The organism is Ochrobactrum sp. A-1, assembly GCF_022488005.1.
Classification (GTDB): Bacteria; Pseudomonadota; Alphaproteobacteria; order Rhizobiales; family Rhizobiaceae; genus Brucella.
The window spans coordinates 907,513-965,183 of sequence record NZ_JAKVQC010000003.1; the positions used below are offsets into that span (position 1 = coordinate 907,513).

The following is a 57,671-nucleotide window of genomic DNA, read 5'->3' on the forward strand; positions in this document are numbered from 1 at the left end:
GGCACGATGTCCGGCACCGGGGGCAGCTATAAGGGTGAGGTCAACAAGCTCGACGAAGGCAAAACCTATACCGGCAAGGCCAGTGTCAAGGGCAATACGCTTTCACTCTCCGGCTGCGTGATGGGCGGTCTGATCTGCAAGAGCGAGAGTCTGGCACGCCAGTAATATCCAGCAAAATATGGAATCGAAAAGGGCGGCTTCATGGCCGCCCTTTCTTCTTGATGCTTGTTCAACGTGCCTTTTGGCCGAAGAGAATTTTCTGGGCTTCCTTGTCCGTTGCCAGATTGGATTTTTCTCGCTCTTCTTTGCCAACGAGCAGACCACGCTTCACCGCCGGACGAGCGTTCATTGTCTCGTGCCAGCGCTTCAGATTCGGGAAATCATCCAGATTCTGGTCATAGTTCTTGTAGGCATTGACCCAGCCGATCGAAGCCATGTCGGCAATGGAATACTCGCCTGCGATATATTCCTTGTTTTCAAGCTGCCTGTTTAGGACACCGTAGAGGCGATTGACCTCATTAGTATAACGGTCGATGCCGTACTGAACCTTTTCCGGCGCATACACACGGAAATGGCCGGCCTGCCCGGACATCGGACCGAGGCCACCCATCTGCCACATCAGCCATTCGTCGACGGCGACGCGCTTGCGTTCATCGGTCGGGTAGAATCTGCCGAACTTCCGCCCGAGATATTGCAGGATCGCACCAGATTCAAATACCGAAATAGGCTCGCCGCCCGGCCCTTCCGGATCGATGATGGCAGGCATACGATTATTCGGAGCAATCTTCAGAAAGTCCGGCTGGAACTGATCCCCCCTACCGATGTTGACATATTTGACCTCGTAGGGAACGCCCAGTTCTTCCAGCATGATGCTGATCTTGAAGCCATTCGGTGTGGGCCAATAATACAATTCGATAGGCTTGGTCTGTTCGGCCATGGGCTCTCTCCCGCTGATCCTGAAATTGCGCGGGACGTGTTCCCGCATTCCAATGATGGGAAACATAAGACCCTTTCGGGCAGGCACAAGAGCCACTTGTGGCAATAAACGGAACATCAATATTTTTGAACGCCGCATGAACGACGCTCTCAGGGACGGTTCAGGCGCTATCATTAGATTGAATAGGGAGAACAGAAATCAGAACGGCCTTGGGGGCAACCGATATGCTTCGTCGTTTAACAATTGTCTGCCTGATGATCGCTGGCTTTGCCGCAGTCGCCAGCATTTTCGTTGACCAGAGATATAACGTCTACCGGGATCAGCCGGTGATTGGACCTGTCGCAGCATTCAATCAGAAGCCTGCCAGAGTGCGACCATGAGAAGAACCCGGATCGTCGCCGCAATCGCCCTTCGGGTTTTCCTTTTCACAGCCATTTTCACCGGTCCGGCAGCGACCTTCGCCTACACGCAGATTGGCCAGCATTCCCAGATGAGCGGCATCGGCCTCGTACTTTATGTTAGCCTGCAACGCGTCGCATAAACTGGGTCATATACCAGTCATGGACTCTGCTATACTAGGCCATGACACAGCGAATCGAACATCCATTTCTGACCGAGATCAAAACACCTCCGACCGTTGACCCGGAGGTTTTCAACGACGCCGGTGCGGCGGTTGCCGCCCTGCAAAAGCTCTATGATCGCAATACGGCCTTCCTGCGCGATGCGTTCGAGAAGGTTGCGCGCGGCGAAGTTCCGCCGCAGCGCTATCGCGCTTATTATCCCGAAATCTGCCTGTCCACATCGAGCTTCGCGCATGTGGATTCTCGGCTGGCTTATGGCCATGTCTCGACGCCGGGCGATTATTCCGCAAACATCACACGGCCCGATCTGTTCGACCACTATCTCACCGAGCAGATTCGTCTCCTGATGCGCAATCACGGTGTGACCGTGACGGTGAAAGAGTCCTCAACGCCGATCCCGATCCATTTCGCCTTCAAGGAAGGCACTTATGTAGAGGCATCTGTCGCCAATGCCTTCACGCACCCGCTGCGTGATCTCTTCGACGTGCCCGATCTGGCGGCAACCGACGACAAGATCGTCAATGCCGATTTCGAGCCCGCCCCCGGCGAACCGATGCCGCTTGCGCCATTCACTGCCCAGCGCGTCGATTATTCACTGCATCGGCTGGCGCACTACACGGCGACAAGCCCGGCGCATTTCCAGAACTTCGTGCTGTTCACCAACTACCAGTTCTATATGGACGAGTTCTGCGCCTATGCCCGCGAATTGATGGCAGAAGGCGGCGGCGGTTATGAACAGTTCGTTGAACCGGGCAATCTGATTACGCGCGCGGGCGAAACCGAACCAAGCAGTGGCAGCCCTCTACCTCGCCTGCCCCAGATGCCAGCCTACCACCTGCAACGGGGCGACCATTCGGGCATCACGATGGTGAATATCGGCGTGGGACCATCCAACGCCAAAACCATCACCGATCATATTGCAGTCTTACGTCCACACGCCTGGTTGATGCTCGGCCACTGCGCGGGCCTGCGCAACAGCCAGCAGCTTGGCGATTATGTCCTGGCACACGCCTATATGCGTGAAGACCATGTTCTCGACGACGATCTGCCTGTCTGGGTGCCGTTGCCAGCACTTGCTGAAATTCAGGTTGCGCTGGAAGAGGCCGTCGAGGAAATCACCGGTCTGGAAGGTTACGATCTGAAACAGATCATGCGTACCGGCACGGTCGCAACCATCGACAATCGTAACTGGGAACTGCGCGACCAGCGCGGCCCGGTGCAACGCCTCTCACAGGCACGCGCTGTCGCGCTTGATATGGAATCCGCTACAATTGCGGCCAATGGTTTCCGTTTCCGTGTGCCTTACGGCACGCTTCTGTGTGTTTCCGACAAGCCGCTGCACGGTGAACTGAAACTTCCGGGCATGGCTACCGAATTCTACAAGCGACAGGTGGCGCAGCATCTGCGCATCGGCATCCGCGCAATGGAAAAGATCGCCGCCATGCCGGACGAGCGGCTGCATTCCCGCAAGCTCCGCAGCTTCTACGAAACGGCTTTCCAGTGACGTTAAGGGAGTAGGGGAATAAGGGAGTAAGGCAGTATGTTGGAGCTGTGCTGGAAACAGAGCAGCTTGGATCCTACTCCCTTATTCCCTTATTCCCCTACTGCCTTCATTTCCATTATCGCGCCGTATTCAATAGCTAGAGGCATTTCATGTCGAAAAGCCGTGAAAACCTTTCATTCCTGTTGTTGCTGGTTGCTGTCGCGCTGTCGGTTCCGCTCGTGCTCGGATTTCTTGGGGCGGCACATCCCGCACTGGATTCCTTTTCGCATTTTCGAGCCCACCTCGCCGTCTTGCTGGCAGTGCTGACCGTTCCTTTGCTTTTCACCAAAATGCGGCGCGAGGCAGCGATGCTTCTGCTTTTTGCCGTTATGGCTCTCAGTACAACTGTCGGTGCTGCACGCGATTTCCTGAGCGGCTCCACAGGTGCACAGGCGCAGGAACAAGGTGGGGCACGCTACAGCCTCGTCCAGATCAATTTGCGCGAAGACAATCCCGAACCAAAACGTATTCTCCAGATGATTGCACGAGAAAAGCCGGACGTCATCACCTATGAGGAAGCGAGCGAGCAATGGACAAAATGGCTCACCATTCTCCAGGGTTGCTATCCCTACCACCTCAATTGTGCTGACGATCCCAACACATGGGGCGTGGGCATCCTGTCGAAGCGGCCTTTCAGCGAAGATGCACAGACGGCCTGCGTCGGCGATGGTTTGCTCGCAATTGCGCCGATCAATTTCGGCGGAACGACCGTGCATGTCGCAGCACTGCACTTTTCATGGCCATGGCCACGCTGGCAGCCTTATCAACTCCGCTACATCGAACCGGAACTACAGAAGCTGAAAGGTCCTCTGGTCGTCGCCGGTGATTTCAATGCGGCACCGTGGAGCAATGCCGTTCGTCGTGTCGAACATGCCTCCGGCACCCGTCATATGACCGGTATCGGCGGCACGTGGATGACGCACCTGCTGCCTGTTACGCTGGCGCCCTATATCGGCCTGCCGATTGATCAGATACTCGTAAGCCCCGAAATCGGAGGTGCGAAGGTTTCGGCACGTGAAGATGCTGGCTCAGATCATCTGCCGGTGCGGCTCGATTTTTCCGTTCCGCCGCCCGTTCGGCCAGATGAAGAAGAACCGGAAACCCAGTCCGTCATGCTTCAATAAAAAAGGCGGTTCCAGACCGCCTTTTTCTTTCACATGTTCACGTAAACAGGTCCCTCGCCAACTCTCTTTTAGCCGCATTTCCGGAACGCAAAACCGGCGCCACTTTTGCTGGAAATGCTCGGACGGCGGTCGAGACGGACACTGTTTTCCGCAAACATTACATGTTTACGTAAACAGGTCCCTCGCCGCCTTGCGGCGGCACCCAGTTGATGTTCTGGTTCGGGTCCTTGATATCGCAAGTCTTGCAGTGCACGCAGTTCTGCGCGTTGATGACAAACCGCACGTCCTTTGCCTGCGGATCGGCAGCAGAGTTGCCGTCGGCATCCACCCATTCATAAACACCCGCAGGGCAGTAACGTGTCGACGGACCGGCAAAGATGTCGTGTTCAGACGTCTGCTGCAATTTCATGTCACGGACCTGAAGATGCACGGGCTCATTCTCGTCATGGTTCGTGTTCGACAGGAACACCGACGACAGGCGGTCGAACGTCAGAACGCCATCCGGCTTCGGATAGTCGATCTTCGCGTGTTTCGCAGCCGGCTCAAGTGACTGCGCATCAGTCTTGCCGTGCTTCAGCGTTCCGAAGATGGAGAAGCCGAAAAGCTGGTTGGTCCACATATCGAGGCCGCCGAGCGCCACGCCAGCAATCGTGCCGAACTTCGACCACAGCGGCTTGACGTTACGCACGCGCTTGAGATCTTTGCCAATCAGGCTCGAACGCCAATTGTTCTCGATCTCGACCGGCTCGTCATTGGCGCGTCCTGCGGCAATTGCCTCGGCGATCTTGTCGGCAGCGAGAATGCCGGAAAGAACCGCATTGTGGCTGCCCTTGATGCGCGGCACGTTGACCAGACCAGCCGAGCAACCGATGAGTGCTCCGCCCGGAAACGAAAGCTTCGGCACCGACTGGAAACCGCCTTCGGTAATCGCACGTGCGCCATAGGAAAGACGCTTGCCACCCTCGAAGACATCCTTGATGGCCGGATGCGTCTTGAAACGCTGGAATTCTTCAAACGGCGACAGATACGGGTTCTTGTAGTTGAGGTGCAGCACAAAGCCGACCGCAACCATATTGTCCTCGAGATGATAGAGGAACGAGCCGCCGCCGGTCTTCATGTCGAGCGGCCAGCCGAAGGAGTGCTGAACCAGCCCCGGCTTGTGCTTGGAAGGATCAACCTGCCACAATTCCTTGAGCCCAATACCGTATTTCGCCGGTTCGCGGCCCTCGTCGAGCTTGAATTTCGAGATCAGCTGCTTGGCAAGCGAACCGCGCGCGCCTTCGCCGACCAGCGTATACTTGCCGAGCAGCGCCATGCCGCGTGTATAGTTCGGACCATGTGTTCCGTCACGCTCGACACCCATATCGCCAGTGGCGACGCCGATGACTGCGCCCTCGTCATTGTAGAGCACTTCGGTTGCTGCAAAGCCCGGATAGATTTCCACGCCAAGTTCTTCGGCCTTGGTGCCGAGCCAGCGGCAGACATTGCCCAGGGACACGATGTAATTGCCATGATTGCTCATCAAAGGCGGCATCGCGAAATTCGGCAGGCGCACGGAACCTGCAGGCCCCAGCACGAGGAAATGATCGGCTGTCACGGGCGTCTTGAAGGGGTGCCCCTCTTCCTCGCGCCAGCCCGGCAGAAGCTGGTCGATGCCCACCGGATCAACGACAGCGCCAGAAAGAATATGCGCTCCGACTTCCCCACCCTTTTCGAGGACGACGACGGAAAGTTCGGGATTCGCCTGTTTCAAGCGGATTGCCGCAGCAAGGCCAGCAGGACCCGCGCCGACGATCACAACGTCGAATTCCATGCTCTCGCGTTCGGGAAGCTCCTGGTTCGCATATTCTGGGGCTTCAGACATTCATCCCTCCGTCCGGTGTAACATCGTCTTCTCACTAAGGTAGCCCAGACGACGCATCCAATTGTTTTTGTGCATGATCTAATCGCGAATACCCATGAACCGACTGCCTGTCAGCACTGATGGTATGGAAAGACCTGCCGTTTCCCCGTAATCTGCCTTACCCTGTCGCAGAGTTGGAGACTGTCGCAAATGCGTCCAATTGTCCAAAACAGGCGTCCTACGTCCACATATTCATTTACTTTAACGTAAACGTCAAATCTATTCCATTCAAGAAGCTGCGATGAGGATTTGTTCTTGGTGATGGAAGAAGTACGACTTCACAGCATGTCATGAGCATAAGAGAGCCGTAGCTGGCTCTGGCTGGAATATGCCGGTGTGAAATCGGATATGAATTGTCACTAACCGTCGAAACAAGCCCTAAATCCCAACCGGGCTCTTGCATTCACCCGCAAAATTCGCCACCTCAGAGGTGAGGTAGATAATGGCTGATAATCGCGAAACGCTGGATATTGAAGGTTTGCTCCGCTTCTATGCGGAAGCAGGCGTTGACATGCCGCTTTCCGAAACGCCGTTAGACCGGTTTGCGGAGCCTCAGCGCCCTGTTCCTTCGCAACCAACGGCGCAAATGTCGAATTCGCCGGAGCGCGCCCGGCAGCAGCAACCACGTCCGGCCCCGACACCTGCCCCCACCAGCAGGCCAGTTCAAGCCGCAGCCGACCTTCCCGACACAGCGCAGATTGCGCTCGCACGCGAGGCGGCGGCACAGGCTTCGACGCTGGAGGAATTGCGGGAGAAGCTCGCTGCATTCGACGGCTGCAACTTGAAATTCACGGCGAAGAACCTTTGTTTCGCCGATGGCGATCCGTCATCCGACATCATGTTCATCGGTGAAGCGCCCGGACGGGATGAGGATATGGAAGGATTGCCGTTTGTCGGAAAATCCGGACAGCTTCTCAATCGCATGATCGAATCTATCGGCCTGAAGCGAGAAAGCGTTTATATCGCCAATACGATCCCGTGGCGTCCGCCCGGCAACCGCACGCCGACGCCGCTTGAGACGGAACTCTGCCGGCCATTCATAGAACGACAGATCGAGCTTGCCGCGCCGAAAGTTCTGGTTGCACTTGGCGGACCTGCGGGCAAGGCACTCACTGGCGCGACGGAAGGTATCCTTCGGCTACGCGGCAACTGGAAGATTCATCGTACGCCCAACGGCCTCGAAATTCCCGTCATGCCGACCCTGCACCCAGCCTACCTTCTGCGAACGCCAGCGCAAAAGCTGTTTGCATGGCGCGATTTTCTGGCTGTGAAGCTGAAATTGGCCGAATTGATTAGTTGAAATCTCCGTAGTTCAGTGGCATCGGCAGGCGGCGTAGGCGGTATTGTCACCAACATGCCGCAAACTTGTTCTATTTCGCCGCTTGCCAAACCGCCTTTCGGCGACAAGTAGCCCTAAATTCAGATTCCCCATGGGATTTCACTGTGGAGTTTTTCATGGCTGGCCAGCTCCTGCCCATAGCGGCTTTGCTTGCAAGCACCTTTCTGATGCTGCTTGCCGGTGGCCTTGCGGGTATTCTTCTGCCCCTGCGTGGCGGCATGGAAGGCTGGTCGACCACGACCATCGGCTGGATGGGTACGAGCTATTCTCTCGCCTTCACGATCGGCTGCATCGTGGTGCCGCATCTGGTGCGGCGCGTTGGGCATGTGCGCGTCTTCTCCTCGCTGGCGACGCTGCTTTCGATGGCGCTATTGTTCCATGCACTGTTCGTCAATCCCGTCGCATGGATGATCTTCCGTGGCGTTGCAGGTTTTTCGCTCGCAGGCAGCTACATGATTATCGAAAGCTGGCTGAATGAGCGTGTGACCAATGAATCGCGCGGCCGCATCTTCTCGATCTATATGATTATCACCATGCTCGGACTGTTGTGCGGACAATACATCCTGCCGTTCGGCGATGCGGGAACGCAGACGCTCTTCATCATTTGCGCCATCATCTATGCAAGCGCACTGCTTCCAACCGCCCTCTCAAGTGCACAGTCGCCCAACCCACTGACGCAGGTTTCGCTCGATCTGAAAGGGCTTTACCGACGGTCGCCTGCTGCAGCCGTCGGCTCGCTGATTGCTGGTATAGTTGCAGGCACCTGGAACTTCCTCGCTGCCATTTACGGCGAGATGAACGGTCTTTCGACCTTCGGCATCGCAACAATGCTTGCCTGTGCCATGGTCGGCGGCGCGATCTTCCAGTATCCGCTCGGACGGGGATCTGACTTTGTCGATCGTCGCTATGTCATGGTGATCGCCGGTATTATCGGCTTTGCGTTGTCGATGGTGATGGTGCTGTTCCATCCCACTTCGCCCTATGCGCTCTACATCATGATGTTTCTGTTCGGCTCGGTTATTTATCCGATCTACAGCCTCAACGTCGCTCACGCCAATGACTATGCGGACGCCAGCGAATTCGTGAAGGTTTCCGGCGGATTGCTGATTATTTACGGCGTGGGCAGCGTCATCGGGCCTGCTCTTTCCGGCCCGTTGATGGATCTGATCGGTGCATCGGGCTTCTTCGTAACCATGGCCATTGCCTACGGCTTATACGGCCTGCATGCCTTCTGGCGCATCCGTCGCTTCGAACGCCCGGCCATCAGCGACCAGAAGACCGAATACAAGTTCCATACGCCGGACGGCCAGTCCACGCCGGAAACCATGCAGCTTGATCCTCGTGCAGAGGGCGCACCCGGTCAAAGCTGAATTCATTGTGTCTGAGGTGCGTTCACCTTGTGGGGCGCAATGGAAAGCTTGTGCTCGCGGTAGATGATGAAACCGCCCGCCGCCATAACGATGGCGCTACCGGCCAGCATTTCGAAAGTCGGGATATCGCCGAACAGCAAAAATCCGATGGCAAGTCCCAGCAGCATCGAAGTGTATTCGAAGGGAGCAATCGTCGACATCGGCGCATGGCGATAACACTCGGTCAGAAGGATCTGACCAACACCACCCGCAAAGCCAGCACCGACCAGCATGGCAAGCTGTGACCAGTTCGGTACGATCCAGCCGAATGGAAGGCTTGCCAGGGAAATGACGCTCGCGGATAGGGAAAAATAGATCACAATGGTCGAGGTGCGCTCCGTCTGCACGAGGCGACGCACAAGCATCATGGCCACCGCAGACAGAATAGCCGCGCCAAGAGCGGCAAACGCACCCATGGCCTCGTCATGCCCCATGCTGCCGCCGGGAAACACCGTCAGCCGCGGCCAGATGATGACCATCACACCACCAAGCCCGATGAGAACCGCGCTCCAGCGATAAAATCGCACGACTTCATGCAGGATGACCGCGCCAAGAATGACGGTAATCAGCGGTGAAGCGTAGTTGATCGCGATTGCTTCGGGCAGCGGCAGCTTGGTGAGAGCGAAAAAGCTCATCGACATGGAACAGACGCCCACCAGCCCACGCCAGAAATGGCTGAAACCGTTCTGGGTGCGGAACACGCCGGAAAGCTGCCCGCGCCACCCCAGATAGACCAGTATCGCGAAGATTGCGAAGAACGACCGGAAAAAGATCAACTGTCCGACAGGCACGCCTTCAGCTGCCTTCAGCAAGGTGGACATGGCGACAAAAACGGCAACGGAAGCGATTTTGAGACCGATGCCTAGCATCGGGTTGGTTTCAAGATGGGCAGCCTCGACAGGCGCGCTCGCATGAGCGTTCACAACGCAATTCCTTAAAAACACAAAGCGCAGGTTCGCCCAAAATATTCGAGCGCCTGTTTTCTTATTCCTGTTTGTGAGACAGCACCAGTAGCACAAAGGTTCCGCTGAAAATTATTTGGCAAAGTGTCTGTCGTTTGTTTTGTCGCATTATCCGACGCAAAGCCGCTTCGCACTTTTGCTGGAAATGCTCGGATCACAAATGGCCGGTTGGTTGTTCTGGAATTGAGTTTCCCTTGGCTGCAATTCCGGGTACGAATCCAGCATTATGAGTTCAATGTGAGTTCAGGGAGAGAGTTTCGCTATGCGTACTGAAACCGGCCAGACATTCCGTCTCGAAGATTATCGTCCGACCCCATACGCCATACCCGAGACGAAACTGGGCTTCTCACTGGAACCGGAAAAAACGCTCGTCCGTGCTACGCTGACGATTGAACGCCGGGATGACACCCCGGCTGGCACACCGTTGGTTCTCGATGGTGACGAACTGAAGCTTGTCAGCATCGCCATTGACGGCAAGGCGCTTGCCGACAACAGCTATGTCGCAACGCCCGACCAGCTTGAAATCAGCGATCTGCCGGAAGGCAAGCGCTTCACACTTGAAATCGTGACAGAAATCAACCCGACCACCAACCGCCAGCTATCCGGCCTTTATCGCTCCAGTGGCGTTTATTGCACGCAGTGCGAGGCAGAAGGCTTCCGCCGCATTACCTATTATTACGACCGCCCGGATGTGCTGTCAGTTTATACGGTGCGAGTTGACGCCGACAAGCAAGCTGCCCCCATTCTCCTGTCCAATGGCAACCCCGTTGACAGCGGATCGGTCGAAGGCAACTCGGACCGGCACTTCGCAATCTGGCACGATCCACACCCAAAACCGTCCTATCTCTTTGCACTCGTTGCCGGATCGCTTGGCGTCGTGAAGGATCACTTCACCACGCAGTCCGGACGGCCTGTCGATCTGGCAATCTATGTCGAACATGGCAAGGAAAGCCGGGCACTCTATGCGATGGATGCACTGAAGCGATCCATGCGCTGGGACGAGGAGAAATTCGGGCGCGAATATGATCTCGACGTCTTCAACATCGTTGCCGTTTCCGATTTCAACATGGGCGCGATGGAGAACAAGGGTCTCAACGTCTTCAACGACAAATATGTGCTGGCCGATCTCGAAACCGCAACCGACGTCGACTATGCGGGCATCGAAGCGGTGATCGCACACGAATATTTCCATAACTGGACCGGCAACCGCATCACCTGCCGCGACTGGTTCCAACTCTGCCTCAAGGAAGGCCTGACGGTCTATCGCGACCACGAATTTTCCGCCGATGAGCGCTCGCGCCCGGTGAAGCGCATCGCAGAAGTGAAGATTCTCAAAGCTCAGCAGTTCCCGGAAGACGCCGGGCCGCTCGCTCATCCTGTGCGCCCGCGCGAATATCGTGAGATCAACAATTTCTACACGGCAACCGTCTATGAAAAAGGTTCGGAAGTCGTGCGCATGATCCGCACGATCATCGGGTCTGAGCTCTTCCGCAAGGGTATGGACCTCTATTTTGAGCGCCATGACGGAGAAGCGGCGACTATCGAGGATTTCGTCAAGGTTTTCGCCGATGTTTCCAGCCAGGACTTTTCACAGTTCGCGCTCTGGTACGATCAGGCTGGAACACCAAAGGTGGAAGCCGCTTTCGCCTACGATGCTGCGAAGGAAACCTTCACGATTGAACTGGTGCAGTCGCTGGGAGCGACGCCCAGACAAACCGTCAAGAAGCCGATGCATATCCCGATTGCCTTCGGCCTTCTCGGTTCTGACGGCAAGGATATGATGCCAACATCCGTTGAAGGTGGAGACGTGCGCGGCGACGTCATCCATCTGCATCGTTCTTCCGAAAAGATCATCTTCCACGGCATCAAGGAACGCCCTGTACCGTCGCTGTTGCGCGGGTTCTCGGCTCCCGTAAATCTATCAGCACCTCTATCGGATGATGATCGCGCATTCCTGGCCCTCAACGACAGCGATCCGGTTGCCCGCTGGCAGGCATTAACCGGAATTTTCAACCAGGCCCTGCTTGAAGGCGCCAAGCGTGTTCGCGGCGGTCATGCACCGGCGATTGATGATAAGGTCATCGAACTTGCCGGAAATATCGCTTCGGACGGGACGCTTGATCCGGCCTTTCGTGCGCTTTACCTCACGCTGCCGAGCGAAAGCGACATCGCACGCGAGATGGGCAGCAATGTCGATCCGGATGCGATCCTCGCCAGCCGAAACCATTTCGTGGACGCTATTGCCACCCGATATGCCGACGACTTCGCAAAGCTCTATGATGGCCTGAAACAGGATGGCGCTTTCTCGCCGGATGCAGACGCAGCAGGCAAACGTGCCTTGCGAAACGTGCTGCTCGATTATCTGAGCCGCCACGACAAAAGCCAGAAACGCGCCGCCAGCCAGTTCGTCAATTCGGATAATATGACTGACCGCTTCGCGGCGCTGGCCGTGCTGGTGCACCGCTTTGGCGATACGGACGAGGCAAAGGACGCACTGGCAAGTTTCGAGCACCGGTTCGGCAAGGATGGTCTTGTGATGGACAAGTGGTTCAGCGTGCAGGCGAGCCGTCCCGGCGACGAAGCCTTGCAGGCTGTGCGCGATCTTACGAAACACGCCCTCTTCTCGCTCGACAATCCGAACCGCGTCCGCTCCGTGATCGGCTCATTCTCCGCATCCAATCCGACCGGCTTCAATCGCAAGGATGGTGCGGCCTACGAGTTCTTTGCAGATACGATCCTGTCCATCGATCCAGAAAATCCACAGCTTGCAGCGCGGCTTCTGACTGCGCTTCGCTCCTGGCGTTCGCTTGAAGATACCCGCCGCGAGCATGCAAGGGCAGCGCTGGCGCGTATTTCAGGCGCAGGCAAACTATCTACCGACCTGCGCGATATCGTGGACCGCACTCTCGCCTGATTCGCGACCTATCCTGATCGTTATGGTGATTCGCTCGTTCCGGCTGCTTAACCAGCAATCGGAACGAGCCATTTCATGCTGATGAACGCAAAGGCGGCGGGCAGTCAGCTTTCATGAGTCTTTTCATGCCTTTAGCCGAATCAAATGCGATGCTGATTCCACTTAAGAGCTTGAGATTCATGAATAAATTGGCTGACAAAACCCTGATTTTTACACCTCGTTAACGAATTCGCTGGACAGCGCGAATCACTTTTGATTCATTGATCATATTCGGAGGTGGCGTATTCCGAATCACTTCACTCGCAGGGAATTCACGAGGGACCATTATATGGCGAGCACCGACGCGTATGGCGCGCCGGCGGGGACGCATTGCGAATCCGGTCGGAAAAGAAGGAAAGGCAAGCTTTCGGGCCATGTCAGTCTTCTTGCTGGTCCGGCCTATGGCAAGTTCGTCTCAATCGAGCCTATCCTGCGACGCCTCGTTCCTGCGCTCATCATTATTTTCCTAATTATTCTCGGCGTAGCGCGCGTCTTCTCGATGCTGGCGTGGCGCGAGGATATCGAGCAGCAGCATAAGGCATTTCTGTCGGCTGCGACCGCCAATCTCGCACAGATGATCGAGCGTGTTGCCAATGGCACCGACGCCGGAGCGCAGATCGCCGCGAAGGATATTCAAGACACGATAGCCGAGTTTCGTTCGCGCGGGCTGTCGTCGTCCGGCATGACGCTCGCCGTCATTGACCCACAATCCTCCGTGGTGGCAATTTCAGGCCCGATGTCCGATCTATCCGGCAAGCCGGTCGATACGATCCTTTCGGAAGCACAGCCGCTGTTCCTGTTTGCAGAACGTGCAGGCGTGCTGAAAGTCACACTTCAGGGTGAGCCGGCTTTCGGTGCCTTGTCGAAGCCTATGACCCTGCCCTATTCCGTTATCGCCGTCGAACCGGAAAGCGCCATCTTCGCAGAATGGCGCCGCGCCGTGTCGCTCAATGTGACGCTCTTTGCGGGTACGACGGGCGTCATGTTCGCCATCCTTTACGCCTATTTCAGCCAGGCAGCGCGAGCCCGCGAGGCCGACGATCTCTCCAACCAAATCCAGCGCCGTATTGATCTGGCGCTGGGCCGCGGTCGATGCGGCCTGTGGGATTGGGACATGGCACGCGGTCGCATCTATTGGTCGCGTTCCATGTATGAGATGCTGGGCTACGAAGCGCAGGATGCGGTGCTGCCATTCGGTGATGTGGCTGCAATCATCAATACGGAAGATGGTGATCTTTATTCGATCGCCGAACAGGCAGCGGCAGGCGATATTTCGCATGTCGACCGCGTCTTCCGCATGCGCCACGCCGATGGTTCGTGGGTCTGGATGCGTGTTCGCGCGGAAATCGCCAGCGAAGGCGATCTTCATCTGGTCGGCATCGCCTTCGACGTCAGCGAACAGCACCGCTTTGCGCAAGCGACGGCGGAAGCCGACATGCGCATCCGCGAAGCCATCGAGAATATTTCGGAAGCCTTCATCCTGTGGGATTCCAACAACCGCCTCGTCATGGCGAATTCCAAGTTCAGTGAATATGCTGGCCTTCCGGTCTGGACCCTGAAACCCGGTGTGCCGCGCAACGAAGTTGATGCCCATACACGCCCGTTCACTTTCGAACGCCGCATGGCCAATGAACATAACCGCGCTGGTGGTCAGACCTTTGAACGCCAGCTCAGCGATGGCCGCTGGCTCCAGGTCAACGAACGTCGCACGCAGGACGGCGGCCTTGTATCCATTGGCACAGACATTACCCAGCTCAAGCTGCATCAGGAACGTCTGGTCGACAGCGAACGCCGCCTAATGGCGACGATTCACGACCTGTCGATTGCACGCAAAGGCGAGCGGGATCGCGTGCGTGAACTCTCCGAACTTGCCCGCAAATACGGTCAGGAAAAGGAACGCGCGGAAGCCGCGAACCGCGCCAAGTCCGAATTCCTCGCCAATATGTCTCACGAGCTGCGCACGCCGCTCAATGCGATCATCGGCTTCTCGGAAATGATCCAGGCAGGCACGTTCGGCCCGCTCGGCTCCGACCGTTACGAGGAATACATCAACGACATCCATACAAGCGGCAACTTCCTGCTTAATGTCATCAATGACATTCTCGACATGTCGAAGATCGAGGCCGGGCAATTCTCGCTCGACCGTGAGCAGATCGATCTCTGCCCGCTTATCAATGAAACGGTACGCATGATTTCGCTGCAGGCGGATGAGAAGAATATTGCGGTCAATACGCGCATCGAAGAGGCAATGCAGCTCTATGCCGACCGGCGCGCGATCAAGCAGGTGCTCATCAACCTTCTCTCCAATGCGGTGAAGTTCACATCCTACGGCGGGCAGATCACGGTACGGGCGCGAAAGACCGGCTCAGCCCTCTTCATGACTATTCAGGATACCGGTGTCGGCATTCCAAAATCGGCAATCAAGAAGATCGGCCAGCCCTTCGAACAGGTGGAAAACCAGTTCACCAAGACTCATACCGGTTCCGGCCTCGGACTTGCCATCACCCGTTCACTGGCCGAGCTTCACGGCGGCTGGCTTCGCATTCGCTCAACCGAAGGCGTTGGCACCGTGGTTTCGGTCTGCATCCCTGATCGCAAGCGCGGTCAGGTTGGACATGGTGCGGAAATCCACGCGGCCTGATTAGATGGTCAAAAGCTTCTCAAAACTTGTCCGCACGTCAACGGCGACTTCCGCCAGATGATGCTCGACGCGCTTTATGTCTGGCATGTCGGCCGCACGGCATAGCAGGTCGATCATGCCGGGTATGAATTCTTCACGTTTGGCATCGCTTCCAAGACACAGACGGATCGTCTGGCTCAGATTGGTATAGAGGCGATGGGCGCCGACAAGGCTATCGGCAAGCGCCGGATCAGCAAAAGACGGGTCCAGGGCCGAAAGGATTTCTTCTGTACCCAAGGGACGCGGCTTCCGGTCGAGCTTGTTGGCCAGCACGGCAAACTGGGCGATGAATTCCAGATCGACAATGCCGCCGGGCTTCAGCTTGAAATCCCAATCATCGGCAGGTGGCTTTTCCTGATAGATGAGGTCGCGCATCTCGCGCACATCCTGGGCGATCTTCTTCACGTCACGGGGAGAGACAAGAACCTTGTCGATCTCGCTTCTGATGTGATCCATAAACGCCTCGTCGCCATGAATCGGGCGCGCACGGGTCAAGGCCATATGTTCCCATGTCCATGCTTCGCTGCGTTGATACTTGCCGAAGGATTCGATGTGGGTGGCAACCGGTCCCTTATTGCCGGAAGGACGCAGCCGCATATCAACTTCGTAGAGCACGCCTTCCGCAGTTGGCGCGGAAAGTGCCGCAATGAGCCGCTGGGTCAGGCGAATATAATATTGCGAGGGAGCCAGCGGCTTTTCACCGTCTGATTCATCCGTCTCCTTGTCGTGATCGTAAAGCAGGATCAAATCGACATCCGAACCGGCGGTGAGTTCGCGACTGCCAAGCTTGCCCATGGCCAGAAGCGCCACTCTCGCGCCCTTAACCTTGCCGTGGCGTCGCTCCAGTTCAGCCGCCACAACCTCGAATGCCTTGCCGATCATCAGTTCAGCCAGATCGGAAAATGCGCGACCAGCGCGCACGCCATCAATGGCGCTTGTGAGCAGGCGAATACCGATCAGAAAACGATGTTCGGCAGCGAAGATACGCAACCGGTCCAGCACTTCCTCATAATCGGTCGCAGGCCCCAGAAACACGCGAAGGCGCTCTTCCAGATAGGCGCGTGTCGGCATTTCCGAGAAAATCGCCGGATCGAGCAGACCGTCAAAAACATGCGGGTTGCGCGTGATGATTTCGGCAAGCCGGGGGGCGGCGCTCATAATCAACACGAGAAGGTTCAGGAGACGGGGATTGGATTGCAACAGGCTGAAAAGCTGGATGCCCGCAGGCAGGCCCTTCAAAAAACCGTCAAAACGCAAGAGCGCTTCATCCGCGCGCTTGGTCTCGGCAAAGGCCTTGAGCAGAGCGGGCGTAAGTTCGGTCAGGCGCTCACGCGCTTCGGCAGATTGCGTGGCGCGATAACGCCCGAAGTGCCACGTGCGGATCACGCGGCATATATCGCTCGGACGTTCATAGCCCATGGCCGCGAGCGTCTCCAGTGTGCCCGGATCATCCACATCGCCAGTAAAGACAAGATTGCCGGATGAGCTTCCAAGTTCGGGAGCCTGCTCGAACAGGGCCGCATAGTGCTTTTCGACGACCTTGAGCGCATCGAGAAAAACATCTGAAAAGGCTGCCGGATCGGCGTAACCCATCATATGGGCAACACGTGCAAAGCCTTCATCGTCTTCGGGCAGAATATGCGTCTGCTCGTCGGCGATCATCTGGATGCGGTGCTCTACGTCGCGGAGGAAATAATATTCCTTCGCCAAGGCATCGCGAGCCCTCTCGGTGATCCAGCCCCGCTCCGCCAGTCTTGCCAGCATCGGCACTGTCTGGTTGCCACGCAATTCGGGAAAGCGCCCTCCAGCGATGAGCTGCTGCGTCTGAACGAAGAATTCGATTTCGCGGATGCCGCCACGTCCCAGTTTCACATTGTGGCCGCGCACAGCGATATCGCCGTGCCCCTTATGGGCGTGGATCTGCCGCTTGATCGAGTGCACGTCGGCAATGGCCGCATAGTCGAGATATTTGCGCCAGACATAGGGGGAAAGCTCCGCCAGCACCTGCTTCCCGGATTCGCGGTCCCCTGCAACGGGCCGCGCCTTGATCATCGCCGCGCGTTCCCAGTTCTGGCCGCGCCCTTCGTAATAATGAAGTGCCGCGCCGACAGGAATGGCCAGCGGCGTGGAACCGGGGTCCGGACGCAGGCGAAGATCGACGCGGAAGACATAGCCATCGCCGGTGCGGTCCTGCAGGATGCGGACAAGGCGGCGTGTCAGCCGTGAAAAAGTTTCGACGCATTCATACGGATCGCCGATGGCCGGTCTGGTTTCATCGATGAAGACGATGAGATCAATATCGGACGAATAATTGAGTTCACGCGCACCGAACTTGCCCATGCCGAGAACAATCCAGCCACTGTCCTTGTCGGGCTGGTTTCGGTCAGGAAGTTTAATCTTGCCCGCACTATCCGCATCAAGCAGCAGAAACCGGACGGCTGCGCCAGTGCAGGCCTCGGCCAGATCAGTGAGCCAGCCCGTCGTTGCTTCCGTATTGAAAATGCCAGCGAGATCGCAAAGCGCGATAAGGACATGCGCCTCACGTTTCAGAACACGCAGGCTGGTCATGAGGGAGGCTTCCGTCACGTCTGCACTTGCAGCACTGGCCGAGATATCCGCCAGAATATTCTCTAGTGCAGCCTCCGGCGATTTGTCGACGATGCGATCCAGAATACGCGGATGACGGGTCAGTGCTTCGCGAATGAATGGAGAAAGATCGAGAACGGCCGAGAAGAACGGCGCGGCTTCTGCCTTTTTCAGCAAGGCTACGACGTCTGTAAGTTCCTCTTCTCCGGCACGCGCCGCAAGGTCGGCCAGGAAGGTCTCCGCCCTTGCAGGATCAAGCGGCGTCAAAGCACGAATCTCTCTCTCCAAGAATAGTGCCGTTGCGTTTTCTGCCGCCATGATCCCCTCTTATGTCACGCCATTATTCGACCTTGCCCGATGGCAATGGAAACTCCAGCACAGCGCGCAGGCCCGGATCATTGCCTTCAAGACGAAGTGCGCCACCGTGCAATTTCATCACCGCCTTGGCAAGACTTAAACCGAGTCCCGAACCGGGCTGCGTGCGGCTTTCCTCAAGGCGAACAAACCGTTCTGTCGCCTGTTCGCGTTTTTCTTCAGGAATGCCGGGACCATTATCGGCAACGATGATGCGGACCCAGTTCGGATCACGCTCCATAGAAAGGCTCACTGTCGCAATCCGCTCATCGCCGCCCGCATACTTAATTGCATTGTCGACGAGATTGGAAATCGTCTGCCCGACCAGTTCGCGATTGATATGAAGCGCAACTTCATCGAGATCACCAAGTGTCAGGTTCACACCCGCATCCTCGGCAACGGGCTCATACATTTCGGCCACGTCGCGAAGGATCGGCGCTACCGGCATGTTTTCGAGATTCTCCGATGAATAGCCTGCTTCAAGACGCGAAATCATCAGGATCGCGTTGAAGGTCCGGATCAATTGATCCGACTCGCCGATAATATCTTCAAGCGCCTCACGATATTCAGGTCCGGCCTTCTTGCCGGAAAGAGCTTCTTCCGCTCGATTGCGCAGGCGCGTCAGCGGCGTCTTGAGATCGTGCGCGATATTGTCGGAGACCTGCTTCAGCCCCTCGTTTAATTCCAGAATTTTGCCAAGCATGACGTTGAGATTGCCCGACAGGCGGTCGAATTCATCACCCGAGCCGTTGACCGGAAGCCTGCCCGTCAAATCCCCATCCATGATGCGCTGTGAAGCCTTGGACACGTCATCGATGCGCTTCAGGGCGCGGCGTCCCACAAACAGCCAGATCAAGAGCGCTCCAACGCCCATGATACCTAACGCCAGCATCAGCGACCGGCGAACAACATCACGGAACCGCTCCGGTTCACCCAGATCGCGACCGACCAGAAGCCGCATGCCGTTCGGCAATGCGATCACGACCGCAATGGCGCGGTGCTCCGTCTCCGTGCCCTGCTCGCCATAGCGCCGATATTTGAACCCGCGCTCAATAATGCCATCGGTATCCAGAACACCGGGCTCCACGCTCTCCACATTACCCGCAAGGATGCGGCCTGTCGGATCAGCGACCAGATAGAGATAAGCGCCCGGCTGGCGCGAGCGATAATCGATTGTCCGCACGAGCTGCGGTATGCCGCCCCGCGCATAGCTCTTGCCAATGCTGCCGATCTCCTCACCCAGCGATTGCTGGGTCTGCGCGGCCAGCATGGAAGCAGACAGATTGGTCATGTAGAAGACCAGCGCTACCGCGCCGACGATGAACAGCAGCAGATAGAGCGTTGATAGTCGAACGGCGGTTGTGCGCATGAGCGCTGAAAAGCGGCTCATCAATCCACCTTGGCGACTGCGGATTGTTTTGCACGTCCGGCCTTCAGCATGTAGCCGGCGCCACGCACCGTATGAAGCAGAGGAACGTCGAAGCCCTTCTCGATCTTGGAACGCAAACGCGAGATATGCACGTCAATCACATTGGTCTGCGGATCGAAGTGATAATCCCATACGTTTTCGAGCAGCATCGTGCGCGTGACAACCTGTCCGGCATGACGCATAAGATATTCGAGAAGTCGGAATTCGCGAGGCTGGAGCGTAATATCCACATCCTGACGGCGCGCTGTATGCGCAAGCCGGTCAAGCTCCAGATCGCCGACGCGGTAGATCGTATCTGCTTCGCGGGGACTGGAACGACGTTGCAAAACCTCGACGCGAGCCAGCAGCTCGGAGAATGCATAAGGCTTGGTAAGGTAGTCGTCACCACCGGCTCGCAGTCCTGTGACGCGGTCATCCACTTCGCCGAGTGCGGAAAGGATCAGGACCGGGGTTTCCATGCCCTTGGCACGCAAACCAGCCACGACGGACAAGCCATCACGCTTCGGCAGCATGCGGTCGACTACGAGGACATCGTAGCTTCCATTCTCGGCCAGCGTATAGCCGGTCTCGCCGTCACCGGCGATATCGGCGGAATGTCCGGCCTCGGTGAAGGCCTTCTCCAGATAGCGGGCCGCTTCGCGGTCATCTTCAATAACGAGAATCTTCATGGCGCTACTTATAATACCGTTTGATGATAAGGCGATGCCAGGCGGAGAACCGCCTGGCATCGAATTGCTCAGAGCCTTAAGGGCTACCGGTCATCATCCCTGATCGATCGGCAGGGCCACGAAGCGGCTCTGATCGTTGCTCTGCAATTGCAGCAGCACTGCCTTGCGACCCGACTTGGCGGCTTCGCTGATGGCGTTGTTGATGTCCTTGGCGCTCTTCACCGTCTGGTTGTTGACGCTCATGATGATATCGCCGGAACGGACACCACGGTCAGAGGCATCGCTATCGGGATCAACGTCGGTTACCACCACGCCGTTGCCATCTTCGGATGGGGTCACGGTCAAGCCATAGGAGTCGAGCGTCTCGCTCTGGCTGCCGCCGCCATTGTCACCCGAAGTGCTGGCCGACTTGCCGAGATCGCCAGGCATCGCCTCGATGGTGATGTCGATTTCCTCGGCCTTGTTCTTGCGCCAGACGGTGAGTGCCGCCTTTTCGCCTGGAACAATGCCAGCAACCTTGCGTGCCAGATCGCGCGGATCCTGAACGGGTTCGCCGTTGACGGCAGTGATCACATCACCGGACTGGATGCCAGCCTTGGCAGCAGGGCCGTCCTTCTGCGGCGAAGCGACGATTGCGCCCTTCTCTTCAGCAAGGCCGAGCGAAGCAGCAATATCCTTGGTCACCGGCTGAATCTGGACACCGATCCAGCCACGTTCGACCGAACCCTTCTTGATGAGCTGGTCAACGACCTGCTTTGCGGTAGAGGCCGGAATTGCAAAGGCAATACCCACGCTACCGCCCGAAGGCGAGAAGATTGCGGTGTTGATGCCGATGACCTGACCGGACAGGTTGAAGGCCGGACCACCAGAGTTGCCCTTGTTCACAGCCGCGTCGATCTGGATGAAGTCGTCGTAAGGACCGGCGCCGATATCACGGCCGCGAGCCGACACGATACCGGATGTCACCGTACCGCCGAGACCGAACGGATTGCCGACAGCCACAACCCAGTCACCGACGCGAATCTTGTTGTCGTCGCCGAATGCAACATAGGTGAACTTCTTCTTCGGATCGTTGACCTTCAGCACGGCCAGATCGGTACGCGGATCGGTTCCGATCAGCTTTGCGTCAAGTTCCGTACCGTCATCCATGACAACGCTGTAGGCATCGCCATCAGAAACCACGTGATTGTTGGTTACGACATAGCCGTCTTCGGAAATGAAGAAGCCGGAACCCTGGGCGACCGGACGTTCATGACCGGGGCGCGGACCGCGCTTGCCGGGGCCACGGCGATCCGGGCGGGCATCGGGACGAGCGTCGCCACGCGGATCCATGCCGAAATCACGGAAGAAGCGCTTCAGCGGATGATCGTCCGGAAGCTGATCAAATCCGGGAGGGCCCGAGAACTGGCCGCCGTCGCCGCGATCAGCAGTTTGCTGCACGTCCTTCTTCACGCGGACGCTGACAACAGCCGGACGAACCTTCTCAACAAGATCGGCAAAACCCGCAGCCTGCGGCGGTGGCGTTACCTGGACTGCGTCAGCACGCGCATCATTGAGCGCACCAAGCGGGCCGGTAGCGAGAAAACCACCGGCGAGAGCAGCCGATAGTGCAATCGCGGCAACGCCCTTGCGATAGTTGGAAATCCTGGCTCTGGACATTTATTTCTCCTTACGAGCAGTAATCCGGCCGCTGCCCTGATCTTTCAGGAAACGCAGGCCTGTGAAACCTTTATAGAGCGTAAGATAGTCAGGGCTACCTTACCGCTCCGTTTCCACAACATGAAAGTTTCGTAAGGTTGCGAATAAGATTCGCAAGCAGATGTCAGTTATTTGCCGTCCAGCAGACGCGAGAGTTCGGCTTTTTCGCTGTCGGTAAGTGGTTTGGGCGCCTCGCCCGCCTGCCTGCGCCCGCGAAAGGCTAAAATCAGCGCAACCGCACCGATTAAAAGGACGACGACTGGAAAGCCCCACAGAAGCACGGTACGCGCATTGAGGCGCGGCTTCAAAAGAACGAACTCGCCATAACGGTCAACGATGAAGTCCATCACCTGTTGGTCGCTATCGCCTTCCTTCAGGCGGTCACGCACGAGAATGCGAAGATCACGGGCAAGTTCGGCATTGGAATCGTCGATAGATTCGTTCTGGCAGACCATGCAGCGCAATTCGCCGGAAATCGTGCGGGCGCGCTTTTCAAGCGCCGGATCGGACAGGACTTCATCGGGATTGACCGCGAGGGCCGCCGTTCCTTGTATCGCCAGCGCAGCGCCAAGCAGGAGTGCGGCGAATGCCGACCGCTTTCTCATGCTGCGGCCTCCGCTTCTTTCGACGCGGATTTGCGACTGCGTGACGGCGCGCCGACCCGCAGACGACGATCTGCCAGGGAAAACAGTGCACCCACCATCATGACAAGGGCGCCATACCAGATGAGCGTTACGTCAGGCTTCCACCAGATACGAACCACAACTGATCCGTCACCCGGCTCATCGCCAAGCGCAACATAGACCTGGCTGAACCACAGCGTCCTGATGCCTGATTCCGTGGTTGGCATCTGGCGTGCCGGGAAGAAGCGCTTGGACGGTTCAATCTGTCCGAGAGTGCGTGCGCTGGAATCGAGCAGGGTGAAAGTGCCTCGATTTTCGGTGAAGTTCGAGCCGGTCAGCGGACGGAGGCCCTCAAAGCGAAGTGTATAATCCTGCACCTTGGCTGTATCGCCCGGACGCATGATCAGCACATTCTCCGTGCCTAACGTGGTCACGCTCACAATACCAAGCAGCGTCACGCCAAGCCCAATATGGGCGAGCGCCGTACCAAAGACCGAGCGCGGCAAACCCTTGAAGCGCGCAAATGCTTTGCTTGCGGAAACCTTGCCAATACCAGCCTTGAGAACGAGGTCCGTCAGGCTGCCGAAAATCAGCCACACGGCAAGTCCGATCCCGCAGGCGGCGAGAACCGATTTCGCCGATGTACTCCACAAGACAATCCCCGCCGCCAGAAGCGAGAGCGCGAAAGCCGTCATCAACCGCTGCGACACGCCGTAAAGATCACCGCGTTTCCAGGCGAGCAACGGACCGAACGGAACTGCAAAAAGAAGCGGGATCATCAGCGGGCCGAACGTCATGTTGAAGAACGGTGCGCCAACGGAAATCTTGTCGCCGGTCATCACTTCGAGCAGCAGCGGATAAAGCGTACCGATCAGCACGGTCGCGGCAGCGGTCGTCAGGAACAGATTGTTGAAGACGAGCGCGCCTTCGCGGGAGATCGGGTGGAAGATGCCCCCCGCCGTCAGGCTCTGTACACGAAGTGCGAAAAGCGACAGCGATCCGCCAATGAAGATTGCAAGGATCGCCAGAATGAAAAGACCGCGTCCCGGATCGGTGGCGAAGCTGTGAACCGAGGTCAGAACGCCGGAGCGGACAAGGAATGTGCCGAGTAGCGACAGCGAAAAGGTAAGGATCGCCAGCAGTACAGTCCAGATTTTCAGCGCAGAACGCTTTTCCATCACGAGAGCGGAATGGAGCAAGGCTGTCCCAACCAGCCACGGCATGAACGATGCGTTCTCGACCGGGTCCCAGAACCACCAGCCGCCCCAGCCAAGCTCATAATAGGCCCAGTAGGAACCCATCGCGATACCGCCAGTCAGGAACATCCAGGCCACGAGTGCCCACGGACGCACCCAGCGCGCCCACGCGGCATCAAGACGCCCCTCGATCAGTGCCGCCACGGCAAAGGAGAAGCATACCGAAAAGCCGACATAGCCGAGATAGAGCAGCGGAGGATGGATCGCGAGGCCAATGTCCTGAAGGATGGGATTGAGATCGCCGCCCTCCATTGGAGCCGGGAAAATACGGGTGAACGGGTTCGAGGTGAAGATGATGAACGCCAGAAATGCGACGCCGATCCAGCCCTGTACGGCAAGAACGTTGGCGCGGAGCGTTTCAGGCAGATTGCCGGAAAATGCAGCCACCAGCGCACTGAAGAAGGTGAGAATGAACACCCACAGCAGCATCGAACCTTCGTGATTGCCCCAGACGCCGGTGATCTTGTAAAGGAGAGGCTTTTGGGAATGCGAGTTCTCGACCACGTTCAGAACCGAGAAATCCGACACGACATAGGCATGGACAAGCACGGCCGATGCAAGGCAGATCAGCGCAAAGACTGCAATTGCCGTCGGCACGGCGACGGCCATGAGTTGCGTATCCCGGCGATGCGCGCCGACCACCGGCACGATCGATTGGACAATCGACAGTGCCAGCGCCAGAACCAGAGCAAAATGGCCGATTTCGACACTCATCTGCAATCTCCATCAAGCACCCTGCCGGACCACGGGTCCGATACGGAATGCCCTAACTATTCGCTTTAAGCATTTCCAAACGCAAAACCGCTTCACACTTTTGCTGGAAATGCCATAATTTCTATTTGCCTTCCCAGACGCCCTTTTCCTTCAGGCTGTCGGCAAGGTCCTTGGGAATGTAATTCTCGTCGTGCTTCGCCAGCACATTGTCGGCGTGGAAAACACCATCGTCTCCGAAACGCCCTTCGGCGACAACGCCCTGCCCTTCGCGGAAGAGATCAGGCGGAATGCCTTCGAACACGACTTTCACAGTCTTGATCGTATCCGTCACCGTGAAATGCAGTTCGCTGCCCTCGCGGCTGACGGAACCTTCCTCAACGAGACCACCAAGGCGGAACCGCGAGCCGGAGGCCATATCCTGTTCCGTCAGGTCGGCAGGCGTACGGAAGAAGCGAATGTCCTGACTGAAGGCCATCAGCATCAGTCCGACCGCTATGGCCAGAACCGCCAGTGCGCCACCGATCAGGAACAGACGCTTGCGCTTTCTCTGGCTAACGTTCCGGGCAAAATTACCCGCCGGTTTGGTACCTCGTGCATTGTCGTCTGCGGTCGCGCTCATTTTTGTGCGTTCCCTGTTTCCAGTCCAAGACCGGCTGCGAAACTCTGCAAGTTCGTCCGGCTTTCACCCTGAAGGGCTGTCATGCCGCGATTGAGAGCGTCCAGCGCTGCATCGCGACGGTTGAGGATCATATAGGAGCGCACGAGACGCTTCCAGCCTTCGACATCCCCACTATTCTGGCGAAGACTTTCATCAAGACGTTGAACCATGCCTTCGATCATCGCCTGCCGGTCCTCCGGGCTGAGCGACGAAGCGGCATCGACATCGCCTGCTGTCGGTCCTTTCGGTTGCTGGTCGCTACCGGAAGCAGGGTTACGAAGCCGGGCGATAGCCTGTTCGATCTGACTGCGCCACGGCGCATCGGCGGGTGCCTTGTCGAGGAATGCCTGGAGGCGATTGGCGGCCATATCCATCCGGCCATCCTGCATCTCACCCTGTGCAAGATAGAACTGCGGACGCACATCATTTGGTTCGAGATCGGCAGCTTTCTTGAAAAAGCCTTCTGCCTCGGCGGTCACGGTGCCACCTGAAGCGGTTGCCAGTGCTTCACCCAATCCCAGAACACGCGGGAAATTCTCACCGGCAATACGAATGGAACTGCGATATGCATTGACGGCATCAGTGGCACGACCAAGCCGCAGATAGATCGGCGCCAGCACATCCCATCCACGCACATCGCCCGGATTTTGCGCCAGATGCGCTTCGGCACGCGCCACAAGCTCATCGACAGAGCTGCGATCCGCACTGGCCGAAAGCCGTTCGGCGAGCGGCATGGACGGCATGTCGGGCTTGCCGAAAAGCGGATAGATGCCCCAGGCGATCAGCGGCACGGCAAGGACCGCAATGAAAGCCAGCAATCGGCCTGGTGCAGCCTGGCTTGCGGCTTCCGCAGCTTCCTTGCCTGACTTTTCAGCATTCAAAATGCGACGCGAAATTTCGATGCGCGCCTGTTCGGCGCTCTGCGGGTCGATCATGCCGCGTGAAGCGTCGGCTTCGACCTCACGCAACTGATCCCGATAGACCTCAAGGTCATTCTTTTCAGCGGGCAAGAATGCCTGCTTGCGCCGCGCGAGAGGCAACAAAACAGCCAGAGTGGCTGCTAATGTCAATAGTGCTGCAATAAGCCAGAATCCCATGGCTACGACTTAAGCGCAGCCAAGGGAAAAACCAACTACTACCTTCAGTAAGTTGCTGACTAGGGCAATTCGCCGCAAAGGTGGGACGCTGGAGTTTAGGTCAGCGGCGTCCAGCTACCGTCCGGATTGCGACATGCCGTTCCGCGCGCAGTCTGCTGCGACCCGCCAATGGTGAAGCTATGCGAATACTGGCGACAATTCTGAGAGCCGACCTGATAGGGCTGCGCCGCCGTCACATCGCCGGAGTTCGATCCGCTGCCGCTCCAGGATACGGCCTTGCCTGCCGGCGAATATTCAAGCGCGCGATATTCAGCCTCAAGCGCCTTCTTGCGGTCGACTGCATTCAACTGATTTGCGGAGTTGCCGAGCAGACCGTTGCCAAGCGGCGTCAACAGGCTTGTTTCCGGCTTCTGCGCCGTAGAACTACCGCCCAGCGAGCCGAGACCTGTGCCCTTGCTCGTCGTGCCGCAGGCTGACAATGCGAGCGCCACGGCAAGCATCGTCGAAGCAACTGAAACTGGATGAGAAAACCTGGATACCATCATCATAACAACCGGCCTTCATAAACAATTAGCATGCACACTATATCGGCATGTGGCTTTTTCAATTTAATCTTCTAGTTGGCTTTCGGCCAAAAACAACCGTCAATCTTCCGTCAGCGGCAACACGACCCGGACACCCAATCCACCGAACGAACTCTTGCCCAGATGCAGATTGCCGCCATATTCGCGAACGGTATCCTGCACGATTGCCAGCCCGAGCCCGGTTCCCGGTTTCGTTTCATCGACGCGGCTGCCGCGCTTCAGCGCCGCTTCGATCTTGTCGGGCGCCAGACCCGGCCCGTCATCTTCTATCAGGACTTCGAATTGTCGTTGCTCCCCAGAAATAGGGGCAAGCTTAATATTGATGCGTTTGCGGCCCCATTTGCCCGCGTTCTCCAGCAGGTTTCCAACAATCTCTTCCAGATCTTCCTGCTCTCCGGCAAAAACGGCGCTTGGCAGATCATTCCTGAAGGTAACGCTGAAAGCCGGATTGAGTTTCGCCGTCACGCGCTGCATGCGCTCGAGAACCGGCGTCACGGGCGTGCGAAACACAACACTGTCGCGCTGCGCGGCGATGCGCGCGCGCTGCAGATAGTGCTGTATCTGCACCTGCATCGCCTCGCTCTGTTCCTGCACGATGCGTCCGTGTTCGCCACCCATGTTTCGTGCTTCATTGACCAGCACGGAAAGGGGGGTTTTGAGAGAATGTGCGAGATTGCCGACCTGTGTTCGCGAACGCTCTACAATGCGCCGATTATTCTCGATGAGCGCGTTCATTTCGGTTGCGAGCGGCGCAATTTCGGCGGGCAGCGACGCGTCGAGCTTTGACGAGCGCCCCTCTCGAATATCAGCCAGCGCCTGACGCACCTTGTCGAGCGGACGCAGGCCGAACAGAATCACAGCGGCATTGATGAGAATACTGCCGATGCCGAAGATCGCCAGATAGGTCGTAAGGCTGGTTCTGAAATCGGTTATCTCCTTCAGGACCTCGCTGAGATTGCCCATGACACGAAAACGCGCAATGCGATTGGCATTATCCAGCACCACTTCGGTCTCAACGATAAAAAGCTCCTCGCCGTTGAGGCCGGGCAAGGTGTAGCTGCGCATGAAGGAGCTGTCGAACGGTGCCTGCGTGATCGGCATTTCCGGCACGATGCGCCCGATGAGCGACGGCGATTGCAGCTTTCCGGTCAGGTTCGGCGTGACGGGATCGACAGACCAGTACCAGCCGGAGAGCGGGCTGGAATAGCGCAATTCTCCCAGTTCCGGACGTCCCTGCAGCACGCCTTGACCCGACGTGCTGATCGCACCGACCAGACTGAACAGGTGAGCAGTCAACAGGCGTTCAAAATTGCTGCGTGCCGCATCGCCATACAGTGACCCGATGAAAGTGGCCACCACCACAAGCGCCACGATGACCCAGATCGTCGAAAGCGTGACGACGCGGACCGCGAGCGAACGCAAGGGAGGAAAGACGCGAAGAAGCTTCAGCTGTCGTTGCCTTTCGTTTCGCTCTCAATCTCCCCTCCGGAGCGGATGCGATAGCCCATGCCGCGCACCGTCTCGATCAGGTCCACACCCATCTTTTTGCGAAGACGGCCGACAAAGACTTCAATCGTATTGGAATCGCGGTCGAAATCCTGATCGTAGAGATGCTCGACCAGTTCGGTACGCGAGACCACCTCGTCCATATGGTGCATCAGATAGGACAGAAGCCGGTATTCGTGTGAGGTGAGCTTGAGGGCAACGCCGTTGACACTTGCCTTCGACGTTTTCGTATCGAGATAGAGCGGCCCGCAGACGAGTTCCGACGAAGCGTGACCCGCAGCACGGCGGATAAGGGCGCGTAGCCGCGCCAGCACTTCCTCGATATGGAAAGGTTTGGCCACATAGTCGTCGGCACCGGCGTCGATACCGGCGACCTTGTCGCTCCAGCGGTCGCGGGCTGTGAGCATGAGAACGGGCATGGCACGCCCGCTGCGCCGCCAGCGCTCCACGACACTGATGCCGTCCATGCGCGGCAGACCGATGTCGAGCACCACGGCATCATAAGGCTCGGTATCGCCGAGATAATGTCCTTCTTCGCCGTCATAGGCGCGGTCGACCACATAACCGGCAGCAGCCATCGCTTCGGAAAGCTGCCGGTTCAGGTCCTTGTCGTCTTCAACGATCAGGATACGCAAGCGGACATTCTCCCCTCAATTCATGTATAACAACGGTTAAAGCTGTTGTTATTGAGCGGGAACAGCCACTTCAACGCGGCGCGGACGCTCGCCATCGCGGCCCGGCACAAGCACCACAACCACACACACGGGGCGGCCGTTCTGAGTCGCAGCGGTTGCCTTGGCGAGCTGGCCGCCCTGCTGGGCAGCCACCTGTTCGCCGACCGCCGCGCAATCTCCGGCGGCAGCGACGATGAGATTGGACTTCTGCGGCGCAGTTATCGGCAGGGCACCGGCATCGACCGGCAGCAAGCCAATACTAACCGCGAGAAGCGCGAAAACTTTGAGTGCAGAATTTTGTTTCATCATGCCGCCTTATATAGCGCCCCACAGCTGAACGATGCATGAACAACCATTCTTCTTCCGGGCCCAAAGGAAAATTCCGCCTCTGACTATCACGCTTTGTGAAATTATGAAATGCGTGAAGTTGCCCCGATACGCCCAATTATTGTAACAATTCCGGCAATTGCAGTCGCCAGTTGCAGCAGAACATCCGTTAATACACCCTGATCGATCAAGCCTGTTACAGGACCGAGAGCACATCAGGATGAAAGAAAACCGAAACGACATCGATTAGTTCATACGCTCAACTTGCAATCATGTATTTCTACAAATACCCAATCATTTTCAGTTAGTCATTGCCGGAATGCGGTCGACGACGGGCCTACCTGTCCGTTCCTTGTAACAATCCAAACAAACTAAATTGAAAAGCCATAGCCGAGATCGTTCCGTCTTTTCGTTTGCTCATAAGTATCGACGTTTGGGTAGTTCGCATTTATTGCAACCCCCATAGGCGACAGGCACGCGATATCCGAGAAGCTGCTGTCGGGCTCCCCGTCGAACACCAATAAGGGCCTTTTAAAATTCATCCATAATCAGGAATTGTCATCGCTCCGTTTTTCTTCGGGAAGTAGCGCGGGTATAGGCGCGTGTTTCAGCCGCTCGGACAAATGCTGAAAAACCCCGATCGCTGACCACGCCGCCAAGCTTGCAACCGCGGAACCTATCAACATCAATTCCGCCTGGCCAAGCAATCCGCCAAGAGCCAATACTTCGGAAATCTTAACGCTTGCCGCACCACCGAAAACCACGCCACAGATCACGCCAACCGCGAAGCGGACCGCCGCGTCACGCTTTCCTCGCGGAAGGATGTAGGCGAGCGACATGAAAGAGCCTGCCGTCGCACCGGCAATCTTGGCAAACCAGATCCACGTAACCTCCGACGTAAATATTGTATGGATAAGGATGGCCATGATGACTTCCTTTCGTGTTGCAGACCCAAATATGATCGAATGTCAACCGCACCATATTTCTCTGTTTATGAACAACTACGCCCCAAGTGCACTGCCACAGTAAACTCCGCCCGACGCATTTAATCGGGAATGGTGCTGCACTTACCATGCGGCGCAAAATCATCTTTTCGTTGTCCAACGAACCCAACGAGAAGAACACACAACGTGCCCGATGCCTCTTTACGTTTTTGCGGTAAAATCTGATCCACAATTTTTGGCTTCAAAAGACATCACCCAGAAAAGCCTCTAGAGCTTTTCTGGGTGATGTATGCTGGCCTCCAACGGAGGTACGCGTGAACAGTTATAATTTTTCGACTGTACATAAAGCCTAACAAAGCACCGTTACGCAGTCAAGGATTATTTTCCTATCTATTGACTTTTTTCCCATGCCCGAAAAGCTGCTTGTGTTTTAACCATTTCACATGAGCTGTTGCTTATTAATCTGCTATGATGGATGGGCAAGTTCCGCCTGTCTCCGAAACCAACCATGCCGAAGTTAGTGTTTATGCGTAAAACGGCAGAAAAAGATTCCGGAAGCGAAAAGCGCAAACCGTTCAGGGTTTCGCGCCTGATTGGGCTCGACGCGTGGATCGATTCCACCCTCTACAGCCTGCGCTACAATCTCGGCGAATGGTGGGAAAACATCACCATTTTCTCACGGCGTTTTCGCGTGCGCGGTTTCCGGCGTTTTGTGGTCGAGGTTCTCGACGAAGGATTTACGCTGGGCGTGGGCGGCGCAGTTCTGATGCTCGTCCTGGCCCTGCCGGCTTTCGAGGAAACCAAGAAGGACTGGCGTGCACAGGACGATTATGCCGTCACCTTCCTCGACCGCTATGGCAATGAAATCGGCCAGCGCGGTATTCTCCACCGTCAGGCCGTGCCGATTGATGAATTGCCGGATCACGTCATCAAGGCCGTGCTCGGCACCGAGGACCGACGCTTTTTCGACCATTACGGCATCGACTTCTGGGGCCTGACCCGCGCGTTCAGCCAGAACATGCGCGCCAATGGCGTCGTTCAGGGCGGCTCCACCATCACGCAGCAACTCGCCAAGAACCTTTTTCTCTCCAACGAGCGCACCATCGAACGCAAGATCAAGGAAGCCTTCCTCGCGCTCTGGCTGGAAAGCAATCTCAGCAAGAAGGAAATCCTGCAGCTTTATCTCGACCGTGCCTATATGGGCGGCGGAACTTTCGGTATTGCGGCTGCTTCGGAATTCTATTTCGGTAAGAACGTCAAGGATGTCTCGCTGGCGGAAGCCGCGATGCTGGCCGGTCTGTTCAAGGCGCCCGCCAAGTTCGCGCCGCATGTCAATTTGCCCGCAGCCCGTGCACGCGCCAATGTCGTGCTGTCCAATATGGTAGAAAGCGGCTTCCTGAGCGAAGGACAGGTGGCCGTTGCACGCCGTCATCCAGCGAGCGTCATCGACCGCGCCAAGAACGAAAGTCCCGACTACTTCCTCGACTGGGCTTTTGAAGAGGTGAAGAAGATCGCCGCCAATATTCCGCAGCACACATTGATCGTGCGCACGACGCTCGACCGTAACCTGCAAAAGGCGGCAGAGGAATCGCTCGAATATCATCTGCGCCAGTTCGGCAAGGACTATAATGTCTCGGAAGCGGCAACCGTCGTTATTGCCAATGACGGATCCGTCCGCGCACTGGTCGGCGGGCGGGACTATGGTGAAAGCCAGTTCAACCGTGCCACCAAGGCATTGCGGCAGGCCGGATCTTCCTTCAAGCCCTATGTCTATGCAGCGGCGATGGAAAAGGGACTGACGCCGAGCACCATCGTTTCAGATGCTCCAATTAGCTGGGGCAACTGGTCACCGCGCAATTATGGCCGCAGCTTTGCCGGTCGCGTGGACCTGACGACGGCGCTTGTCCGCTCGTTGAACAGCGTACCGGTGCGACTGGCGCGCGATTATCTGACCACAGCCCCAATTGTTGCCCTGACCAAGGCGATGGGCGTGGAATCGCCGATCTCGTCACACAAGACCATGGTGCTCGGCACATCGGAAATGACGGTGATGGATCAGGCCACCGGCTTCAACGTGTTTCCAAATGCGGGCATGGCCGGCAACCGTCACGCCTTCACACAGATCGTTTCGTCGGAAGGCAAGGTGCTGTGGGATTTCGGGCGCGATGCCCCGAAGCCGCACAGGGCACTGTCGGAGAAAGCTGCACTCGAAATGAATTCCATGCTGGTGCAAGTGCCTGAACGCGGCACTGGACGCCGCGCGGCATTGCCGATGACGCGGGTGGGCGGCAAAACCGGCACAACGCAGAATTATCGCGATGCGTGGTTCGTCGGCTTTACCGGAAATTTCACGGCGGCGGTCTGGTTCGGCAACGACAATTTCACCCCGATGAAGGAAATGACCGGCGGCGTTCTGCCTGCCATGGCCTGGCAGCGCATGATGGCCTATGCGCATCAGAACATCGAACTGAAGCCCATACCGGGTGTGACCCCGCCATTCCCCGCGCCGCCCAAGAAGAACGAGCCACAAGTGGCGAATGCCAAGCCGGAAGAAACCATGGCTGCGCCGCCGCGCGTACTGTCTCCTCTATCGACAAAAGTTATCAAGGAGCTACATGACCGCTTCCTTGCGGCCCCGCCTCTGCCTAAGATCGCCGAGCGCACGAAAATATCGGTACTCTGAGGGGCGATGTTCAAGAGGATATTCAACACGGCGATTGTGCTTGTGCTGGCGCTGGGCGGCGGCATCTGGAGCGTCGACAAGGTTCTCGACCGGTTTGAAGGTTTCGGTGAGCTCAAGGTCGGGGTCTGGAGCGCCTATCCGGCGGCTGGCACGCCCGATGCCGACCCCTATTCCAAGGCCCGCGCTGCCCGCAAAGCCTATCTGGCGCTTGGAACGGCGGAAGGTCTTCCGTTCTATGCGCGCAGCGACAATAGCGGGCGCACCCTTCGGCGCGGCTGCACTTACCGCCTGAGCGGCATGACACCGCCTGCCCGCTTCTGGACCGTCTATCCCGCTACGCCTGATCTGGAACCGATCAGGCCGCGTGAAGGATTGCAGGAAGCGCTGCATTCCCGCGAAGTCCTGTACGACGATGACGGCAGCGTCACGATCACCATCGGCCCCGATGCAGCGCCGGGCAATTGGTTGCCAGTGGAAGGAAGCGGCGATTTTGTTCTCGTCATGACGCTTTACGACACGCCTTCGGCATCATCTTCCGGTCTCTCCGATCTGGTGATGCCAAGCCTCGCCCATATCGCGGGTGCAAGCAAGGGGGCGTGCCGTGGCTAGAACTTTGCGCCTCGTTCTCCTCGGCATCGTGGGTGCTGCGATTGTTCATATCGCGGTTCTCTTCCTCGTCCCCTTCTATTCCGACAAGAATGCATGGTCGCGGATCGAAGCGGGGAGCGAGCCATATCGTTTCCACAGGCTGGACGAAAAGACCGGTCCGGTCAGCGACAGTGACCCGCTGGTGCAGCAAGCCACCTGCCGCTTCGATCTTGCCGACGGGCCTGTGCATATTACGACCGGGGCGAATGTGCCCTATTGGTCGCTCTCGATCTATGCGCCCAACGGGGACAATCTCTACAGCCTCAACGACAGCGTTTCCAACGAACGTAAGCTCGACCTGATCCTTGCCGATCCCATCGGCATGGCAAGTCTGCGCTCGGATGGTTCGCAGGCCGATGCGCGTTCGATCCTGATCGAGCAGAATATCGGCGAAGGTGCCGCTGTGCTTCGCGTATTCGTGCCTGATGCAACGTGGAACACGGAAGTGCAGCGCTTCTTTGCGGAGGCGCAGTGCACGCCGTTTGAAGGGCTCTAGCAGCCTGACCCAAATGCTGTTTCTTTATGGCACGGTTAATGAGTTGCTAAGGCTTCAACGCTACTATCCGGAATACCGACCCATGCGGGGTGCATTTGCGCATCAACCGGCTGCTGCCGGATGCGTGATCTGCAATTTGGGGCGGGTGAGTTGTGTGCCTACCGGAGTATTCTGCGTGACAAATGAACAGTTCCGCGCCCTGGAGGATATTTCAGGCCACCGGAGCCCGTCGAATTCAAAAGCGGGGAGCAGCAAGGCGGACGACCTGCTGGCGGCCGCGATTTCCGCGTTTGCGGGTATCACGCGCCCCGGACGGCAGGATATGCAGCAGCTTGAAGATCTTGCCATGCCGCTTCTCCATTGCGCTTCCACCCGCGGCAAGCGCCATGCGGCCAATGCGCTGGCACAATTGGAGGACGCGCCGCGTCGTCTCATTCTGGCGCTGGCCGACGAACCCGTAGAAATCTCCGCGCCTATTTTACTGCGCTCTCCCCTTCTACGCCCTTCCGACCTCATCGAAATCATCGGCAAGAACGGTCTTGCCCATGCGCGCGCCATTGCACGGCGCCAGTCCGGTGACATCCTTCTGCAAGGCGTGCTGCGCAGTTTCGCCGACCCGGTCATCGACCGTACGCTGACGCTTCAGGAAAATCTCGCCAATATCGAGGCCGAACCGCTCGAAAGGCCGGATGTACCCGATCTTTCTGCGGCCAGAGCGCCGCTGATGAAAGAAGACAGCTCCGAACGACTGGCGCGCGCGCTGCAACAGCCTTTCTTCGAGGCTGGCGCGACCACCGGCTCGCAGCATCTCATCGACACCGCGCTTCTGATCGACAGCCAGTTTTTCCGCAATGCGCTGGCCGATGCGCTCGACCTGTCGTTTGAACGGACCGACGCGATCATCGGGCAATGGCCGGATTCGCATCTGCCGATTGCACTCAAGGCGCTCGGATTGTCACCTGCCGAATGCTATCTCGTCATGACGGCCATTCTGGGTCCTATCGACACCAACCGCGATAGCCTGCGTGAGTTTGTGCATATTTATCGCTCCATCGACCGCGAAAAAGCGATGGCGCTCGTGCGGCGCTGGAAGGCGGACGACATGTCTGCCATGCTGCGCGGAAAACTGCGTGAAATGGCTGAATCCGAAGACGACACGCCGCTCGTGGATGCTGCTAATTCTGATCACCCGTCGCTTCAGCGATCAGTGAAATAGAGCATTTCCAGCAAAAGTGCGAAGCGGTTTTGCGTAGGATAATGCGTAAAACAAAAGGATAGAGCGGCTCTACTGATTCCGTTTTTACTGGAACCGCTCCTATCCTCGCCAACTTATTTCGCTTCTCCGTCCTGCGAAATCGAGAACAGTGCCGATGCATCGGCAACATCTTCCAGCTCGACCAGCCACAGGTCGGGATCGAAGCGAGTTTCTCGCGCCATACGGTCGCCTGCCGCCATGTCATCAGCGTCGTGAAGAATGCGCAGAAACATGCGTTCTCCGTCATTATCCTCTTCATAGGAGGTTTGTGGCGCAGGCGAATACAGGTCGCATGTACCGAAGCGTGAGCTTACCTTGATGAAAATTGCGCCCGCCTCCGGTGAACCGCGACGGGCGAGATAGGCAAAGCCGCCCTCGCCCTGCACCTTGCGGATCAATGCCGAAACCCAGAAATCGGATGTCAGGCGCATCGGGAATCCATCAGCTTATGAGGCCAATCTCGCGCATCTTGGCGATCAGCGTTGCATCGATTTCGCCGGTTACCGGCATGCTGAACAGCTTTTGAAATTCGCGCACCGCTTCCTGGGTCGTCTTGCCGGATTGTCCGTTCACCGGCACGGTGTCGTTGCCGAATGCCTTCAACCCGGCCTGCACGCGGATAATATCCTGCGAACTGACTTTCCCCGATTGCACGGCGGGCGTTGCTGCCATCTGCTTTTTCGGTGCCGGTTTTTCATAAGATACGAGAGCGGGTTTTGGCTTGGAATCCGCCTCCGTCTTCAAGACTGCGGGCTGGGGACGCGGCGTCGGAACTGCTACCTCGATGGCTTTTGCCACATCGTCCTGAGCCGGGGTACTGTTTTGGGCATCGGCCTGCAACTGCGCGGGTATGTTTGCTTCCTGCACGCCGAGCTTCTGCTGCAAGGCGCGCCAGCGTTCCACCGCTTCACGCGTCTGCGGCCCGGTGAAACCGTCCACCGGTCCCTTGTAAATTCCAAGTGTCGAAAGTCGCTGCTGCAAACGTGCGATTTCCAGATCGGCATTGGGCGCAAGTGCCGGCAACATGTCGTCAACCGATGCGCTCATGTTCAGCCGGTCCGCTGACAGGCTGGCTGCTTCCAGCGGCTGGGCGGTCTCAGCGTTTGCGGAGCTTGCAGCTTCGGCTGAGGCCGTCGCGGTCGGTTTGGGGGCGTTATCACTTGCTGATGCCGTGCCCGGCAGGACTGCGCGTGGCGTCGGCTTGAACACGAAATCGGGTCTGGTGCGGAAGAACACGGCGTTGTGCGCTTCCGGCTGATACCAGAGCGCATTGGCCGAGACGAAACTCAACACAACCAGAAACGCAGTTGCCCCGCCGGTCAGGACAGGGTTGCGCACGATGAAATCTCCGGCGGCAATCGCTAGCGCGGAAGCCGATGTGAAGAAGAAGTGGAGGAGTCGCGAGCCGAGACTACGCCGTTTTGCGGGTTTGCGCATCTTTCTGCTCCCGGATTTGGCTGTTGTCTTCGTCGTTCTGCCAGTCATTACGCCTTTCCCCCTGGTGACGGTGCATGTCGATCACCGTGCCAAGTTCCTGATATTCATCGTCCCCCATGACAAACTGCGGGCCTGCCACTGGAAGGCGGATCGTGACGATCGTGCCTTCGCCAGGGCAGCTCTTGAGTTGCATGCTCCCCTGATGCAGTTCCACCAGCCCCTTGACCACCGAAAGTCCGAGGCCACTCCCCTCCTGCGTGCGCGTATAGTTATTGTCGGCGCGCACGAACGGCGTGCCGATGCGCTGCATATCTTCCGGCTCGATGCCGATGCCCGTATCCGACACGATGATTTCCAGCATCGGGCGACCTTCGGCCATAATGCGGGTTGCATCAATGGTGACGCAGCCGCCGCTTTGCGTGAACTTCACCGCATTACCGGCAAGATTGAGCAGAATTTGCTGGACGGCGCGACGATCCGCTACCAGTTCACCAATGCCTGTGCCAACGCGATGGCAGAAGGCAACGCCTTTCTTTTCAGCCTGCGGCAGCATGACGGCGGTGCACATTTCAGCCGCTTCACGGAAAGCAAAGTTCTGCGGGTCGATGCTGTAATGACCGGTTTCCAGCCGCGAATTGTCCAGAACGGCATTCACGAGTTCCAGCAGATAATGGCCGGACTGATGAATGAGGCCCGCATATTCGCGCTGCTTCTCATTGGCCAGCTTGCCACCCATTTCGTGCGACAGCATATCGGAAAAGCCGATGATCGAATTGAGCGGCGTGCGCAGCTCGTGGCTGACGGCTGCAAGCAGACGGCCTTTTCCGATGCGCTCTGATTCCAGCTCGGCTTTCAGCGTTGCAATTTCATCCAGAAGCTTCTGTTCGCCTTCGAGCGAGCGGCCAATCAACGTGATGGCGTGAGCGCTTGCGACACCTTCGAGACGATAAGTGCGGAAGATCGTATCGCCGTTTTCGATGGAACGCAGACGCACATCAATCTTGCTGGAAGCGGAACCGGCGCGAAGATCGGCCAGGAGCGAAAGATATTGCACACGGTCAGCCACATGAACGCGGTCGATAAGCGCCGTGCCTTCCAGCATTTTGGGCTGTACGCCCAAAAGCTTTGCCGAATTCGTATCGACCGAGAATACCACGCCATCCGAATCAAGACCGAATTGCACGTCGCCTGCGGCAACAGCAGCTTGCGGCGCGTTGATCCTGATCTGCGCGGGCCTGGCGGCGCTCGCGAAACCGCGCGCAACAAGGCTTGCTGCATAAAGCATGAGAACAGCGACGGACACATAGCTGCCGCCGGAAATGGTACCACCGCTTGCCGTCGCAAAATAGCCGAGAATCATGGCCGCCAATGCGGCGCCCGCTGCTGCGGCAGCAGGCTTGCGGGTCGCAAACCAGACTTCAAGCGGCAGACCCGCCACCATCAACCACAGGACCGCATTGCCATGAGAAAAAGCGCCAATGGCAGCCAGACCCGCGCCATAGGCAGCGAAGTTCAGGCCAACCAGAACAGGTGCGGCGACACCCATCAGCGACAGCGCGCAAAGGATCATGGCGATGCCTGCAAAACTTGCTGCAAGAATCGCAAATTCCGTAAAGCCCGGCGTTACGCCAGAGGCGAGTACGGCCGCACAAAGCAGGACCGGCGCGGTGATGACCGAACCGATAACACGTATGGAGGCCGCATCGGGACTGGATACCCAGCGGCGGCAGAAACGTTCGTAAAAACGGCTGATCGCCTGCACATTCGTGCGGACGGTCTCGGCTGTTTTCAAAAGAATGGCGTTCAACGTGCCGTACTCACTCAATACTCTTGCATGGTCTAAACCGGAAAACCGTTCGCCGTGACGACGCTCTCCCAGCCAGCAACAGATTGCAGCCGAGGCTTTAAAGAAACGATAAAGCGAGACCGCCCAAAGCGGATAAGTGACGCCTCGGGTCTGCTTTTCTGCCTATGGTAAACAGAGAGTAGCGATCAGGTGGCGAAACCACAGCCACGGCACAATTTTGACGTTTAAATGCTTTACCATGACGCGCATCCTGTCCGAAAACCGTTTCACACTTTTCGGGATGCGCTCCAATAAATCGAACAGTTACGGAATCTTTTCCAATTCATCGGACATTGACGCAAACCGAGAGCACGCAACCGCAAGAAGGCAATGATCCGTTTTCTACTCAAATCCGTATTCTGGCTGTCGTTGGCATTCATCGTGATGCCGCGCTTCTTTCCTGCGGATGAGCAAAGCAAGCCGCAGGAGAAGCCAGCCATTGCCGAGACGAAGCGGGAGCCGGATTCAATCGACCAGCTTCTCGCCAATGGCAAAACCGCCGTGGAACTGGGCAAGCTGTGCATCGAAAACCCTTCCTTCTGCCAGAACGGCACCTCACTTGTTTCCAGCGCCGGAAGCGGCCTTCTGGAAGGAAGCCGCGCTGCCCTGGAATATCTGAGTGATCGTTTCGGCACAAAGCCGCAACCGCCCGCGAGTGCGGAACCGGTTGCCACCGCACCTATGCAGACCGCAATCGGCATTCCCATCCCGACCTCGCGGGACAAAGCCCTGCGCGCACTGGACCGTCGCCCGACTGGTTCCATTCAACGCTAGAGCGTTTTTTAAACGCACATCTTGTCCGAAAACCGTTTCACACTTTTCGGGATGCGCTCGAGTTTTCCGTGACCTTGCGGTGTTTCATGACTATATAAGCGGCAAGAAACTTCTTTCAGGCGAGTATCATGACCACGACCATCGATAGCATCATGTCCGATTTCGAATTTCTCGACGATTGGGAAGACCGCTATCGCTATGTCATCGATCTCGGCAAGGAACTGCCGCCTTATCCTGACGATGCGCGCGATTCTGCGCACAAGGTTCAGGGCTGCGTCAGCCAGGTCTGGCTGAAGACGCTGCCGCAAGACGGCAACGATCCGGTTATCGAATTTCTGGGCGATTCCGATGCGCATATCGTGCGCGGTCTGGTGGCCATCGTGCTGGCGCTTTATTCGGGCCAAAAGGCTTCGGACATTCTCGCCGCGGACCCGGAAGCCATCCTGAAAAAGCTCGGCCTAGATGAACATCTGACGCCGCAGCGCTCCAACGGACTGCGCGCCATGGTGGCGCGCATCCGTCGTGAAGCGGAGCTGGCGAAAGAATCAGCCTAGGAGCCCGTTCCAAACGTCGCCCTGTGCGGCTGCAAATGGCAATTTACCTGCGTTCCGGTGCTCATGTACCTAAAAGTACATTGCGCTCCGGTACTCGAAAATTAACATTTTCGCACTCACATGCCGCTTTTTGATTCAGGCTCTAAAAGTTTCTCGACCGACAAGGCTGCGGCAAGCAGCCTTTTGTCCGTGCCGCCACGTGCGCTGAGCATGAAGCCGGTCGGCAGCGTCATGCCCGGCGTCGGCACAGTGATGCTGCACAGGTCGAACTGGTTTCCGACCTGCGTATCACGCAGCAGCAGCCCTTCCACACGGTCATATTCAGCCTCATCATTGCTGACCGAAGCAATCGTCGGCGCAACAATCGGCGTGGCGGGCGTTACGAACATATCGAAGCCGCTCAGACGCGCGTCCATTTCACGAACAAGCGTAGCGCGCGTTTCCATGATCCCGCGATAGGTTTCCATCGGAACCTTGACGCGGACGGCCAGCGGGCGTTTCACGCGAATATCGACATTGGCATCAGGATCGCCAAGCCAGGTCGATGCATGGATATGACTTGCCTCGATCCCGGCGATGGAGCCGACGCGGGTTACCTCGCGCAGACGCTGGATCAGATCATCGACTTCCAGATCGGCAATGATCGCTCCTGCCTTTTCAAGAAGCGCAACGGTTGCCTCGAAGTGTCTTGCGACGTCCGGCTCCATATCGGCCAGAAGATAGCCCTTCGGCATTGCGATGCGCAGCCCCTTGAGCGGCAGGCCGTCCGGCAAGACGGGCGCTTCGCCTGCCATAATCGCGTCGGTTATAATGGCATCGGCCACTGTCCTGGTCAGCGGACCAACGGAATCGAGCGACGGCGCCAGCGGAAATGCACCGTCCAGCGGAATGCGCAGCGCAGTCGGCTTGAAGCCGACAATGCCGTTCAGCGCTGCCGGAATGCGCACCGATCCGCCGGTATCCGAACCGATAGCGATTTCGCTGGTGCCTTCCGCTACCGAAACGGCCGCACCCGACGACGATCCGCCCGGAACACGCGTCGGATCAATCGCATTGCCCGGCTCGCCGTAATGCGGATTGAGACCGACCGGCGTGAAAGCGAACTCCGTCATGTGGGTCTTGCCGACAATGACTGCACCCGCATCGCGCAGACGCCGGACGATCGTGGCATCCTGCGTTGCCGGAGCCACATCGCGTCGAATAACCGAGCCGGCAAGTGTCGGCTCTCCGGCAACATCGAAGAGATCCTTGATCGAAACAATACGCCCATCGAGCGGGCTGACGGGGCGCCTATCGCGAAGGCGCGCATCGGAGGCATCCGCCTCAGCCCGCGCCTGTTGTGCATAGACCTTGCTGAAAACGTGTTCGCTTGCTGCCCGCGCTTCCAGTCGCGTCAGGATGCTTTCCAGCCGATCCCGTACCGAATTCATGTGATTTCTCCCCACTTCCCCAACGGGCACAGAGTCCCTTTGAGAAAGAGGCGATAGACCTGCCTCCGATAGCTGTCAATGAGGGTGCCGCCTCGTCAGCTCATATAGTCTGCGGTCGCATCTGTGGCCGGTAGTCGTCGGTTCCCCAATGCAGGACAACCGCTCTTCCCCGTTCCTTTTCGAGGTGAGGATTATAGTGCCGGTGCAGTGCGGCCAGACCGACCTTGAGCAGCATCTTGGCCGAACGAACCGGCCATTGCCGCTCTCGTTCCACGGTTTCGAGCCCTTTCAGAAAGCAGCAGACATCGACAAGAACACCGTTCAGCTCCGGTCCGACCGCCTCCAGTGCCCGCTCGACACGGATGCGGCTGGCCAGCGCGATATCCGTCAGCTCTGCCATGCCGCCCGGCCCGCTGCGCCCATCTCCGACGCGGGTGTCCCAGCGCATGGTGACGGATGGCATCAGCGATCCGCGTGTATAGTCAGCACGCAGTCTTTCACCGGCCAGAAACTCGCTTTCCGAAATGAAGGACGAACCATGCGCATTCTTGCGCCTGTAGAGCATGGCAAGCGGCGATTCCTCAAGATTGATCTCAACCCTTTCGCCCTGCTCGTAGTCGATAGTCTGCAGGGTTCTTGCCGGGCGGGGCAATGACTTGCCGCCATCTTTCAACGGCCGGTTGGCGGGCTGCGATAGAACAAGCCGCTCCTCCTCCCAATGCAGTAATCCCCTTTTTTGCATGGCCTCCAGCTCGGTGCGTGAGGCGGCAATGGTCCCCTGTTCCGTCGCAAGCAAAACATGCGAAGCGCGAACGGAATCCTGAACCTCGCAGTCGCCATTCTTCAAAAACCGCATGATTCTCGTTTCGGATGCCGACAATTGAGTGGTCACGCCGCCATCCTCCAGGCCGTGAAGGCACTTTGCGCAATCCGTTCAAATGTCGAGACAATTGCATCGAAATCCGTATCGTCCCGCATGTCTTCCACCAGATGACAGGCATGCATGACTGTTGTCCGGTCCCGCGCAAATCCGGCGGCCACTTCGCGCATGGCCAGCCCGAAAGCCGTATGCGCAACATACATGCCGATCTGCCGAACACGGGCCACCTCACGCCTGCACCGCAGCGGCGACCGCAATTCAGCGCCGGAAACACCGAACATAGCCACAAGCAAATCGATAAGGGCATCACAGAGCACAACATTCTGCTGCTCCCGCGAACGGTCGGCGATACCCTCCACCTTTTCGAGGCTAAGGCTTCGCCCATGCCGCGCAGCAAGCACCTTCAATGCTTCGAAAGCTTCCGCCCGCGTATGAATGACATCCGATAGTTCCAAAGACATTCATCTTTCCTCGCCAGAATAGGAATATCTTCTTATACGGAGGAAAATGCAAGTGTGGATAAGTTTCGTGGAATAATTTGCCGTCTTTGGCTGGTTTCGACGCTTCTAACATAAGCTAAGGCCTTGTCATCGCGGCATAAACTGCTTCGATCGATTGCGATCCATAACTATTTTACAGAAGAATCCGGCAAAATCTAGGAATATTATCCAACACAATTCTGCATGGCTCATGCTCTTTCGCATCACGAAATGAGGATAATTGCCATGGAAGCGGATCTGAAACACGCCCGCACACTATTTTTTGCCCGGCAAAAACAGAATCAACTGACCGCGATGCAGCGCATTGCCTTGCAGATCATCGCCGGTATCGATCTTGATGAGGTTCTCACGGTACCGCAGGAAGAAAAAGAGCGCACCAAACGGCGGCTGACGCGCCTTATGGAAAGGGAACGTTTGAAAGGCATGTGTGGTCACTGGAGTTATGACCTGAACCGGCACATTGCGTTGAAACAGGCTTTCGACCGGATCGGATGAATAGACCATTTGCTTCCGAAAATGCTTAGCCCAAAACAAAATGGCCGCTATCGAAAAGCATAAGCTCAACGATAACGGCCATTTCTATAAAGTTTTCAGAACAGATGCGGTAAAGCGCAGCTCGCTCGAAATATCGGAGCGATTAAGCGTCCTTAGGCTTGCGGCCCAGGCCCATCTTCTTCGCCAGACGCGAACGAGCAGCAGCGTAGTTCGGAGCAACCATCGGATAATTCGGATCGAGATCCCACTTTTCGCGGTACTGTTCCGGGGTCATGTTGTAATGGGTCATCAGGTGACGCTTCAGCGACTTGAACTTCTTGCCGTCTTCGAGGCAGATGATGTAGTCGTCATGAACCGACTTCTTCGGGTTGACGGCAGGCTTCGGCTTCTCAACGACGACAGGCGCTTCTTCGCGTTCGACGTGACGCTTGAAAGCGGCATGTACTTCAGCGATCAGCAGCGGCAGTTCGCCAGCGCGAATCGAATTATTGCCGACATATGCGGCTACGACATCTGCAGTAAGGCTTAGAAGCAGTTCTGCGCTCTCGTCGTGCGTGTCCAGATTTTCCATAAGGTAGATTTCCTTCTTACTTTTTATTGTTGCGTAATCGACAACTGGAGATCCCCGCCTGCCACCGTCGTTACGTATTCCAAAACTCTGCCCCATCCGTTCGCGATTGCGAATATCAGTTGATAATGTCATTTGCAATAGAATTGTCAAACCACATTACATTACCGACAAGTCTTTCTTCTTGAATCGGCAAATAGAAAAACTCGAACTCAACCTTACTAAGAGCCTGTTCCAAAAAGGGTTGAGCGATTACAGTAGGTTATGATCCAATCGGATTGCTTACATTCGATGGAGATCACAATGGCCTGGACAGTAACCGCTCGCCGCCACTATGTACGTCGCAATTCGCGCTATGCAACTGATTTAACGGATGCGGAATGGTCAGTGATCGAACCGCTGATGCCTTCGCCCAGATACCTTGGTCGCCCTCGCAAAACGGATCTGCGTGAGGTGGTAAACGCGCTTCTTTATATCGCATCATCTGGCGGTGCGTGGCGGCTTCTGCCAACCGATTTCCCACCATTCTCGACGGTACAGAAATACTTCTACCGCTGGCGCGATGAAGGCTTGCTGCGTACCATCAACAACACGCTTGTGATGCTGGCGCGTGAGCAGGCTGACAGGCAGCCCAGTCCAACGGCTGGCGTCATCGACAGCCAGTCAGTTAGAACCACGGAAAGTGGCGGAATACGGGGCTTTGACGCGGGAAAGAAGATTAGCGGACGTAAGCGTCACATTGTCGTTGATACCCTTGGCTTGATGGTTGGTCTGGTGATCCATTCTGCGGGTATTCAGGATCGCGATGGCGCACCGGACGTCTTGAAAACCATACTCAAACGATGGCCGTGGCTGCGACATATCTTTGCTGACGGCGGATATGCAGGCCCCAAGCTCAGAGGCAGGCTGGAAAAGGTCGGAAAGTTTACACTGGAAATCGTCAAGCGCTCCGATCAGGCCAACGGTTTCGAAGCCCTGCCACGCCGATGGGTGGTCGAGCGAACATTTGCATGGCTGGGAAGGTGTCGCAGACTGGCCAAAGACTTCGAGAAAACTATCGCTTCTTCCGAAGCGTGGATATACATCGCAAATATCCGCTTCCTCACACGGCGTATCGCAAGAGCCTGATATCATTACATTCATTATGATTCAGGCTCTAAGATTGGGAAACTTTGAATCGCGATGTGTTCGCGTCGCCGCTCCTGTCATTTATTGAAGGATATGGATGAAGCCGTAGTTCACTGCCGTGCTTCCTTTAATTTGCCCGGCCAGCGTTAGCAATAGTTTTCTCCCTCAAGTTTTCTTGTACGTCGTGCAAGACTAACATGTTTCCGTTACGTAGCTTTTGGCCGCAGAATCGGGCCTCAAAAAGGCATTGCTCAAATATATTTCAACGGAATCAACTCGCTTTCGCCTTTTCGGCCAACTATATAACCACCAGTATCACCCGCCAGAAGGCACGCCTTACCGGCCTCGCAGCAAATCGAAACAGTTTTCATCGGAATTGTGGATGTCTCAAAGTTCCCCCCAACTTCAACCACCGCATGCAGCCAAACATCCGGTCAATGACACCCGCCACGGGATCACACGTACCGACGACTATGCTTGGTTGCGTGCAGACAATTGGCAGGAAGTATTCAAGGACCCGTCGGTTCTGTCCCCTGAAATTCGCACGCATCTGGAAGCAGAGAATGCATATCAGGCAGCGCTGATGAAGGACACGGAAGCGCTACAGAAAAGCCTGTTCGCAGAAATGCGCGGGCGCATCAAGGAAGACGACTCTTCCGTTCCCGCCAAGGATGGGCCTTTCGCCTATGGCGTGTCCTATCGTACCGGCGGCGAGCAGCCCTATTTCATTCGCACGCCACGCGATGGTGGCGCGGAAACCATCCTTCTCGACGGTGACGTCGAAGGCAAGGACAAGGCTTATTTCCGCCTTGCATCAGCCGATCATGCGCCGGATCACAAGCTTTTGATCTGGGGTTACGATGACAAGGGTTCGGAATTCTACAAGCTGAAAGTCCGTGACCTGTCGTCCATGAAAGACCTTGAAGACATCGTCACCGACACGAATGGCGGCGGTGCGTGGGATGCGGAGAGCAAGGGCTTTTTCTATACGCGCCTCGATGAGAACCACCGACCGTCCAAGGTTTTCTATCACAAGGTGGGCACGGACCAGTCTGAGGACCACCTGATCTATGAAGAGAAAGATCCAGGCTTCTTCCTCGGTGTCGGCGGCTCCGCGCTGGACGACTATATCTTTATCGACATTCATGACCATGAAACATCGGAATGCTGGCTCCTTCCCGCCAGCGATCCGGCGGCAAAGCCGCAGCTCGTCATGGAGCGCAAGACCGGTACGGAATATGACATCGCACCGGGTGGCGATGTGTTCTACATCCTGACCAATGCGGATGGCGCCAAGGATTTCAAGATATGCCAGGCGCCTGCTGCCACACCGCAGCCGGAAAACTGGGTCGAGGTCGTGGCAGAAAAGCCAGGGCGGCTGATCCTGTCGCACTCCGCCTACAAGCATCATCTTGTCTGGATGGAACGCGATAACGGCCTGCCGCGCATCGTGATCCGTGATCGCGAAACCGGCGAGGAACATGCCATCGCCTTCGACGAGGAGGCCTATTCGCTCGGCCTTCACGGCAGCGCCGAATATGATACGGATGTGATCCGCTTCTCCTACTCGTCCATGACGACGCCGGAACAGCTCTTCGACTACAATATGCGGACGCGCGAGCGGAAGCTTTTGAAGACGCAGGAAGTTCCTTCCGGTCACAATGCGCATGACTATGTCACGCGCCGGGTGTTCGCCAAGGCGTCGGACGGTGAACTGGTGCCGGTGTCCCTGCTCTATCACAAGGATACAAAGCTCGACGGCTCCGCGCCCTGCCTGCTTTATGGCTACGGCTCCTATGGCATCACCATTCCGGCAAGCTTCAGCACGTCGCGGCTCTCGCTCGTGGATCGGGGCTTCGTCTACGCCATCGCGCATATCCGCGGCGGTAAGGACAAGGGTTTTGCCTGGTATGAAAACGGCAAGCGCAACAAGAAGGTGAACACGTTCACCGATTTCATCGCTGCCGCAAGGCACCTCGTTGCCGAAGGCTTCACCAGTCATGACCGCATCGTTGCGCATGGCGGTTCGGCAGGCGGCATGCTGATGGGCGCGATTGCCAATATGGCCCCCGACGCATTCGGCGGCATCATTGCTGAAGTGCCATTCGTTGATGTGCTGAACACGATGCTGGACGACACCCTTCCGCTGACCCCGCCTGAATGGCCCGAATGGGGCAATCCGATCACATCGCAAACAGATTACCGGATCATTGCCGGCTATTCGCCCTACGACAATGTCAGCCGTCAGTCCTATCCGGCCGTTCTGGCCGTGGCAGGTCTTACCGATCCGCGCGTCACGTATTGGGAGCCTGCGAAGTGGGTGGCCAGACTGCGTGAGCTCAAGACCGACAACCATCCCGTCCTGTTCCGTATCAATATGGATGCGGGCCATGCCGGGGCGTCGGGTCGCTTCTCGCGACTGGAGGAAGTCGCCTATACCTATGCCTTCGCCCTCAAGGTGACAGGCAAGGCGGGCGACACGCTCTGAGCCTCGAAAACAAGCATCGCGTCCGGTTTTTAGGATGCGATGCTTCCTTCATTTTTCGCATTTCTTGATCCCGAAACCGGTTCCCACTTTCCGGAGACATGCTCTGGAAAAACGCGCTATTTCGCTTATGATCTTATAGTATTGTTCAATAGATATTCTTTTTAGGGAGAGACCGATGTTGCGTCAGGTCATTGCTGTTTGCCTCACTTCCGCATCGCTTGCGGTTTCCGGCCTTGTCGCGCTGCCGATGTCGGCTGAAGCGCAGGTACGCAAGGATGTCAGCGAATATGCGGGCCAGCGTTGCAGCGTGCCGAGAAGAGGCAGCGGCATCATCGTCGGCCAGTTCAGCGGCGTGGACGACTCGCCCTTCATCACAGGCGGCGACGGACTGGTTTCGATCGACCGTGTCCGGTGCTTCAGCAGCATGTCTGAATGCAAGGGCTGGCTCTATACGATGCAGAGCAAATATACCAATGCTGGCGCCGCTACTCTGGTGCGTTGCACCAAGCGCTGAAGCTGAACATAAAAACTGCGGTTTTCACGAAGCCTCACGAATGGCATCCTCCCAACACTTGATGCATCGCCTTCGGGCGTCATCTTCGGTTTGGGAGGATCGGAAATGCAGCAGGCCAGTTATGTACATGGAGCGAGCGACAAGCTTCTCATAGGCAATACCATCGGTCGGCATCTCGACCAGATCGCGGAAAAATATCCCGACCGTCCTGCCGTCATCGTCCGGCACCAGAATATCCGGCTGACCTATTCCGAACTGAGACAACTGACCGACCAGCTTGCCGAAGGCTTCCTCGCCATCGGGCTTCGCCCCGGCGAACGTCTCGGCATATGGTCGCCGAACAATCACGAATGGATTCTCACCCAGTTTGCGAGCGCAAAGGCGGGTCTGATCCTCGTCAACATCAACCCGGCCTATCGGGCGCATGAACTGGAATATGTGCTGGGGAAAGTCGAATGCGCAGCACTCATCCTCGCACCGTCACTGAAAACCAGCAACTATATCGATATTCTGCGCAGCATCGTGCCTGAACTGGATGAAGCCCGCCCCGGCCATGTGATGTCCGAGCGGCTTCCCAATTTAAGGTGCGTAATCCGGCTCGGTGCGGAACAGACGCCGGGCATGCTGAATTTCGACGATGTCACCCAATCCGGCGATGAAGTCACCGGGCAAGAACTGGCGCAGCTTGCCGAAGAACTGCAATTTGACGATCCCATCAATATCCAGTTCACCAGCGGCACGACCGGCAGCCCGAAGGGTGCGACGCTCTCGCATCACAATATCCTCAATAACGGGTTTTTCGTCGGCGAGGCGATGCAGCTTTCTGAACAGGACCGACTCTGCATCCCGGTGCCGTTTTATCATTGCTTCGGCATGGTGCTCGGCAATCTTGCCTGCGTGACCCATGGTTCCTGCATGGTGATCCCGAACGAGAGTTTCGATCCGCTCCTGACGCTCCAGACCGTTGAGGAGGAGCAATGCACCGGCCTCCATGGCGTGCCGACAATGTTCATTGCGATGCTGGATCACCCGGAATTCAGCCGTTTCAACCGCTCAAGCCTGCGTACCGGCATCATGGCCGGATCGCCCTGCCCCATCGAAGTGATGCGGCGTGTGGTGAGCGAGATGCACCAGAGCGAAATCACCATCGCCTATGGCATGACGGAAACCAGCCCGGTCAGCTTTCAGAGTTCGACGAACGATCCACTGGAACGACGCGTTTCCACCGTCGGGCGCATCCATCCGCATCTGGAGGTGAAGATCGTCGATGCGGATGGCAAGCTTTTGCCGCGTGGCGAAAAGGGCGAATTGCTGACGCGGGGCTACAGCGTCATGCGCGGTTACTGGAACGACGCGGAAAGTTCCGCTGGCGCCATAGACGATGCGGGCTGGATGCACACGGGAGACCTCGCCACGATCGACGACGAAGGCTATTGCAATATTGTCGGGCGCATCAAGGATCTTATCATTCGCGGCGGCGAGAACATCTATCCCCGCGAGATAGAAGAGTTCCTCTTCACCCATCCAGCGATCAGCGATGTCCAGATATTCGGTATTCCCGACCGCAAGTTCGGCGAAATCATCTGTGCCTGGGTCAAGCTGCACAAGGATGGCGAGCTTTCCGAAGAAGAACTGATTGAATATTGCCGGCAGCGCATCGCGCATTACAAGGTTCCGGCCCATATCCGCTTCGTGGATCAGTTTCCGATGACCGTAACCGGCAAAATCCAGAAATTCGTCATGCGGCAGGTCATGATCGAAGAACTGGAATTGCAGGAAATTCGAACAGCGTAATTATCTCGTCACCTCACGAGCCATATGCTCCAAGAGCGGGATGTTTATAAGTTTTATCGTCGTCTCGCTCTAAGTTTTTGTTTGAGCACGATTTTATCCGAAAGGCGGTTCCCACTTTTCGGAATCATGTTCTAGGTGTTTCATCTTTTGACGGAACCATATCCGGCATTTTCGAGATAGTTTTGGCATTCGGCGAGCTGAATGGCTTCGACCAACCTGCCGATATGACGCCATGTGTCGTCGATGGTGCACTTTTGTGCATTTCTCATCCAGTGTTTAATCTTGGAGAAGGCCTGTTCGATCGGATTAAGGTCCGGCGAATAGGGTGGCAGGAACCAGAGCCGCGCACCGGCTGCTTTGATCAATTGTCGGATGGTTGCCGACTTGTAGCTGCCGAGATTATCCGTTTTCCGTTGACCTCTGATGTCAGCTGTTCGCTATTGAGATCAACGACAGAGGCGCTATCTCGCGGGGCTGGCAGCAGACCGGAAGGATCAAAATTGAAGATGACTTCTCCCTGACGACCAAAACCGACGAGTTGCGGCGCGCATTTCGGGATCGCCCTGCCCCCCCGTATTCGCCTACGTGTCCTCAAGCGGCCCCTCGCCTTTCCGCACAATCTTGGGCTTATCCTTAAGTAAGCCATCCGGCCCGAAAGTCGCTGAAACGACAACTCTCCCCGTTGCGCCTGGCGGAGAGATGAGACAGGAATCAACCGTCTTCTGGAGACTTGCAACCAAATTATCCGGTTGTTGCGCCATCGTCGGCGCGTGTACGATTGCGAAAACTCCCGCGGTTATCGCCAAACGAGCCCAAAACCGTCTGCATATCATGCGTTAACCGCCTTCCCGCTTGGGATACATCTGCGATGAACAGTTCGCCGCTACCGCACGCCAGGTTCTCACAAACGACGTTTACGATACCTGTTTCATTCAGGATCAGACATCTCCTGCCTGATTTCGGAGAATTTTGCAGCCATCGTCGGATTCCCACGCGTAAGTCGCTTGACCGTCAGGTCCTCAGCCTTGTCGTTTGCCAGCCTCAGATTGTTGGCCGACTTGTGAAGCGCATCTTTCGTTTTTTCCAGATCCTTGATGGCCTCATCAATACGTCTGACTGCTTCCTCGAAGCCTTCTGAAGCCAGTCGCCAGTTACGCCCGAATGCAGCTTTGAAGTCGTCGAGCTGGGATTCAAAGTTTGTAATGTCGATGTTTTGCGCCCGCACCAGTGCCAGTTCCGTCTTGTACTTGAGCGAACTCATTGCCGCATTGCGCAATAGCGTAATGATTGGGATGAAGAATTGCGGTCGAACAACATACATTTTTGGGTAGCGGTGAGATACGTCGATGATCCCGGTGTTATAGAGCTCACTCTCAGGCTCAAGCAGCGAAACCAGAACGGCATATTCGCAACCCTTCGCGCTACGGTCCTTGTCGAGCTCTTTGAGGAAATCTTCGTTCCTCTTCTTGGTCGCTGTTTCGTCGTTCTCATTCTTCATCTCAAACATGATCGAAACAATTTCCGAACCTGCATCGTCTAGATCGCGGAAGATAAAATCCCCCTTGCTGCCATCGCGTGCGTCATTGTCCTTTTCAAAGTAAGCGCGTGGAAAAGCGGTAGCGCGAATGCGGTCGAATTCGGTCGCGCAATGCTGTTCCAGCGTCTCACCGATCATTTTTGTCGACAGTTTCGCTTTCATGTCCCTCAGACGCTCGATTGCCTCGTCGCGGTCCTTAAGCTGTGTTTCGTATTTATCCTTAAGGGCTGTTTCGGCAAGCTGCTTTTCAAGTGCGACACGATCCAGACCGCTCTTTAGTTCGTCTCGTTCTTTCTCAACTGCGCTGACAGCTTCGGTAAGAGCAAGCTTCTGTAAAAGCTCGCCCGCGTTAAGTTTAGCCGTCAGGCTTTGGATCTCGGCATCTTTGGTTGAAGCGGCTTTCTGTAATTCCGCAATAAGCTTCGCCTCAGCCAGTTTTGACGCAGCCTCCTGCTCACGTCTGGAATTTTCAAGATCGTTCAAAAGGGCATCGCGTTCTTTCTCCACGATGCTCAAAGCCTCGGCCACCGCCAATTTCTGTGTGACTTCCCCAGCTTCGAGTTTTGCCTTCAGTTCCTGGATTTCAAAATCCTTGGCTGAAGTCGCTTTCTGCAGTTCACTGGTAACTTTGGCCTGTGCCAGCTCGACGGCGCTCCGCTTGTCCTGTTCAGCCAACTCCAGACGTTCGTGCAGCTGCTTCTCAAAATCACTATCGCGAACCTGTTTCAGGATATCTGCATAGCCAGCTTCGTCGATCTTGAATGCTTTGTTGCAATGCGGGCAGATGATTTCATGCATATTTATGTCCTTTGGTTTTGCTGCCAGCCTGTCGAAGAATTAGGGTATCTGTCCGTCATCGTAGCCGCTGCGGTGCTTTCCGTGCAGCCACAGAGCGAGGGGACCAATTATTGCGCCGTTTACAATAAGTTGGGAGTAATCAGCGCAACCGTCGGAAAATATGTTCGGTAACGTCCGACATCTCGCGTCAACAGTGGTATTTGCTGAACTGCTGCATGCGCGCCAATGAAAAAATCGGGCAGAACACCAGTTCGCGAGCCCCCTGCTCTTCGATATTGGGTAAAGACTTTGCCTGCCAGAAAAAGCGCTTCTCTGGGAAGCGAGGCCATTTGAAGGCCGGCAGCCTCAATAAAATGATCCAGGTCTTCAATTCGTTCATAACGAACTGCGAGTTCTGCGTAGATCACTTCATTAATCAGCAACGGTCCCGTCAGACTTGCGGTTTCAAGTTGGCCAATCGACCATTCCGCCCACTGTGGATCATCTGTCGCAAGATCCAGAAGAACGTTTGTGTCAACCAGAGTCACGTTTCACCACGTGTCAGCGCCATAATTGCATCTGTGTCGAGTCCCTTGCCGGCGTGACCGCGCAGCTTCTGGAATCGATTTAGTGTTCTTGGCGCATCAGCTTTAACAAGAAATACATTTCCATCGGACGTTCTATGAAAATCTACTTTGGTTCCAGGCTTGATTCCGAGCAATTCCCGAACTGCTTTTGGAATCGTAACTTGGCCCTTCGATGTCACCGTCGTTGTCATTGCCACACCTTTGTAATACCATTTTAAAATAAGGTATTACCATTACAGCTCGATTTCAAGCGCCCAAAAAGATTCTGCAGCTGTGTGCATGGAGTGCAGGTGAAACCACGCGCGATCCCTGAATTCCCAGATCGTATTGTGCGAGACGGACATACCTCGCTCGGTCAACGCCGCCTTCAGGCCATGCAACGTCAGGTGCGGGTTCTCGGCGAGCCGTTGCACAATGATATCACGATGCGGTTCGAGTATCCGCTTGCGATGGCCGCCCATCTTGCCGGGACGAACCGATCCGGTCGCACGATGGCGCTGCGATCATTTCACAACTGAAGACGCGGCAATTTCAAACCGCGGCGCCACGCAACGAACGCTTTCGTCGCTCAGCATGGCTGAAACAACGCGCTCGCGAAGATCATTCGATATCGGTGCGGTCATCGGATGCTGGCCTTCATCCAGCCAGAATCAATGAGAGCCCATGTCCGTGGTCTGCATAGTGGCTCGTCTCGCAATTTGTTGGCAACGAGGGTTAGCTTTGCAGCCAGAGCCTCAAACATAGGAGACGAGCCGTGGTCGATGATACTGCACTTTACGTTGGTTTGGATGTGAGCAAGGAAAAAATTGCCGTTGGCCTTGCTGAAGCGGGCCGCAAGGGGGAGGTACGCTACTATGGCGAGATCGCCAACCGCGCTGATGCGGTGCGCAAATTTGTCGACAAGCTGGCTGGGCGTCACGGGCGCCTGTGCTTTTGCTACGAGGCCGGCCCGACGGGTTATGGATTGTATCGCCAGCTTTCAGGTCTCGGCCACGAATGCCTTGTCGTCGCACCGTCGCTCATTCCAACGCGTCCGGGGCTTCAGATCAAAACGGATCGCCGCGATGCGGTGGCGTTAGCTGCTTTGTTGCGCGCCGGTGAGCTGTCATCCATCTGGGTTCCCGACGAGACGCATGAGGCCATGCGCGATCTTTGCCGGGCGAGGGAAACGGCGGTCTCTGATTTGCGACGGGCACGCCAGCATCTCTTGTCATTTTTGCTCCGCCACGGCCGGGTCTTCGAGGGCCGGTCTCATTGGACAAAAGCACATCGAAACTGGCTGGCGACCCAGCGGTTCGATCACCGGGCGCAGCAAATCGCCATGGAAGAATATATTCGTGCCATCGAGCAAATCGAGGAACGGCGTGAACGGTTGACCCAACAGATGCTGGCGTTCTTGCCGGACTGGTCACTCAACCCGGTGGTGGAAGCGATCCAGGCCTTGCGCGGTGTCGCACAGATCTCAGCGCTGACCCTGGTCTCGGAGATCGGTGACTTTCGGCGCTTTAGCAACCCACGTCAGTTCATGGCCTGGCTGGGACTGGTTCCCAAGGAGCATTCCACAGGCGCAAGCGTGATGCGTGGGTCCATTACCAAGGCGGGTAACACCCGCGCACGACGGATGCTGGTCGAAGGCGCATGGACCTATAGATTACCCGCGCGTGTCGGCCAGGAAATTCTGAAGCGAAGCGAGGGGTTGCCTGAAGAGATCAGGGCAATCGCCTGGAAGGCTCAAGTACGGCTATGCCAGCGATACCGGCGTATGCAGGCCGGTGGCCGTCCCACCAATATCGTCATCGTTGCAATCGCACGTGAGCTTGCTGCCTTCGTCTGGGCGATCGCAACGACCATTCCCGTCACGCCAACAAAAGCCATCTGACGAGGGACCACTCAACACCAAGAAGGAGAAAGATTTACTTCCATCAAACTGCCTATTGTTGGGCGCGGCGGCCGGTCAGGGCAACCCTCGTTGTGATTCAGCGAGCCTGAAAAATGGCAACACGCGTTAACGTGAGACAGAGGAAGGCCCGAGACGAACCACGGTCCTGCGGTATCCAACCCGCGCATCAGAGTCTGATCAACCGTCGTCTCAATGCCGCCGCGTCCTGCAATAGGCAGCCCATTAGTCCTGACGCCAAAAGGCGAGACGGAAACCTATGCCAAAATCCTTGAAAACGGACATGAGATCACAACAAAACTGATTTGGGACCGCTGCCGATTCAGAAAAAAACGGAAATGCTCTAATATTTTCGCTCATGGCGGCTTGCAATGCGAAGGCGAGAATGCATATTACGTAAACGTAAGATTTTTGGGAGAGTTTCTATGGAAGAACTGATCGCACGCATCACCTCCAAAGTTGGCATCGATGCGGCAACGGCAGAAAAGGCAGTCGGCATGATCCTCGCCTTCCTGCAGAAGGAGGGTCCGGCAGCGGAAGTCCAGAAACTTCTAGCAGCATTCCCCGGTGCCGACGAAGCAATCGCGCAGGTCAAGGGCGGCGGCTTTCTGTCTGGCCTGATGGGCGGCGTGATGGGTCTCGGCTCGCAGCTCATGGGCGCTGGCCTCGGCATGGGTGAAATTTCCGGCGTTGCCAAGGAAACCATCCGCTTCGCCAAGGAAAAGGCCGGTGACGAACCAGTTGATGCCGTCATCGGTGCAATTCCGGGCCTCGGCCAGTTCGTCTGATTAAAGTTTACATGCTCGAAAAGGCCCCGGTTTCTGGGGCCTTTATTTGGACAGCCTGGAGCCTCTCCTGTTTTGATTTAACCATTGGAAATGCTCTCTCTTTGTCTTCACGCATGTCTTTCTCCCGAACCGGATGCAGCCGCGTGAATGATGGGCTGATTTCCTCCGCAGGAGGCTTGCACTTTTGCTGAAAAATCCTTCAGTATAAAACAATAGTATTTAAGTCATGTTTTTCACGATAACGTGAATCCAATGTAATAATCCCTATAAATTCAGAATGATACTTGCCGCATTGGGGATTTACTCGATGCGATGATTGCAATGTCCAGGATTGTATCGGATATTTGAACCAAAGGGAGAATTTTTGTTCATTTTTTAAATATGGAGAATCGTATGCGTTTGTTTTTCCTGACTGTCAGCTCTGCAGCGGTATTGGTTGCCGGTGTCGCACAGGCCGACGTCATCGCCGATCGTCAGGCAATCATGAAGGACCTTGGACGTTCGGTTGGGTCGATTGCTCCCATGGTTAAGGGCGAGAAGCCGTTCGACGCAGCCACAGCTCTTGCTGCACTCGAAAAAATCGATGCCGACGCCAGGAAGCTGGACGTGGACACGCTGTTCCCTGCTGGTTCTGATCAGGGTGACACCGAAGCTTCTCCGAAAATCTGGGAAAACAAGGATGACTTCGTCAAGCATGTCGATAAATTCCAGACCGATGCTGCAGCAGCACTGGCAGCCAAGCCGCAGGATCTGGATGCGCTGAAGCCAGCCTTCCAGCAGGTCGCCGCCAATTGTGGTTCCTGCCATCAGGCCTTTCGCGTCAAGAAGAACTGATCTTCACTGTTGACACAGAGCACACCGGACGGAAACATTCGGTGTGCTGGATGTGAGTGGCGCGGTGCCAATGCCCCGCGCTCTAACGACCCTGTTGAATGACAGCCATAAGAGCGGTCCGCAATCGCCGGAACCGCCAGACGGGAACGGATGGAATGGTCCGAAAACTGGCATATGTCGCAGGCGCCGTGGTCGTCCTTGGAGCTGCGGCTTTCTGGATTCTGACCACACCGCAGAAGGTGGACGCGACCGTGCTGGACGCGATGAAGCCCGGCGACCCCGTCAAGGGCGAACAGGTTTTCTGGGCGGGCGGCTGTGCTTCCTGCCATGCCGCACCCGGTGCCTCGGATGATGCGCGCAAGGTGCTGGCGGGCGGCCATGAGCTGGTTTCAGATTTCGGGACTTTCGTTGCGCCCAATATTTCGCCATCCGAGCAGGGAATTGGAACCTGGACTATTCAGGATTTTGCCAATGCGATGCTGAAAGGCGTCGGAAAGCAGGATGAACATCTTTATCCGTCTTTCCCCTACACCTCATATACAAGGATGCAGCAGCAGGATGTGGCCGACCTCTTTGCCTTTATGAAAACGCTGCCGCCTTCCGAAAATGTCGCGGCCCCGCATAAGCTCTCCTTCCCTTTCAATATCCGGCGAGGGCTCGGACTGTGGAAGCAGCTTTACCTGACCGACCGGCCGGCGGTGGAAATCGCAAATGCTTCCGATCACGTGAAGCGCGGCCAGTATCTGACAGAAGCGCTTGGCCATTGCGGCGAATGCCACACGCCGCGCAACACAATTGGCGGGCTGGATACCGGCAAATGGCTGGCCGGAGCACTGTCACCGGAAACCGGCAGCGATGGAAAACGAGGCACTGTTCCGAACATCACGCCGGACGAAGCGGGCATCGGCGGCTGGAGCGAGAAAGACATCTCCTATGCATTACAGAGCGGCTTTACCCCGGATTTCGATTCGCTTGGCGGCTCGATGACCGACGTGGTTGCGAATATGGCCCATCTTGCCGAAGCGGATCGCAATGCCATTGCCGCCTATCTGAAGGCCATTCCGGCGCACCCGAACGGCTATCCGGCGCGTTGAGGGCCACGCTCCGGCATAATCTTACCGATCCTCGTTTCACTCCGGCCGGGTTTTGCTCTATATCGTAAGTTATACCAAGTCTCATCGAGTTTGAGTCATCGAGACTTGGTTAAGCCCG

General features: G+C 56.6%; 49 protein-coding genes and 2 pseudogenes (1 of these 51 running past the window's edge). 23 read left to right on the forward strand and 28 right to left on the reverse strand.

Annotated elements, in window-relative coordinates; all coding sequences use genetic code 11:
• Positions 1 to 165, forward strand: partial view of a DUF2147 domain-containing protein gene (locus MKS82_RS06205; RefSeq protein ID WP_240578507.1) — the 3' end only. 183 nt of this gene lie to the left of the window's left edge; only the last 165 of its 348 coding nucleotides appear in the window; its start codon lies beyond the left edge, outside the window; its stop codon occupies positions 163 to 165.
• A gap of 64 nt (positions 166 to 229) precedes the next feature.
• Here MKS82_RS06205 and MKS82_RS06210 read toward each other — a convergent pair whose 3' ends face one another.
• Complete coding sequence (locus tag MKS82_RS06210) at positions 230 to 937, reverse strand: glutathione binding-like protein (RefSeq protein WP_240578508.1); 708 nt, start codon at positions 935 to 937, stop codon at positions 230 to 232.
• Positions 938 to 1,313: 376 nt separating this feature from the next.
• On the opposite strand from MKS82_RS06210, the gene MKS82_RS06215 reads away from it, so the two are divergent.
• The 3 genes from MKS82_RS06215 (at position 1,314) to MKS82_RS06225 (ending at position 4,185) form a co-directional block, all read left to right on the forward strand.
• Complete coding sequence (locus MKS82_RS06215; RefSeq protein ID WP_240578509.1) at positions 1,314 to 1,478, forward strand: hypothetical protein; 165 nt, start codon at positions 1,314 to 1,316, stop codon at positions 1,476 to 1,478.
• Between the two features lie 41 nt (positions 1,479 to 1,519).
• Positions 1,520 to 3,022: an AMP nucleosidase gene (locus MKS82_RS06220; protein WP_240578510.1), complete on the forward strand. Its 1,503-nt coding sequence runs from the start codon at positions 1,520 to 1,522 to the stop codon at positions 3,020 to 3,022.
• Between the two features lie 149 nt (positions 3,023 to 3,171).
• Positions 3,172 to 4,185 (forward strand): endonuclease/exonuclease/phosphatase family protein, encoded by a 1,014-nt coding sequence (locus tag MKS82_RS06225; RefSeq protein ID WP_240578511.1) that lies wholly within the window; start codon positions 3,172 to 3,174, stop codon positions 4,183 to 4,185.
• Positions 4,186 to 4,342: 157 nt separating this feature from the next.
• Here MKS82_RS06225 and MKS82_RS06230 read toward each other — a convergent pair whose 3' ends face one another.
• The gene (locus tag MKS82_RS06230) at positions 4,343 to 6,049 is read right to left on the reverse strand and encodes an electron transfer flavoprotein-ubiquinone oxidoreductase (protein WP_240578512.1); all 1,707 of its coding nucleotides are present in this window, start codon (positions 6,047 to 6,049) and stop codon (positions 4,343 to 4,345) included.
• Positions 6,050 to 6,530: 481 nt separating this feature from the next.
• On the opposite strand from MKS82_RS06230, the gene MKS82_RS06235 reads away from it, so the two are divergent.
• Together MKS82_RS06235 and MKS82_RS06240 are read left to right on the forward strand one after the other, a co-directional pair.
• The gene (locus MKS82_RS06235) at positions 6,531 to 7,388 is read left to right on the forward strand and encodes a uracil-DNA glycosylase (RefSeq protein WP_240578513.1); all 858 of its coding nucleotides are present in this window, start codon (positions 6,531 to 6,533) and stop codon (positions 7,386 to 7,388) included.
• Positions 7,389 to 7,543: 155 nt separating this feature from the next.
• Positions 7,544 to 8,797: an MFS transporter gene (locus MKS82_RS06240; protein WP_240578514.1), complete on the forward strand. Its 1,254-nt coding sequence runs from the start codon at positions 7,544 to 7,546 to the stop codon at positions 8,795 to 8,797.
• A gap of 2 nt (positions 8,798 to 8,799) precedes the next feature.
• Here the strand turns inward: MKS82_RS06240 and MKS82_RS06245 are convergent, their stop codons facing one another.
• The gene (locus tag MKS82_RS06245; protein WP_276313283.1) at positions 8,800 to 9,705 is read right to left on the reverse strand and encodes a DMT family transporter; all 906 of its coding nucleotides are present in this window, start codon (positions 9,703 to 9,705) and stop codon (positions 8,800 to 8,802) included.
• A gap of 355 nt (positions 9,706 to 10,060) precedes the next feature.
• On the opposite strand from MKS82_RS06245, the gene pepN reads away from it, so the two are divergent.
• Positions 10,061 to 12,712, forward strand: a complete 2,652-nt coding sequence (gene pepN, locus MKS82_RS06250; protein ID WP_240578516.1) for an aminopeptidase N — start codon at positions 10,061 to 10,063, stop codon at positions 12,710 to 12,712.
• A 328-nt stretch (positions 12,713 to 13,040) separates the two neighbouring features.
• Positions 13,041 to 15,392 carry a PAS domain-containing sensor histidine kinase gene (locus tag MKS82_RS06255; protein ID WP_151557866.1) on the forward strand — a complete coding sequence of 784 codons (2,352 nt, stop codon included), beginning with the start codon at positions 13,041 to 13,043 and terminating at the stop codon, positions 15,390 to 15,392.
• Here the strand turns inward: MKS82_RS06255 and MKS82_RS06260 are convergent, their stop codons facing one another.
• The 13 genes from MKS82_RS06260 to MKS82_RS06320 form a co-directional block, all read right to left on the reverse strand.
• Positions 15,393 to 18,335 (reverse strand): bifunctional [glutamine synthetase] adenylyltransferase/[glutamine synthetase]-adenylyl-L-tyrosine phosphorylase, encoded by a 2,943-nt coding sequence (locus tag MKS82_RS06260; protein ID WP_240578517.1) that lies wholly within the window; start codon positions 18,333 to 18,335, stop codon positions 15,393 to 15,395.
• A 22-nt stretch (positions 18,336 to 18,357) separates the two neighbouring features.
• Positions 18,358 to 19,764 (reverse strand): sensor histidine kinase, encoded by a 1,407-nt coding sequence (locus MKS82_RS06265; protein WP_176037526.1) that lies wholly within the window; start codon positions 19,762 to 19,764, stop codon positions 18,358 to 18,360.
• Positions 19,761 to 20,468 (reverse strand): response regulator transcription factor, encoded by a 708-nt coding sequence (locus MKS82_RS06270; RefSeq protein WP_151557860.1) that lies wholly within the window; start codon positions 20,466 to 20,468, stop codon positions 19,761 to 19,763. Before MKS82_RS06270 ends, MKS82_RS06265 begins: the two co-directional genes overlap by 4 nt.
• 93 nt (positions 20,469 to 20,561) lie before the next feature.
• A complete protein-coding gene (locus MKS82_RS06275) occupies positions 20,562 to 22,127 on the reverse strand; it encodes a Do family serine endopeptidase (protein WP_151652639.1) in 1,566 nt (521 codons plus the stop codon).
• Between the two features lie 167 nt (positions 22,128 to 22,294).
• Positions 22,295 to 22,771, reverse strand: a complete 477-nt coding sequence (locus MKS82_RS06280; RefSeq protein WP_151557856.1) for a cytochrome c-type biogenesis protein — start codon at positions 22,769 to 22,771, stop codon at positions 22,295 to 22,297.
• Positions 22,768 to 24,759, reverse strand: a complete 1,992-nt coding sequence (locus tag MKS82_RS06285; RefSeq protein ID WP_240578518.1) for a heme lyase CcmF/NrfE family subunit — start codon at positions 24,757 to 24,759, stop codon at positions 22,768 to 22,770. Before MKS82_RS06285 ends, MKS82_RS06280 begins: the two co-directional genes overlap by 4 nt.
• A 121-nt stretch (positions 24,760 to 24,880) precedes the next feature.
• Entirely contained in the window at positions 24,881 to 25,378 is a 498-nt protein-coding gene (ccmE, locus tag MKS82_RS06290; RefSeq protein ID WP_109987931.1) for a cytochrome c maturation protein CcmE, read from the reverse strand.
• A complete protein-coding gene (gene ccmI / locus MKS82_RS06295; protein ID WP_109987930.1) occupies positions 25,375 to 26,514 on the reverse strand; it encodes a c-type cytochrome biogenesis protein CcmI in 1,140 nt (379 codons plus the stop codon). Before ccmI ends, ccmE begins: the two co-directional genes overlap by 4 nt.
• Before the next feature lie 95 nt (positions 26,515 to 26,609).
• A complete protein-coding gene (locus MKS82_RS06300) occupies positions 26,610 to 27,062 on the reverse strand; it encodes a hypothetical protein (protein WP_109987929.1) in 453 nt (150 codons plus the stop codon).
• Between the two features lie 96 nt (positions 27,063 to 27,158).
• Positions 27,159 to 28,469 carry an ATP-binding protein gene (locus MKS82_RS06305; RefSeq protein ID WP_109988028.1) on the reverse strand — a complete coding sequence of 437 codons (1,311 nt, stop codon included), beginning with the start codon at positions 28,467 to 28,469 and terminating at the stop codon, positions 27,159 to 27,161.
• A 74-nt stretch (positions 28,470 to 28,543) separates the two neighbouring features.
• A complete protein-coding gene (locus MKS82_RS06310; RefSeq protein ID WP_109987928.1) occupies positions 28,544 to 29,239 on the reverse strand; it encodes a response regulator transcription factor in 696 nt (231 codons plus the stop codon).
• A gap of 48 nt (positions 29,240 to 29,287) precedes the next feature.
• Positions 29,288 to 29,584 (reverse strand): hypothetical protein, encoded by a 297-nt coding sequence (locus MKS82_RS06315; RefSeq protein WP_061347242.1) that lies wholly within the window; start codon positions 29,582 to 29,584, stop codon positions 29,288 to 29,290.
• Positions 29,585 to 30,153: 569 nt separating this feature from the next.
• Positions 30,154 to 30,531: a DUF6107 family protein gene (locus MKS82_RS06320; RefSeq protein ID WP_109987927.1), complete on the reverse strand. Its 378-nt coding sequence runs from the start codon at positions 30,529 to 30,531 to the stop codon at positions 30,154 to 30,156.
• 526 nt (positions 30,532 to 31,057) lie between these two features.
• Between MKS82_RS06320 and MKS82_RS06325 the strand changes: the two genes are divergently transcribed.
• From MKS82_RS06325 to MKS82_RS06340, 4 genes are all read left to right on the forward strand, one after another.
• Positions 31,058 to 33,232 (forward strand): penicillin-binding protein 1A, encoded by a 2,175-nt coding sequence (locus tag MKS82_RS06325; RefSeq protein ID WP_109988027.1) that lies wholly within the window; start codon positions 31,058 to 31,060, stop codon positions 33,230 to 33,232.
• A gap of 6 nt (positions 33,233 to 33,238) precedes the next feature.
• Positions 33,239 to 33,841 carry a DUF1214 domain-containing protein gene (locus MKS82_RS06330; RefSeq protein ID WP_151557845.1) on the forward strand — a complete coding sequence of 201 codons (603 nt, stop codon included), beginning with the start codon at positions 33,239 to 33,241 and terminating at the stop codon, positions 33,839 to 33,841.
• Positions 33,834 to 34,376, forward strand: coding sequence for a DUF1254 domain-containing protein (locus tag MKS82_RS06335; RefSeq protein ID WP_109987925.1), 543 nt, complete (start codon positions 33,834 to 33,836; stop codon positions 34,374 to 34,376). Before MKS82_RS06330 ends, MKS82_RS06335 begins: the two co-directional genes overlap by 8 nt.
• Before the next feature lie 175 nt (positions 34,377 to 34,551).
• Positions 34,552 to 35,592, forward strand: a complete 1,041-nt coding sequence (locus tag MKS82_RS06340) for a DUF2336 domain-containing protein (RefSeq protein ID WP_109987924.1) — start codon at positions 34,552 to 34,554, stop codon at positions 35,590 to 35,592.
• A 113-nt stretch (positions 35,593 to 35,705) separates the two neighbouring features.
• On the opposite strand, the gene MKS82_RS06345 is transcribed toward MKS82_RS06340, so the two are convergent.
• From MKS82_RS06345 to MKS82_RS06355, 3 genes are read right to left on the reverse strand one after another with little or no spacing between them, the layout of a single operon-like run.
• Positions 35,706 to 36,062 carry a DUF1491 family protein gene (locus MKS82_RS06345; protein WP_109987923.1) on the reverse strand — a complete coding sequence of 119 codons (357 nt, stop codon included), beginning with the start codon at positions 36,060 to 36,062 and terminating at the stop codon, positions 35,706 to 35,708.
• 10 nt (positions 36,063 to 36,072) lie between these two features.
• On the reverse strand, positions 36,073 to 37,068 hold the full coding sequence (locus tag MKS82_RS06350) for a peptidoglycan-binding domain-containing protein (RefSeq protein WP_151556494.1): 996 nt from the start codon (positions 37,066 to 37,068) through the stop codon (positions 36,073 to 36,075).
• Entirely contained in the window at positions 37,043 to 38,875 is a 1,833-nt protein-coding gene (locus tag MKS82_RS06355; protein ID WP_109987921.1) for an ATP-binding protein, read from the reverse strand. The genes MKS82_RS06350 and MKS82_RS06355 overlap by 26 nt, the downstream gene beginning before the upstream one ends.
• Positions 38,876 to 39,244: 369 nt before the next feature.
• Here MKS82_RS06355 and MKS82_RS06360 point away from each other — a divergent pair, with 369 nt between their 5' ends.
• Positions 39,245 to 39,688, forward strand: coding sequence for a hypothetical protein (locus MKS82_RS06360; protein WP_240578519.1), 444 nt, complete (start codon positions 39,245 to 39,247; stop codon positions 39,686 to 39,688).
• A gap of 128 nt (positions 39,689 to 39,816) precedes the next feature.
• Positions 39,817 to 40,242, forward strand: coding sequence for a SufE family protein (locus tag MKS82_RS06365; RefSeq protein WP_109987919.1), 426 nt, complete (start codon positions 39,817 to 39,819; stop codon positions 40,240 to 40,242).
• 116 nt (positions 40,243 to 40,358) lie between these two features.
• Here MKS82_RS06365 and MKS82_RS06370 read toward each other — a convergent pair whose 3' ends face one another.
• The 3 genes from MKS82_RS06370 to MKS82_RS06380 form a co-directional block, all read right to left on the reverse strand.
• The gene (locus tag MKS82_RS06370) at positions 40,359 to 41,672 is read right to left on the reverse strand and encodes an amidase (RefSeq protein WP_240578520.1); all 1,314 of its coding nucleotides are present in this window, start codon (positions 41,670 to 41,672) and stop codon (positions 40,359 to 40,361) included.
• A gap of 100 nt (positions 41,673 to 41,772) precedes the next feature.
• On the reverse strand, positions 41,773 to 42,564 hold the full coding sequence (locus MKS82_RS06375) for a DUF6456 domain-containing protein (RefSeq protein WP_109987917.1): 792 nt from the start codon (positions 42,562 to 42,564) through the stop codon (positions 41,773 to 41,775).
• A complete protein-coding gene (locus tag MKS82_RS06380; RefSeq protein WP_109988026.1) occupies positions 42,561 to 43,007 on the reverse strand; it encodes a helix-turn-helix domain-containing protein in 447 nt (148 codons plus the stop codon). Before MKS82_RS06380 ends, MKS82_RS06375 begins: the two co-directional genes overlap by 4 nt.
• A gap of 270 nt (positions 43,008 to 43,277) precedes the next feature.
• Between MKS82_RS06380 and MKS82_RS06385 the strand changes: the two genes are divergently transcribed.
• The gene (locus MKS82_RS06385) at positions 43,278 to 43,547 is read left to right on the forward strand and encodes a cytoplasmic protein (protein WP_109988025.1); all 270 of its coding nucleotides are present in this window, start codon (positions 43,278 to 43,280) and stop codon (positions 43,545 to 43,547) included.
• A gap of 142 nt (positions 43,548 to 43,689) precedes the next feature.
• On the opposite strand, the gene MKS82_RS06390 is transcribed toward MKS82_RS06385, so the two are convergent.
• On the reverse strand, positions 43,690 to 44,118 hold the full coding sequence (locus MKS82_RS06390; protein WP_010661576.1) for a MucR family transcriptional regulator: 429 nt from the start codon (positions 44,116 to 44,118) through the stop codon (positions 43,690 to 43,692).
• 300 nt (positions 44,119 to 44,418) lie between these two features.
• Between MKS82_RS06390 and MKS82_RS06395 the strand changes: the two genes are divergently transcribed.
• The 4 genes from MKS82_RS06395 (at position 44,419) to MKS82_RS06410 (ending at position 50,039) form a co-directional block, all read left to right on the forward strand.
• Entirely contained in the window at positions 44,419 to 45,243 is an 825-nt protein-coding gene (locus tag MKS82_RS06395; RefSeq protein WP_240578521.1) for an IS5 family transposase, read from the forward strand.
• 382 nt (positions 45,244 to 45,625) lie between these two features.
• Positions 45,626 to 47,731: a S9 family peptidase gene (locus MKS82_RS06400; RefSeq protein ID WP_240578522.1), complete on the forward strand. Its 2,106-nt coding sequence runs from the start codon at positions 45,626 to 45,628 to the stop codon at positions 47,729 to 47,731.
• A 175-nt stretch (positions 47,732 to 47,906) separates the two neighbouring features.
• Entirely contained in the window at positions 47,907 to 48,245 is a 339-nt protein-coding gene (locus MKS82_RS06405) for a hypothetical protein (RefSeq protein ID WP_151556498.1), read from the forward strand.
• Between the two features lie 105 nt (positions 48,246 to 48,350).
• Entirely contained in the window at positions 48,351 to 50,039 is a 1,689-nt protein-coding gene (locus MKS82_RS06410) for an AMP-binding protein (RefSeq protein ID WP_151663388.1), read from the forward strand.
• Between the two features lie 140 nt (positions 50,040 to 50,179).
• On the opposite strand, the pseudogene MKS82_RS06415 reads toward MKS82_RS06410, so the two are convergent.
• The 5 genes and pseudogenes from MKS82_RS06415 to MKS82_RS06435 all read right to left on the reverse strand — a co-directional run.
• Positions 50,180 to 50,443 (reverse strand): annotated as a pseudogene (locus MKS82_RS06415) (transposase); the annotation flags it as partial.
• 524 nt (positions 50,444 to 50,967) lie between these two features.
• Positions 50,968 to 52,374, reverse strand: coding sequence for a DUF2130 domain-containing protein (locus tag MKS82_RS06420; RefSeq protein ID WP_151556500.1), 1,407 nt, complete (start codon positions 52,372 to 52,374; stop codon positions 50,968 to 50,970).
• Between the two features lie 119 nt (positions 52,375 to 52,493).
• Complete coding sequence (locus tag MKS82_RS06425; RefSeq protein ID WP_109987911.1) at positions 52,494 to 52,901, reverse strand: type II toxin-antitoxin system VapC family toxin; 408 nt, start codon at positions 52,899 to 52,901, stop codon at positions 52,494 to 52,496.
• Complete coding sequence (locus tag MKS82_RS06430; RefSeq protein ID WP_109987910.1) at positions 52,898 to 53,131, reverse strand: AbrB/MazE/SpoVT family DNA-binding domain-containing protein; 234 nt, start codon at positions 53,129 to 53,131, stop codon at positions 52,898 to 52,900. Before MKS82_RS06430 ends, MKS82_RS06425 begins: the two co-directional genes overlap by 4 nt.
• 111 nt (positions 53,132 to 53,242) lie before the next feature.
• Positions 53,243 to 53,563, reverse strand: a pseudogene (locus MKS82_RS06435) (IS630 family transposase); the annotation flags it as partial.
• Positions 53,564 to 53,694: 131 nt separating this feature from the next.
• On the opposite strand from MKS82_RS06435, the gene MKS82_RS06440 reads away from it, so the two are divergent.
• The 4 genes from MKS82_RS06440 to MKS82_RS06455 all read left to right on the forward strand — a co-directional run bounded on the left by MKS82_RS06440 (position 53,695) and on the right by MKS82_RS06455 (position 57,553).
• Positions 53,695 to 54,819, forward strand: coding sequence for an IS110 family transposase (locus tag MKS82_RS06440; RefSeq protein WP_240578523.1), 1,125 nt, complete (start codon positions 53,695 to 53,697; stop codon positions 54,817 to 54,819).
• Between the two features lie 443 nt (positions 54,820 to 55,262).
• Complete coding sequence (locus MKS82_RS06445; protein ID WP_109987907.1) at positions 55,263 to 55,625, forward strand: DUF2267 domain-containing protein; 363 nt, start codon at positions 55,263 to 55,265, stop codon at positions 55,623 to 55,625.
• A 393-nt stretch (positions 55,626 to 56,018) separates the two neighbouring features.
• Positions 56,019 to 56,459 carry a c-type cytochrome gene (locus tag MKS82_RS06450; RefSeq protein ID WP_109987906.1) on the forward strand — a complete coding sequence of 147 codons (441 nt, stop codon included), beginning with the start codon at positions 56,019 to 56,021 and terminating at the stop codon, positions 56,457 to 56,459.
• 155 nt (positions 56,460 to 56,614) lie between these two features.
• Positions 56,615 to 57,553 (forward strand): c-type cytochrome, encoded by a 939-nt coding sequence (locus tag MKS82_RS06455; RefSeq protein WP_240578524.1) that lies wholly within the window; start codon positions 56,615 to 56,617, stop codon positions 57,551 to 57,553.
• The last annotated feature ends 118 nt before the right edge of the window (positions 57,554 to 57,671 follow it).

Bases quoted from the DNA above. Each gene is read 5' to 3' on its own strand.
- MKS82_RS06210 (WP_240578508.1), bottom strand. From the start codon at position 937: ATGGCCGAACAGACCAAGCCTATCGAATTGTATTATTGGCCCACACCG.
- MKS82_RS06215 (WP_240578509.1), top strand. From the start codon at position 1,314: ATGAGAAGAACCCGGATCGTCGCCGCAATCGCCCTTCGGGTTTTCCTT.
- MKS82_RS06220 (WP_240578510.1), top strand. From the start codon at position 1,520: ATGACACAGCGAATCGAACATCCATTTCTGACCGAGATCAAAACACCT.
- MKS82_RS06225 (WP_240578511.1), top strand. From the start codon at position 3,172: ATGTCGAAAAGCCGTGAAAACCTTTCATTCCTGTTGTTGCTGGTTGCT.
- MKS82_RS06230 (WP_240578512.1), bottom strand. From the start codon at position 6,049: ATGTCTGAAGCCCCAGAATATGCGAACCAGGAGCTTCCCGAACGCGAG.
- MKS82_RS06235 (WP_240578513.1), top strand. From the start codon at position 6,531: ATGGCTGATAATCGCGAAACGCTGGATATTGAAGGTTTGCTCCGCTTC.
- MKS82_RS06240 (WP_240578514.1), top strand. From the start codon at position 7,544: ATGGCTGGCCAGCTCCTGCCCATAGCGGCTTTGCTTGCAAGCACCTTT.
- MKS82_RS06245 (WP_276313283.1), bottom strand. From the start codon at position 9,705: ATGCTAGGCATCGGTCTCAAAATCGCTTCCGTTGCCGTTTTTGTCGCC.
- pepN (WP_240578516.1), top strand. From the start codon at position 10,061: ATGCGTACTGAAACCGGCCAGACATTCCGTCTCGAAGATTATCGTCCG.
- MKS82_RS06255 (WP_151557866.1), top strand. From the start codon at position 13,041: ATGGCGAGCACCGACGCGTATGGCGCGCCGGCGGGGACGCATTGCGAA.
- MKS82_RS06260 (WP_240578517.1), bottom strand. From the start codon at position 18,335: ATGGCGGCAGAAAACGCAACGGCACTATTCTTGGAGAGAGAGATTCGT.
- MKS82_RS06270 (WP_151557860.1), bottom strand. From the start codon at position 20,468: ATGAAGATTCTCGTTATTGAAGATGACCGCGAAGCGGCCCGCTATCTG.
- MKS82_RS06275 (WP_151652639.1), bottom strand. From the start codon at position 22,127: ATGTCCAGAGCCAGGATTTCCAACTATCGCAAGGGCGTTGCCGCGATT.
- MKS82_RS06280 (WP_151557856.1), bottom strand. From the start codon at position 22,771: ATGAGAAAGCGGTCGGCATTCGCCGCACTCCTGCTTGGCGCTGCGCTG.
- MKS82_RS06285 (WP_240578518.1), bottom strand. From the start codon at position 24,759: ATGAGTGTCGAAATCGGCCATTTTGCTCTGGTTCTGGCGCTGGCACTG.
- ccmE (WP_109987931.1), bottom strand. From the start codon at position 25,378: ATGAGCGCGACCGCAGACGACAATGCACGAGGTACCAAACCGGCGGGT.
- ccmI (WP_109987930.1), bottom strand. From the start codon at position 26,514: ATGGGATTCTGGCTTATTGCAGCACTATTGACATTAGCAGCCACTCTG.
- MKS82_RS06300 (WP_109987929.1), bottom strand. From the start codon at position 27,062: ATGATGATGGTATCCAGGTTTTCTCATCCAGTTTCAGTTGCTTCGACG.
- MKS82_RS06315 (WP_061347242.1), bottom strand. From the start codon at position 29,584: ATGAAACAAAATTCTGCACTCAAAGTTTTCGCGCTTCTCGCGGTTAGT.
- MKS82_RS06320 (WP_109987927.1), bottom strand. From the start codon at position 30,531: ATGGCCATCCTTATCCATACAATATTTACGTCGGAGGTTACGTGGATC.
- MKS82_RS06325 (WP_109988027.1), top strand. From the start codon at position 31,058: ATGCCGAAGTTAGTGTTTATGCGTAAAACGGCAGAAAAAGATTCCGGA.
- MKS82_RS06330 (WP_151557845.1), top strand. From the start codon at position 33,239: ATGTTCAAGAGGATATTCAACACGGCGATTGTGCTTGTGCTGGCGCTG.
- MKS82_RS06345 (WP_109987923.1), bottom strand. From the start codon at position 36,062: ATGCGCCTGACATCCGATTTCTGGGTTTCGGCATTGATCCGCAAGGTG.
- MKS82_RS06350 (WP_151556494.1), bottom strand. From the start codon at position 37,068: ATGCGCAAACCCGCAAAACGGCGTAGTCTCGGCTCGCGACTCCTCCAC.
- MKS82_RS06360 (WP_240578519.1), top strand. From the start codon at position 39,245: ATGATCCGTTTTCTACTCAAATCCGTATTCTGGCTGTCGTTGGCATTC.
- MKS82_RS06365 (WP_109987919.1), top strand. From the start codon at position 39,817: ATGACCACGACCATCGATAGCATCATGTCCGATTTCGAATTTCTCGAC.
- MKS82_RS06370 (WP_240578520.1), bottom strand. From the start codon at position 41,672: ATGAATTCGGTACGGGATCGGCTGGAAAGCATCCTGACGCGACTGGAA.
- MKS82_RS06385 (WP_109988025.1), top strand. From the start codon at position 43,278: ATGGAAGCGGATCTGAAACACGCCCGCACACTATTTTTTGCCCGGCAA.
- MKS82_RS06390 (WP_010661576.1), bottom strand. From the start codon at position 44,118: ATGGAAAATCTGGACACGCACGACGAGAGCGCAGAACTGCTTCTAAGC.
- MKS82_RS06395 (WP_240578521.1), top strand. From the start codon at position 44,419: ATGGCCTGGACAGTAACCGCTCGCCGCCACTATGTACGTCGCAATTCG.
- MKS82_RS06400 (WP_240578522.1), top strand. From the start codon at position 45,626: ATGTCTCAAAGTTCCCCCCAACTTCAACCACCGCATGCAGCCAAACAT.
- MKS82_RS06405 (WP_151556498.1), top strand. From the start codon at position 47,907: ATGTTGCGTCAGGTCATTGCTGTTTGCCTCACTTCCGCATCGCTTGCG.
- MKS82_RS06410 (WP_151663388.1), top strand. From the start codon at position 48,351: ATGCAGCAGGCCAGTTATGTACATGGAGCGAGCGACAAGCTTCTCATA.
- MKS82_RS06420 (WP_151556500.1), bottom strand. From the start codon at position 52,374: ATGCATGAAATCATCTGCCCGCATTGCAACAAAGCATTCAAGATCGAC.
- MKS82_RS06430 (WP_109987910.1), bottom strand. From the start codon at position 53,131: ATGACAACGACGGTGACATCGAAGGGCCAAGTTACGATTCCAAAAGCA.
- MKS82_RS06445 (WP_109987907.1), top strand. From the start codon at position 55,263: ATGGAAGAACTGATCGCACGCATCACCTCCAAAGTTGGCATCGATGCG.
- MKS82_RS06450 (WP_109987906.1), top strand. From the start codon at position 56,019: ATGCGTTTGTTTTTCCTGACTGTCAGCTCTGCAGCGGTATTGGTTGCC.
- MKS82_RS06455 (WP_240578524.1), top strand. From the start codon at position 56,615: ATGGTCCGAAAACTGGCATATGTCGCAGGCGCCGTGGTCGTCCTTGGA.